Origin of the sequence: Pseudomonas sp. NFACC39-1 (assembly GCF_900110355.1) — a bacterium.
Classification (GTDB): Bacteria; Pseudomonadota; Gammaproteobacteria; order Pseudomonadales; family Pseudomonadaceae; genus Aquipseudomonas; species Aquipseudomonas tehranensis.
In genome coordinates this window covers 1-57,671 of sequence record NZ_FODL01000010.1, presented here as the reverse complement: position 1 = coordinate 57,671, position 57,671 = coordinate 1, and the positions used below count along the sequence as shown (strand labels likewise).

The following is a 57,671-nucleotide window of genomic DNA, read 5'->3' as shown; positions in this document are numbered from 1 at the left end:
TCGTCTGTAGGAGCTGCCGAAGGCTGCGATCCTTTCAAAGATCCATCCCCAACTCATGCTTGACCAGACCCAGCAATTTTTCCGTATCAATAGGCTTGAGCAAAAAATCCACTACGCTCAGGTGCATCGCTTCGATGGCGTCCTTCACGTCGGCATCGCCGGAGACGAGGATGATCGGCAGCGCTGCCCGCTCCGACTCACGGACCAGGCGGACCAGTTCAAGGCCATCGACATTGCCCATACGCAAGTCAGTGATCAACAGGCCAATCGACGGCTTGGTTTCCAGCAACTTGAGCGCCGTTTCACCGCTGGCGGCGGTCATGCAGTGAATACCGTCCAGGGCCAGAATTTCCGAGAGCAGCTCACGGGCGTCCTTGTCGTCATCGACAATCAAGACTCGTTGCGGCGGCAGGTCGGGTTCCAGCATGACGGCACTCAGCGCCTCGCGCTCGGCGTCACTCAAAATATCGTGGTCGGACATGGTGCTCTCTACGTTCTTTAATCGATCCCCTGGCACAGTGGTCAGACATCGTTCTGCGTCGCTTCAATGTGCACTTCGTCGGATTTTTTTCCAAGTACATTTATTGCAGGCTTCGGATAGACCACACCCAGGATTTTTCTATCGTTCCCAGCCTTTTGCGTTGACCTAGACTTACGTCCAATGGGCACCCTACCCTCAGGGGTTGACCATGGGGACAGATCCGACCACAACAATTCAAAAAAGACTGCGCCATGGTGATGAAAAAAACGGACGCCTTTACCCAGGCTGGGAAAACCGCGGTGTTGCAGAACATCCAGGGAACGCTGCAATTCCTTCAGCGTTTTCCCCCGTTCAACCAAATGGAAAACGCTCACCTGGCTTATCTGGTGGAGCAATGCCTGCTGCGTTTTTACGCGCCGGGGGAAACCATCATCAAACCGGCCGACGGCACGGTGGAACACTTTTATATCGTCAAGCAGGGCCGGGTCGTGGGCGAGCGTCCGCATTCGGCAAAAGGTGGCACCGAAACCACCTTCGAAATCACCACCGGCGAATGCTTCCCCCTTGCTGCGCTGCTGGGTGAGCGGGCTACGCGCACCGAACACCGTGCCGGCGAGGACACCTTCTGCCTGCAGTTGAACAAGCAGGCATTCATCAAGCTGTTCGCCCTGTCGAGCCCGTTTCGTGATTTCGCGCTGCGTGGAGTCAGCAGTCTGCTCGACCAGTTCAATCAGCAAGTCCAGCAGAAATCCGCGCAAACCCTCGGCACCCAATATTCCCTCAACACCCGGCTGGGCGAGCTGGCGATGCGTCATCCAGTGAGTTGCAATCCCGACATGCCCCTGCGCGAAGCCGTGAAACTGATGCACGAACAGCAGGTCGGAAGCATTGTGGTGGTGAACGAGCAAAAAGCGCCGGTAGGGATTTTTACCCTGCGCGACCTGAGGCATGTGGTCGCCGACGGCTCCGGGGACTTTTCCGAAGCCATCGCCGCGCACATGACCCCGACACCCTTTTACCTCTCGCCGGACCACAGCGCCTTCGACGCGGCCATCGCCATGACTGAGCGCCATATCGCCCATGTTTGTCTGGTCAAGGACCATCGCTTGTGCGGCGTGGTGTCCGAGCGCGATCTGTTTTCCCTGCAGCGGGTCGACCTGGTGCACCTGGCACGGACCATCAGCAGCGCCCCGAAAGTCGAGAGCCTGGTGGCCCTGCGCGGCGAGATCGGTCAATTGGTCGAGCGCATGCTGGCCCATGGTGCGTCATCGACGCAGATCACCCAGATCATCACCCTGCTCAACGACCACACCGTGTGCCGGGTCATCGAACTGACCCTGGCCGACAAGGGTGACCCGGGCGTGCCGTTCAGTTGGTTGTGTTTCGGCAGTGAAGGCCGGCGCGAGCAGACCCTGCACACCGACCAGGACAACGGCATCCTGTTCGAAGCCCGGGACGCCGCCCATGCGGCGCAGATCCGCGGGCTGCTGCTGCCCATCGCCCAACAGATCAACCAGAGCCTGGCCCTCTGTGGTTTCACCTTGTGCAAGGGCAACATCATGGCCGGCAACCCGGAGCTGTGCCTGTCCCGCGCCGAATGGGCCCGACGCTTTGCCGCCTTCATTCGTGAAGCGACGCCGGAAAACCTATTGAGTTCGAGTATTTATTTCGACCTGCGGGTGGTCTGGGGCGATGAGCAAGGCTGTGAGCAGTTGCGCCAGCAAGTGCTCGAACAGGTGGCCGATAACCGTTTGTTCCAGCGCATGATGGCCGAGAACGCGCTGCGTCATCGTCCACCGGTGGGACGCTTCAGGGATTTCGTGCTCAGCCGCAAGAACGGCGAAAAAGCCACCCTGGACCTGAAAGTGCAAGGCCTGACGCCTTTTGTCGACGGCGCCCGCCTGCTGGCCCTGGCCAATGGCATCGAAGCCAACAATACCCTGGAGCGCTTGCGGCAACTGGTCATCAAGGACGTGATCCAACCGCTCGATGGCGCGGCCTATGAAGAGGCCTATCACTTCATCCAGCAAACCCGCATGCAACAACATCAGCTGCAAACCCGCGAAAACCTGCCCTACTCCAACCGGGTCGATCCCGACAGCCTTAATCATCTGGACCGGCGCATTCTGCGCGAATCCCTGCGCCAGGCCCAACGGCTGCAAAGCAGCCTGACGCTGAGGTACCAGTTGTGAGCATTTTTTCCTGGCTACGCCCGGTCCAACCGATGTTGCCTGAAGACGTGCAACAGCGCCTGGAACGCCTGCCAGCCCCCGCGCCCCTGGGTGAATGCAGCCTGAGGGAGCAACGCTGGGTAGTGCTGGATCTGGAAACCACGGGGTTGAACCTGAACAAGGATCAGGTGCTGTCCATCGGTGCCGTGGTCATAGAAGACGGCGCCATCGATTTCAGCCAACAGTTCGAACGCACCTTACAGTGCGACAAGCAGAAGCTGGGACCGAGCGTATTGATCCATGGCCTGGCGCCGAGTGAAATTGCCGCCGGCAGCGACCCCGCCGAGGCGCTGCTGGCGTTCATGGAATTCGTCGACGACAGCCCTCTGCTGGCATTTCATGCGCCGTTCGACTCCCACATGCTCGGGCGGGCACTGAAGGATTACCTCGGTTACCGCTTGCAGCATTCGTTTCTGGATGTCGCTGACCTGGCACCGATGCTCTGCCCTCAAGCGCACCTGCGCAAGGCCGGCCTGGACGACTGGATCGACTGGTGCAAACTGCAAGTCTTCGACCGTCATAACGCCAGCGCCGACGCCCTGGCCACCGCCGAACTGGCGCTCATTCTGTTCAGCCGTGCCCGTCAGCAGCAGATCCATAGCCCACTGGATCTGCAACAGCGCGTAAGCCAATGGAAGCGACGGCAACGGGCGCCTTCGCTCTAAATCCTCTGCTCCGAGGGTGGTTTACCTGTGGGAGCAAGGCTTGCCCGCGATGGCATCGCCTGGTTTGACAGCCAAACCGAGTCGCCTGCATCGCGGGCAAGCCTTGCTCCCACAGACCTGTTTAGGCCCACAGACTTATTTGGGCCCACAGACCGGGTCCCGACCAGCGCCAATTGCTTTCCCTCCCCCGCCTCTGCGACAATCGCGAACAATTCTCGTTACTTAAAACGTCGGTGATGCTTCGTGTCGTCAGTCCCAAGCCCCCACAGTGATCTGGTTGGTGCGTTGTACCGTGACCATCGCGGGTGGCTATTGGCATGGCTGCGCCGCAACGTGGCCTGCCCACAGCGGGCAGAAGATCTGAGCCAGGACACCTTCGTGCGCCTGCTGGGCCGGGAGGAACTGACAGCGCCCCGGGAGCCCAGGGCGTTTCTGGTGGCGATCGCCAAGGGACTGCTGTTCGATTATTTCCGTCGGGCAGCGCTGGAGCAGGCCTACCTCACCGAGCTGATGCTGATCCCGGAAAACGAACAGCCGTCGTTGGAAGAACAGCAACTGATCCTCGAAGACCTCAAGGCGATTGATCGGCTGCTTGGCAAATTGTCGAGCAAGGCCCGCGCTGCTTTTCTTTATAACCGCCTCGATGGCCTCAGCCATGCAGAAATCGCCGAGCGCCTGGGGGTTTCCGTGCCCCGGGTGCGGCAGTACCTGGCCCAGGGCATGCGCCAGTGCTACATCGCCCTTTATGGTGAGCCGACATGAGCACGCCTTCTTCCAAACCCGTCTCGACCGGGGTTCTGGATGCGGCCATTGCCTGGCAACTGTCCCTGGACTCAGGCGGCGGTAGCGCCCAGGAGCGTGAAGCGTTCGCCCAATGGCATGCCGCCGACGAAGAACATGCCCGGGCCTGGCGGCAACTGGGCATGCTCGACCAACGCTTCAGTGTCGCCAATGGCCCTGGGCGAGCCGCGTTGTTGCAATCCAGAGCAAACATTCGTCGCCGGGTGCGCAAGCTCGGCAGCAGCCTGGCCAGCATTGTTGCAGTGATCGGCCTGGCGTTGTTTGCCGGGGATGGTTACTTGCCGCTGGATTACTGGCTGGCCGACCAGCGCACCGCCACCGGCGAGCAACGCGCCCTGCGCCTGGCGGACGGCACGTTGATCAACCTCAACACCCACAGTGCGCTGGACGTGCGTTTCGATGACAAGCAGCGACGCATTGTCCTGCAAGAAGGCGAGATCCTGGTGGAAACCGGCCACAACGATCCGCGTCCGTTTATCGTTGAAACCCGCGAAGGCAACATGCGCGCCCTGGGCACCCGATTTTTGGTCAAGCGAGAAGCAGAAGGCACACGCTTGAGCGTGTTGAAGTCGGCGGTGGCGGCGCATCCACAGGCCACCGACGAAGAGCAGATCCTGCGTGAAGGCCAGCAGGTGTTGATGCGCCGCGACGGTCTCGGGCCGACGATGGCCCTCAGTCCAGGCGCCGATGCCTGGACCCGCGGCATGCTGGTGGTGGACAACGCCCGCCTCGAAGACCTGGTCCATGAGCTGGGGCGCTATCGTCGCGGCTACCTGGGCGTCGAGCCACAAGTGGCAGACCTGCGCATCACTGGCAGCTTCCCGCTGCACAACACCGATCTGGCACTCAGCGCCCTGCTCCCGACCTTGCCGGTGCAGGTCGAGCATCACACGCGCTGGTGGGTGGTGGTGGGGCCGAGGGTCGAGACTAAGCCTTGAGGGCGCCATCGCGAGCAGGCTCGCTCCCACAGGGGTTCACTGAAGATCAAATGTGGGAGCGAGCCTGCTCGCGATGAAGCCGTCCCGATCCGAAGACCCGTTGGACACCTCACCCACAATCTGAATCTAAATTATTTTCATCCAGCCCTATCACTTTTGAATTTTCATCCGGCACCAAGGCAATTGAGAAATATTTCCATTCAGGAGCCGCCGTATGTCCCGCCCGCTAGACACCCTGTTGCGCCCCAGTCTGTTGGCCGTTGCCATCGCTTTTGCCGCCCCGTTGGTCAGCGGCCCGTTGCTGGCCGCCGAACAAGCCACGAGCGTGCGCACCTACAACCTGCCCGCCGCGCCATTGGCCAGCACCCTGAACCAGATCGCCAGTCAGGCCGGGCTCGCCCTGAGTCTGACCCCGTCCCTGGCCTCGGGCAAAACCTCGGCACCGGTCCAGGGCCAGTTCGATGCCATTGGCGCATTACGTGAGGCCTTGCGCGGCACCGGCCTTCAACTGCAACAAAGCAGCGCCGGCACCTACAGCCTGGTGGCCGTGCCCGAGGGCGTAATGGCTTTGCCGGAAACCAGCGTGATCGGCGCCGGCCTCAGCGAAACCGCGTGGGGTCCGACCGACGGCTATGTCGCCACCCGCACGGCGGCCGGCACCAAGACGGATACGCCGATTGTCGAACTGCCGCGCTCGGTTTCCGTGGTCACACGCCAGCAGATGGAAGATCGCTCGGTCCTCAACCTCAATGACGCCCTGCGCTACACCGCTGGCGTGCAGAGCAGCGGCTACGGCTCGGACTCACGCAACGACTGGTTGCTGGTACGCGGCTTTGTACCGACGCAGTTCCTCGATGGCCTGCCGCTGCCCAAAGGCAACTACGTCACGCCGAAAATCGAGCCCTGGAACCTCGAACGCATCGCCGTGCTGCGTGGCCCAGCGTCTTCGGTCTACGGTCAGACGCCACCCGGCGGCATGCTGGACATGGTCAGCCGTCGCCCGCAAGCTGAAAGCAGTCACGAGGTCGAACTGCAAGCCGGCAGCTACGAACACAAGCAGATCAACTTCGACAGCACCGGCAAGGTCGATGACGAAGGCCAGTTCCTGTATCGGGTCAGCGGCACGGTGCGCGACAGCAACGCCCAGGTCGATCACATCCCGGACAAACGCTACAACATCGCCCCAAGCCTGACCTGGAACATCAACGACGACACCCGCCTGACATTCCTGTCTCAATACACCCGCGACGACACCGGCATCACCGGGCAATTCCTGCCGCTGCAAGGCACCAGGCTGTCGTCGCCGGCCGGCAAGATTTCCCACCACAAAAACCTGGGTGACCCGGACTGGGAATTCTACGACCGCACCTACTACGCCCTCGGTTATGCGTTTGAACATCGTTTGAACGACACCTGGCAGTTCCGCCAGAACCTGCGCTATACCAAGAGTGACCTGGAGTTTCAGGGTGTCACAGCGGGCGGGCAGATCTGGCCGGCCGGCCCCGACGAAGCGGTCAGCGCCGACGGAACCGTGCAGCGAACAGCGGGTATCGTCGATGAAGACGTCAGTCAGTTCGCCGTGGACAACAACTTCCAGGCCGACTTCCAAACCGCAGCCCTGAGCCACACCTTGTTGCTGGGCCTGGATCACCAGCGCTCCAACAGCAACTCGCGCTGGCTGTGGGGCTCGACCGGCGTACCGGCCAGCAATATCCACAACCCGATCTACGGACAGGATTTTTCCAACGTTCAGTATTTCACCATGTACGACTACAACCAGAAGACCCAGCAAACCGGTCTCTACGTCCAAGACCAGATCGCCCTGGACAACTGGCGCCTGACCCTTGGTGGTCGTGAAGACTGGATCCACACCGGCACCGAGTTCCACAACCAGGCCGGTGCAACCAACACCCAGCGCGACAAGAAATTCAGCGGCAACGCGGCGCTGAGCTACGTCTTCGATAATGGCGTGACGCCGTACATTTCTTTCGCCCAGTCCTTCCAGGCAGCAGCCGGCACCAACGTCAACAGCACCGATGCATTCAAGCCGACCGAAGGCGAGCAGTACGAAGCGGGCATCAAGTACCAGCCGCCCGGTACCAAAACCCTGCTGACGGCGGCGGTGTTCGACCTGACTCAGAAAAACAACTCCGTCACCGAAAACAGTGTGACCCGCCAGGTGGGCGAAGTGCGCGTTCGCGGCCTGGAACTGGAAGCCTCGGGCGATGTGACCGAAAACCTGAAACTGGTCGGCTCCTACACCTACAACGACAGCGAAATCACCAAAGGCACCGCGGCTGAAGAAGGCAAACGCATGGCCCAGGTGCCGCGTCACCAAGCTACCGCGTGGGCCGATTACACCTGGCACAACGGCCCGCTGGACGGCTTTGGTGTCGGTGCGGGTGTGCGTTACGTCGGCGATACCTATGGCAACACCACCAACACCGACTGGGGACATGTCGGTTCCTATACCGTGTATGACGCCTCGGCCCATTACGACTTGGGTCGCCTGAACAACTCGCTCAAAGGTGTCTCAGTGGCGGTGGATGCAAAAAACGTCTTCAACAAGGACTACCTGTCCACGTGTGACGGTTTCTACTGCTACTACGGCGACCAACGCAGCGTCGTCGCCAGCGTGAATTACAAATGGTAAACGGTTAGCATTTGCGCAAACCTTTTGAAGGGCCACCTGTGGCCCTTTTTGCATTCGGATCAATCATGAAAAGCAAAACCATCCGCCGCTGGTCCTTCGTCCACACCTGGACCAGCCTGATCTGCACGGTATTTCTGCTGATGCTGGCGATCACCGGGCTGCCGTTGATTTTTCATCACGAAATCGAGCATTTGCTGGGCGACGCCCCCGAGCTTCGGGAGATGCCGGCCGACACCCCGCAATTGGACCTTGCGCAACTGGTGGAAAAAGCCAAGGCCCATCGCCCCGGTGAGGTGGTCCAGTATTTTGGCTGGGACGAGGATGATCCCAACGGTGTCATCACCATCATGGCGCCGACGCCGGGCACCGAACCCAATTCCTCCCACACGTTCATGCTCGATGCCCGCACCGGCGAGGCCCTGGAAATGCCCTCGGCCAACGGCGGTTTCATGATGGTGATGCTGCGCCTGCATGTGGACATGTTCGCCGGCTTGCCAGGCAAGTTGCTGTTGGCGTTCATGGGCCTGTTGTTCGTGATCGCCATCGTTTCCGGTGTGGTGTTGTACCTGCCGTTCATGCGCCGCCTCAAATTCGCCACGGTGCGCCAGGACAAATCCACGCGCCTACGCTGGCTCGATTTGCACAATCTGATCGGCGTGGTCACGCTGGTCTGGGCGCTCACGGTGGGCGTAACCGGCGTCATCGCTGCCTGCGCCGACCTGATCATCGCCGCCTGGCGCAATGACAGCCTCAGCGCCATGGTCGAGCCCTACCGCGACGCCCCACCGCTGACGCAATTGGCCCCGGCGACCCGCTTGCTGGACATCGCCAAAGAGGTCGCGCCGGGCATGGAACCCAGCTTCATCGCCTTCCCCGGTACGCTGTTTTCCAGCGAACACCACTACAGCGTGTTCATGAAGGGTGACACCCACCTGACCTCCCATCTGCTGACACCCGTATTGATCGATGCCAGCACTCTGGACGTCACCGCCGTGGCTGAACGGCCGTGGTACATGGATATGATGAGCCTGTCCTTGCCGCTGCACTTCGGCGACTACGGCGGTCGGCCGATGCAGATTTTCTGGGCGACCCTGGACGTGCTGACCATCATCGTCCTCGGCAGCGGCGTCTACCTGTGGGTCGTGCGACGCAAAGCGGCCAAGCGCGCAGCGGTCGCAGCGCAGGTGGTCTCGTGAGGCCCCGGCAGTCGAGTTTCTGGAAAGTGTTTGGTATACCCGTGGCGATCGGCGTGCTGAGCGCGGCGGGCTTGTTTTCAGCATTGCTGGGCGACGGGGCCTGGGATGCCGTGAGCTGGGTGGGGCTGGGGATACCGACGGTGCTGGGGGCCTGGGGGCTGATCAAACGCAGATAAATTCAGCCCGACGCGGCCCCAATGTGGGAGCGAGCCTGCTCGCGATGGCGGTGAACCAGTCACATTGATATCGACTGACACTGCGCTATCGCGAGCAGGCTCGCTCCCACACTGGCATCCAATCGGCCTCGCCGGCCGCCTTGGAACTGTCTAGGCTAAGCTCTTGCCCGCCAATCGAGGATACCTGCATGTCGGCTCCCAGCATGACGTTGTTCCACAACCCCGCTTCACCTTTCGTGCGCAAGGTCCTGGTGCTGTTGCACGAAACCGGCCAGCAGGACCGCGTGGCCTTGCAGCTCAGCCAGCTTACGCCGGTCAAACCGGATCCGGCGCTCATGGATGACAACCCCCTGAGCAAGATCCCGGCCCTGCGCCTGGCCAACGGAACGGTGATCCATGACAGCCGCGTCATCCTCGACTACCTCGACCACCAGCACGTCGGCAATCCGCTGATCCCCCGGGACGGCGCAGCCCGGTGGCGACGCCTGACCCTGGCATCCCTGGCTGACGGAATCATGGATGCCGCGGTGATGATTCGCTACGAAACCGCCCTGCGACCTTCAGAAAAACACTGGGCCCAGTGGCTCGATGCGCAACGGGACAAGATCCGCCGCGCCCTGGGCATGCTCGAAGCCGAGGCAATAGCCGAACTGGCCTGCCATTTCGACATTGCGTCCATCAGTGTGGCCTGCGCCCTGGGTTACCTGGACCTGCGCCATCCCGATCTGGAATGGCGCAAGGCCAATCCCCAATTGGCAGCGTGGTTTGCCGAAGTAAGCTTGCGGCCTTCGATGGTCGAGACAGTGCCCAGGGTCTAACTTTGTGGTGACTGTACTGACCTCTTCGCGGGCAAGCCCGCTCCCACAGGTTCAACGCAGACCTTGTGGGAGCGGGCTTGCTCGCGAACGGGCCGACACATATCTAAAGGAAATAACCCGGCAATCAGCGCCACTAACATCGCTCCCTGCCGACGATCTTCGCGCAACCCCAGCGACCGACTCATTTCACCTCTCCCAGATCGAACGTCATCGCCGCCGGCTTCGCTCCGACCCGGTACCAGTCCAGCTTACGGGTCAAGACCATGAACACACCGAGCAGACCGAACAGCAACAGCGAACCCATTAGCAAGGCGTAGTCCTCGGCACTCAACAATCCATAGAGCAAACCGTACAAGCCCGCCAACCCCGCCGAAAACCCCAAACCATGGCTCACGCTGCGCAACACATGGCAGACATAGAACCCGATCAGCAGCACACAGGCGCTGGCTGATACCAGATACGCCAGGGCAAAACCGATGTGTTCCGACAGGGACAGCAGCAACAGGTAAAAGAACGCCAGCGCCACACCCACCAAGGCGTACTGGACCGGATGCACCGCCAGGCTCTTGAGCACTTCGAAGAGAAAGAACCCGGCAAACGTCAGCGCTATGAACAGCAATGCATATTTGATCGCCCGGTCGCTCTTGAGGTATTGGTCCACCGGGTCGATGAAACTCACACCAAAGGCACGGCTGCGAAACGCTTCACAGCCATCGCTTGGCTCGCAGGCTTGCAGGGTTTCCAGCAGGTTGGTAGAGAAAAACGACGTCTGCCAGTCGGCACTGAAGCCCTGCTCATTGATGTCGCGCTGGGTAGGCAGGTAGTTGCCGATGAAGCTGGGGTGCGGCCAGTCGGCCGACAGGTGCACTTGGGTGGATTTACCTACCGGCAGAATCTGTAACTGACCGGTGCCTTGCAGTCGCAGGTCGAAACCGAAGGTCAACTCAGTGCTGCCCTGGGCCGTGACCATTGGCAGCGGCACATGCACGCCCTGCCCCAGCCAGCCGATCCGCGAGCCGGGCAGGAAATCGACGGTCTGCTGGTTGAGTGTCAGGGTCAGTGCATTCTCGATGCCGCGGATGTCGCTGATGCCCACACTCAGGTACGGCTCGTCAAAGCGGTAGTCGGCAAAATCCTTGGTGGCCACGCCGAAACGCTCAGGCACCTTGAAGTGGCCGTCGATCCGGTTGTCGGCATGAAACAACCGCGCCTCGTAGATCCCGCGTGCACGGGTTTCTGTGCGTATCTGGCCGTCGATGTCCAATTGCTCCGGCAGAAAATACAACTCACCGCTTTGCTCGACGGTTTCCAGGAAACGCACGCCGGTCTTTTCGTTGGTGTTCCAGACCCGCACATCCTTGCGAAACGGCACCACGATCATCGGCCCGATCAGTTGCTGGCTGTGACTGGAACTGCGGGCGATATCCTGCAGCACATCGTCGCGCAGCTCCTGACGCTCGTCGATGAGGCCGTTGATCATCAACAACGGGATCATCAGCAGGAGGATCAATAGGGCGATCATGCCCAGTTTTATGGCGAGGCTGCGGTTCATGTGGGGCTCTCCCTGTTCGAATGAGAGAGAGTCTGGGGTGGCTGTGTGCTGGGGTTATGCAGAGATTGTGGAGATTGTGTGGGGACTGAAGGGGCCCCTTCGCGAGCAAGCCCGCTCCCACAGGTTCAGCGCAGTCCTTGTGGGAGCGGGCTTGCTCGCGAAGGCCGCGCCTCGGTTTCAGGGCAACCGCAAAACCACCTCAACCCCACCCTCAACATTGCCAATACTGAATTGCCCGGCATGCAACTGCACCACTTCCTCCACAAAGTTGAGGCCCAGACCCGTGCTCTTGCGGCCACTGTCGGGGCGCGGCAGGGAGTAGAAGCGTTCACTCAGGCGCGGCAGGGCGTAGTCGGGAATCGGTTCGGCCTGATTGAACAGCCGCAGCTCGACACGGTTGCCGACACGCTCGGCACTCATGCGCAACAACCCGTTGACGGGCGTGAAGTCCAGGGCGTTTTCCAGCAAATTACCCAGGGCCTGACGCAACAGAAACGGCTCCCCGGTCAATGTCAGGTCCACAGCAATGTGCCGCTCGATCCGCAACTGCCGGCTTTCGATCCAGCCGCTGCGGGCTTCCAGCAGTTCGTCCATCAATGCCGCCAGCGGTACGGCAATCTTTTCTTCCAGTCCCTGTCGCTGCTCGACCTGGGCCAGGTTGAGCAAACGCTCGATCAAGTGCTGCATGCGCACGCTTTCGTTGTCGATGTTGCTGACGAAACGCTGGCGCTGGGCCGTCGGCATGTCGCTCTGGAGCAGTTCGGCGGCACCACGGATCGCCGCCAGCGGGCTTTTGAGCTCGTGAGTCAGGGTGTGCACGTAGCGCTCGACGTAAGCCTTGCCTTCCAGCTGGGTACGCATGTGTTCAACCGCTCCGGCCAGTTGTTCGAACTCGCCGCCGCGATAATGCGGCACCTCCACCCGTTGCCCCTGGCTGACGGCCTCGGCATAAGCGGTCAAACGCCGCAACGCCGCGCTCAGCCACCACGACAGCACGGCGCCCAACAGCAGCCCCAGGCCGATCAACCCGGCGCCGTACGCCAACAGGCGCCGCTCGGTGCGGTCGACATAGGGTTGCAGCGAACTGTTGGGCTTGGCCACGGTGACCACGCCGATAATCCGGCCGTTGTCGCGAATCGGCGCGCCCACGTGCATCACCGAAGACGTCGGATCATCGGCAACGCTGCGGGTCGAGCGCGCGCCGTACTGTCCGCGCAGGGTCAGGTAGACGTCGTTCCAGCGCGAATAGTCCTGGCCCACCGCCACACCGCTGGAGTCGAGCACCACGATGCCCTTGCCGTCCGTGACGTAGATGCGATGGTTGACCTGATTCTTTGGCAAACCCCAGATCGATGCCGCCGGCTGGCGCTCACCGTAAGCCTTGAGCAGTTGCGGCCAGCGGTTCTGGTTGAGGGTGCCGGCCTTGAAATCGTCCCGCAGGATCTCGGCCATCAGGTTGGCGGTGTCCACCAGGGTTTCTTCGGTGGACTGGCGCACGCCGGGGCGTATTTCTTCCATCACCGTGCTGAGGACGAAATACCCGGTCAAACCGATGAACAGCACATACACCAGGAAAATCCGGATGCCCAGCGACATCAGCTATGCCCCGGGCTGTAGCTGTAACCGAGGCCACGGTGAGTCTGGATCGGCTCAGCCTCGGCCCTGACCAGACGCAACTTGGCACGCACGCTCTTGATGTGGCTGTCGATGCTGCGCTCGTAACCGGCATCACTGGCCACACCCAGGGCGTCGAGCAGTTGTTCGCGGCTGAACACACGCTCGGGTTGCTCCAGCAGACAGTTCAACAGGCGAAATTCGTGGCGGGTGAGGTTCAGGGGTTTGCCGCGATAGTTGATCTGCACCCGCTCGGTGTCGACATGAAATAGCCCGGCGCCCAAATCGGTGGACGGTCGCGGCGCGACCCGCTTGAGGATCGCGCGGACCCTTGCCGCCACTTCCCGAGGGCTGAACGGTTTGACCACATAATCGTCGGCCCCGATCTCCAGCCCCACCACCCGGTCGATCTCAGCATCCCGGGCTGTAAGAAAGATGACCGGAACGTCGCTGAAACGTCTGAGATTTTTGCACGTCTCGAACCCACTGATATCCGGCAGGCCCACGTCGAGGATGATCAGGTCTGCCGGGGTGTTTTTCTGATGCTCAAGCGCCGCGGCGCCGAGGCTCAGCCAGGTGGTGCCGAAACCCTCTCCTTGCAGGGCAAACACCAGCGTATCGGCAATGGCCGCTTCGTCTTCGACAATCAGAATGTGAGGCATGGCGTCCGCGCCCGACAGTAAAGTTGCCGGAACGGTGCCCCAACACCGGGGGCACGTCAATCAGGGAAATCAGCAGTCGGGCTTGTCCGCGGTATAGCGTCGGGCCGGGTTCACCGCCGCGTCGAACTCACGCAGGGCCTTGGCGCCGATCAGCAGCGGGTAGTTGAAGCTGCTGCGGTCCGTCAGGTTGACCTCAACGGTACGTTTGACGTCACCCAGGCACATTTCAAGCTCCACCACCGGACGTTTGCTGGGCGCAGCCGATTCATCGTCGTCTTCGTCCTCCTCGGAACGGGTCTTGATCTTGCTGATGCGGGCGACTTTATGCTCAAAGAGCTTGTTGCTCGCGCCTTTGGTCGCCAGGCGGAATCGCACCCAGTCCTCGCCGTCGCGGGTAAAGGTTTCGATGTCCTTGGCCGACAGCGAGGCCGTCAGGGCGCCGGTGTCCATCTTGGCCTTGAGCACTTCACCGCCGATTTCCGGCAGCGCGATGTATTCGTAGCGCCCGTACAGGGTCGGCTCGGCGGCCAGCACTGGCAGGGCCACCAGGGAAAGCAGGGCAAGAAGGGATTTCACGTAATGGACTTCCTTTGTAAGGGTGGGCAGCGGAATTTTAGACCGTGGCTCGTCAATTCGTTCGGTTGAACGCTAACCGTGGCGAGGGAGCTTGCTCCCGCTCGACTGCGCAGCAGTCGCAATGGGGCCGCTTCGCAGCCCAGCGGGAGCAAGCTCCCTCGCCACAGAAGCCGATGCAGCCTCTGCCAGACGAAGTGAAACATTCGTCCATGTCGATTTGGCCTGCCGCCCGAAGCTGCTTATCATGGCCCGCCCACCTGTTTGCAAGAGTCATCTATGCGCCGCCTGCTCACCGGCTGTTTTGTCACCCTGCTGCTGTTGCTCAACACCCTGGCGCTGTTCGGGCCGTTGATGGTGTTCGCGTTGCTCAAACTGGTCCTGCCCGGGCGTCTTCGCGACTACGCCTCGTGGGCAGTGATGTGGATCGCCGAAACCTGGGCCGAAATCGACAAATTGATCTTTGCCCTGTGCATCCCCACCCGCTGGGAAATACGTGGCGGTGGCGACTTGCGCCGCGACACTTCCTATCTGGTCATCAGCAATCACCAGTCCTGGGTCGACATCCCCGCGCTGATCCAGGCTCTCAACCGGCGTACGCCGTTCTTCAAGTTTTTCCTCAAGAAAGAGCTGATCTGGGTACCGTTCCTGGGCCTGGCCTGGTGGGCGCTGGATTACCCGTTCATGAAGCGCTACACCAAGGCCTTCCTGGCAAAAAACCCGGAACTGGCCGGCAAGGACCTGGAAATCACCCGTCAGGCCTGCGAGCTGTTCAAGCGCCAACCGGTCACCGTGGTGAACTACCTCGAAGGCACACGCTTCACCACCGCCAAAAGCCAACAGCAACAGTCACCCTTCACCCACCTGCTCAAACCCAAGGCCGGTGGCGTGGCATTCGTGCTGGCGGCGCTGGGCGAGCAACTGGACGCGGTGCTGGACGTGACAGTGGTGTACCCCCAGGAACGGACGCCGGGATTCTGGGATTTGATCAGCGGTGCGGTGCCGAAGGTCATTATCGACATCCAGACCCGCGAGCTGGACCCGGCGCTGTGGCAAGGTGATTACGAAAACGATCCGGTGTTTCGCCAGCACGTCCAGAACTGGGTGAACCAGCTCTGGATCGAAAAAGATCAGCGCATCGCCGCCTTGCGCAGCGAGCGCGGCTGATCAGATGCCTGCGCCGGCGCCCCAGATGCCGCCCAGATTCTGCAGCAGCGAACTGGCCACGCCCTGCTGGCCGAGGTATTGGAGGATCACCGGGGCAAACTGGCCGATCATGCCGCTGTCCATGCCCAGCGCGCTGAAGGCGTTGTTCAGGTCGTGGGTGTCCTTGACGTTACCCAGCAGGCCGTCGAGCAAGGCGTTTTTGTCCGCCCCACCACCGAGCAAACCGCCCAGGCCACCCAAGCCATTCAGCCCACCAATGGCGTTGTTGCCCGCGATCTGATCCAGGCCCGGCACACTTCTGCTCAGTTCGGAAAATTGCGGTTCGCTGAGCCGGTTTTTCGCCAGCCCCAACATCGCACCGGCGCCGCCGATGGCCTGTTCCGGGGTGATCTTGAGCTCCGAGCCCAGGGTATTGAGTAACCCGGCGGCTTGCGGCGCAGCTGCCACCGCGCCCTTCCCCTGCTGATCGCCCTGCATCGCCGCCACCGCATTGGCCGCATCACTGAGGCTGAACTGCGCGAAGGCCGGGCTGGTTGCCAGCGTCAGCAGGCAAGACAGGGCAAAACCACGTGAAACCTTCATTCCGAACATCCTCTGAACCCTGAAAAAACCGCCCCTGAGGGGCGGTGCAAAACCGAGCGTTGGACTGGGTTGGGCGAGGATTGTTCCTCCTCTGGGATTTGCATGTGAATCCGCTTCCTATGCTTGAAAACTTGGCATGACCGCCTCATGACCGTCATCTGAATATCATCTGCAATCGGTTATTTCCTCTCGGTATTGCCCACTGTCAACTCTGACAGTAGGCAACGATTTTCGCCGCCCCTAAGCTCCCGTTGTGTCAACGAAAACAAGGTCATGTGCAACCAGGCCTTTATTCATTCGGGCAAACAGGACAATAAAATGAACGACCGAATCAAAGGAACCGTTAAATGGTTTAACGATGCGAAGGGCTATGGCTTCATTACTTACGGCAAAGGCGGCGAGGAATTGCTTGTTCACTACTCGGCGATATCCGGGGAGGGTTATAAAACCTTGAAAGGGAGACAAACCGTCTCCTTTGAAATCGAGCAGGGAGCCAAAGGCATGCAGGCTACGAGAGTGATGCCGGAATAATGACCGGACCCTCCAGTCGATGATCGCGTCATGAATGACAGTCCAGTTATTTCCTATCTGTCTGATCTGCTGTCAATTGAGAGTAGTCCAGCCCTATTGATCAAATGATTATCTGAACTTCAATCTAGCGAGGAACGAGAATCATGAACAAATTTTTTTTCGCTGGCATGCTGTCCGTCGCTGGGCTACCAGGCACCGTTCATACGGTGTACGCAGCAAGTTGCCCCTCTGTACAAGAGATAGTAGCTACTCCATTGCCAAATACCTCGCCGAATGATCCGGTAGGGTCTTACGAATATAAAGTGAGCAGTTCAGGCTGGTCGGGGCGGGCCCATGGGGACAATATCCTGTTGCTGAAAGGCTTAGCACTGGAAAGCTCAGCCTCAAACACCTGCGTATATGCTGTGGAGAAAACAATAGACCAATATGGGAACACCGAGAAACGAACACTGACACTAACCAAAGGGAGTTGATCACTCATTCTGTACCTCCCATTTTTTGCACAAAGCCAGCCAAGACAAATAAAAAAGGGCGACATCACTGTCGCCCTTTTTCCGTCTTGCCTACCGCTTTAGGCCGCACTGAACATCTTGTGCGGATCGATTACAAATTTCTTCGGTACGCCTGCATCGAACTCGCCGTAACCTTTAGGCGCGTCGTCCAGGCTGATGACCTGTACGCCGACGATTTCTGCGATGTTGATGCGGTCCCACATGATGGCTTGCATCAGCTGGCGGTTGTACTTCATCACCGGGGTCTGGCCGGTATGGAAGCTGTGGGATTTGGCCCAGCCGAGGCCGAAGCGGATGCTCAGGCTGCCCATTTTTGCCGCGGCATCGACCGCGCCCGGGTCTTCGGTGACGTAGAGGCCGGGGATACCGATCTTGCCAGCCACGCGAACCACACCCATCAACGAGTTGAGCACGGTGGCCGGAGCTTCGTGCTTGACGCCTTCATGGCCGTGACCACGGGCTTCGAAGCCCACAGCGTCAACGGCGCAGTCGACTTCCGGTTCGCCCAGCAGCGCGGCGATCTGTTCGTGCAGCGGAGTGTCTTTGGACAGGTCGGCGATTTCAAAACCCTGGGCCTTGGCGTGGGCCAGGCGGATCGGGTTGACGTCACCGATAATGACCACAGCGGCACCCAGCAGGCGGGCGGAAGCGGCAGCCGCCAGGCCAACCGGACCGGCACCCGCGATGTAGACGGAGCTGCCAGGACCAACGCCGGCGGTAACGGCGCCGTGGTAGCCGGTCGGCAGGATGTCGGACAGGCAAGTCAGGTCGCGGATTTTCTCCATGGCCTTGTCGCGGTCCGGCAGCTTCAGCAGGTTGAAGTCGGCGTACGGCACCAGCACGTATTCGGCCTGACCACCGGTCCAGTCGCCCATGTCAACGTAACCATAGGCACCGCCGGCACGGGCCGGGTTGACGGTCAGGCAGACGCCCGTGTGTTGCTCTTTGCAGGAACGGCAGCGCCCGCAAGCCACGTTGAACGGAACAGATACCAGATCACCGATTTTCAGGTTCTCGACATCGCTGCCCTTTTCGATCACTTCACCGGTGATTTCATGGCCCAGGACCAGCCCGGTCTGAGCGGTGGTGCGGCCGCGCACCATGTGCTGATCGGAGCCGCAGATGTTGGTGGAGACCACGCGCAGGATGACACCGTGTTCAATCTTCCTGCCACGCGGGTCCTGCATTTTTGGATAGTCGATTTTCTGTACTTCGACCTTGCCGTTGCCGAGATACACGACACCACGATTGCCAGACATGCTTTCACCTCGCTGTTGTTTTTGTGGAACTGCGTTGCCCAGGCAGGCAGCGCGTTGATTGCTCGGGTAGTGCTTGTGTCTTGTTTCTTTGTTGTCTGTAAGGGCCTCTTCGCGAGCAAGCCCGCTCCCACATGGGTTTTCTGGTGTAACCAAGACCTGTATACCGGCACACATCCTGTGGGAGCGGGCTTGCTCGCGAATGGGCTGCGAAGCGGCCCCGAAAATCTAAAGAACGACAGTGCGATTGGCGTTGAGAAACACTCTTCGCTCGATGTGATACCCCACCGCCCGGGCCAGGGTCAGCCCTTCGATATCCCGGCCCTTGGCGATCAGGTCTTCGGGGTAGTGGCTGTGGTCCACCACTTCCACGCCCTGGGCGATGATCGGGCCTTCGTCCAGGTCGTTGTTGATGTAGTGCGCCGTGGCGCCGACCAGTTTCACGCCTTTGTTGTAGGCCTGGTGATACGGCTTGGCGCCCTTGAAACCCGGCAGCAGGGAGTGATGGATGTTGATCGCCTTGCCGTCGAGTTTGCGGCACAGCTCCGGCGAGAGTACTTGCATGTAGCGGGCGAGAATCACCAGCTCGGCGCCGGTGTCTTCGATCACCTGCCACACCTGCCGCTCCTGGGAGGGCTTGTCGTTCGGGTCCAGGGGAAAATGGTAGTAGGGAATCTGGTGCCAGTCGGCCAGCGGCTTGAGGTCCGGGTGGTTGGACACCACGGCCACGACGTCCATGGACAACTGGCCGATGCGCTGGCGGTAGAGCAAGTCGTTGAGGCAGTGATCGGCCTTGGAGACCATGATCACCACTTTGGGCCGGTAGTTGGGTGGCGTCAGTTCGAAGACCATGCCAAAGGCTTCGGCACGCTCGGCCAAGCCGCTGCGGAAGTTTTGCTCGTCGAAGCCATCCGGCTGGCGAAATTCCACGCGAATGAAAAAACGTCCCGAGAGCCGGTCATCGAAGGAGTGGTGCTCAGTGACGTAGCAGCCCTGCTCGAACAGAAAGCGGGTCACCGCGTCCACCGTGCCGAGCACGCTGGGGCAGTCGGCAGTCAAGATCCATGTGTCTGGGGCGCGGCTCATTGCGGTGACTCCTGTTTGTTATGGATAAGCCCCGCCGAACACAGAACTCTGTGGCGAGGGGATTTATCCCCGCTGGGCTGCGAAGCAGCCCCAAAAAGCTTGATGCGATCGGCCTGATACACCAAGGTGGCTGGTTGAGGGCTGCTGCGCAGCCCAGCGGGGATAAATCCCCTCGCCACAAAAGTGTCCGGCTTTAGGCCGTGTTGTTAGGCCTGCACGCTCAATCCATACTCAGCCGCCGCATCCTGCAACCACAGCCACCAGTAATCGGAGAAGCTGCGGCGGATCACCAGTTCCCAGGTGTCTTCGCCCGTGTGGCGGATCACCAGTTGCGACTTGGCGAACACCGTACCCACGGCCTTACCCACCGGAAAATTGCTTGGGTGTACGTCGTAGCTGGTGGATTTCATCAGCACGTCACGCACGTTCGGGCCGGACAGTTCGAGGATCTGCTGGCCGCCGCTGACGTTGACGATCTGGATGTGCAGGTCGCCCAGGGCTTCGCGCAGGTTTTTCTCGGCGGCAAATTCTTCGCCACTGGGCACCACCAGCAGCCACTCGTCCGGGCCGAGCCATTGCAGGCTGGTTTCGCCCTTGATGATGACGGTCAGCGCGCCCGGCAGCTCCAGGCCCAGAGCTTTGTGCACGCCTGCGGCGAAGGCCGGGTCGTGACCGTCGCCACGGAGGGTCAGGTGGCCCAAGAGTTTCTTCTCGCGCACGGTCACGCCGGCGTTCTTGCGACCCTTGCCCACCAGACTGGCGAGGTCGGCATGGTGCAGCGACGACTCGGCCTTGGCCCCGGTGGTTGGGCGTTGTTGGTACACGTTGACTGCGGTCATGTGGAGCACCTGTCTTGAATTTTGTTGTTCCGGCATTTGTGGTGACTGTCCTGCCGCCTTCGCGAGCAAGCCCGCTCCCACATTGGATTGATGCCTGGCTCAAATTCCTTTGGCGACTTCGATCCTGTGGGAGCGGGCTTGCTCGCGAATCAGGCGACGCGGTGTAACTGCCCACCCACAGGACCAAAGTCCCTTTAGATATTCTGCCGATCCCCCTTCGGATCGAAGAACACCGAAGAAACAATCTCTGCCTCGATCACGCTGCCGTCGGCCAGAGGCGCGAAGACGCGCTCGCCCATCCGCTTGAGGCCGCCCTTGACCACGCCCATGGCAAATGAATAACCCAGGGAGTTGTGAGCGTAGCTGGACGTCACATGACCGACCATGGTCATCGGGATTGCCTGCTTGGTGTTGAACACCAGTTGTGCGCCTTCCGGCAGCCAGACATTCGGGTCGATCGGCTTGAGGCCCACTAATTGTTTGCGGTCCTCACGCACACAGTCTTCGCGATTCATGCCACGCCAGCCGATCCACGAGAACGGTTTGGTCCGGCCTACGCACCAGCCCATGTTCAGGTCGTCCGGGGTCATCGAGCTGTCGGTGTCCTGACCGACGATGATGAAGCCCTTCTCGGCCCGCAGTACGTGCATGGTTTCGGTGCCATACGGAGTCAGGTTGTATTTCTTGCCGGCCTCGACGATCTGCTCGAGCACGCCCATGGCATAGTCGGCCTGCACGTTGACTTCGTAAGACAGCTCACCGGTGAACGAGATACGGAACACCCGCGCCGGTACACCACCCACCAGGCCTTCTTTCCAGGTCATGAACGGGAAAGCGTCCTTGTCCAGGTCGATGTCGGTGACCTCGCTCAGCAGCTTGCGGCTGTTGGGGCCCGACAGGGTCATGGTCGCCCAGTGGTCGGTGACCGAAGTGAAGTACACCTTCAGGTCCGGCCATTCGGTCTGGTGATAGATCTCCAGCCATTGCAGCACGCGCGCCGCGCCACCAGTGGTGGTGGTCATCACGAAATGGTTATCCGCCAGACAGGCCGTCACGCCATCGTCGAAGACCATGCCGTCTTCCTTGCACATCAAACCGTAGCGGGCCTTGCCCACGTCGAGCTTGGTCCAGGCGTTGGTGTAGACGCGGTTAAGGAGCTCGCGGGCGTCCGGGCCCTGGATATCGATCTTGCCCAGGGTCGAGGCATCCAGCAGGCCGACGCTGTCGCGCACGGCTTTGCATTCGCGCTTGACCGCAGCGTGCATGTCTTCACCGTTCTTCGGGAAGTACCAAGGGCGCTTCCACTGGCCGACGTCTTCGAATTCAGCGCCATTTTTCACATGCCAGGCGTGCAGCGCGGTGAAGCGTACCGGTTCGAAGATGTGCCCGCAGTGCCGCCCGGCTATCGCGCCGAAGGTCACCGGCGTGTAGTTCGGCCGGAACATGGTGGTGCCCATCTGCGGGATGCTCACGTTCAGCGAGCGGGCCGCAATGGCCAGGCCGTTGACGTTGCCCAGCTTGCCCTGGTCAGTACCAAAGCCCAGTGCGGTGTAGCGTTTGACGTGTTCGACCGACTCGAAGCCTTCGCGGGTGGCGAGTTCGATGGCGGCGGCGGTGACGTCGTTCTGCAGGTCGACGAATTGCTTCGGCGCTCGTGCAGTGGATTTTTCATGCGGCACCTGGAACAGCGCCAGGGTCGGCTCTTCCTGACGGCTCAGGGCTTTGGGCAACACGCCCTCGACCGCCTTGAAACCGGCTTCAGTGGCCGCGCGCACGCCGCCCTCGAAACCATCGGCCAAGGTATCGCCGAGGCTGTAGACGCCATTCACGCCGCCGACGCACACACGCTTCTGCGGGGCTTCGCCCGGTACGAAACCGAGGATGTCTTCGCGCCAGATCGGCTTGCCGCCCAGGTGCGACGCCAGGTGAACCACCGGGCTGTAACCGCCGGAGCTGGCCACCAGATCGCAGTCCAGCCATTCGCCGGGACTGGTGACCTTGTGCGCCTTGACGTCAATGGCGGCGATGCGGGCCCCGGTGACGCGCTTGCTGCCACGGGCCTCAATCACGGCGCTGCCGGTGAGGATGCGGATGCCTTTGGCGCGCGCCTCTTCCACCAGCGCACCACGCGGGTTGCTGCGAGCGTCGGCGATGGCCACCACTTGCAGGCTAGCGTCGAGCCAGTCCAGCGCCACGCGATAGGCGTGATCGTTGTTGGTGCTCAGCACCAGTTTCTTGCCCGGCGCCACGCCGTAGCGGCGCACGTAGGTGGAGACCGCGCCGGCCAGCATGTTGCCGGGAACGTCGTTGTTGCCGTAGACCAGTGGCCGTTCGCAGGCACCGGTTGCCAGGACTACGCGCTTGGCGCGGACCCGGTTGATGCGCTGGCGCACCTGGCCGATTGGCGCACGGTCACCGAGGTGGTCGGTAAGGCGCTCGTGGATGGTCAGGAAGTTATGGTCGTGGTAACCGTTCACCGTGGCGCGCGGCAACAGCACCACGTCTGGCATCGACTTGAGTTCAGCGACAACAGCGGCCACCCATTCGGTCGCTGGCTTGCCATCCAGGCTCTCGCGGGAATCGAGCAGGCTGCCGCCGAACTCTTCCTGCTCGTCGGCCAGGATCACCCGCGCACCGCTGCGGGCCGCGGCCAATGCCGCAGCCAGCCCAGCAGGACCCGCGCCGACAACCAGCACGTCGCAGTGACGGTTCATGTAGTCGTAGGTGTCCGGGTCGTTCTCGGTCGGCGAGCGACCCAGGCCTGCGGCCTTGCGGATGTACTTCTCGTAAGTCATCCAGAACGATTGCGGGTACATGAAGGTTTTGTAGTAGAAGCCCGGCGGCATCAGCTTGCCGCCGACCTTGCCGAGAATGCCCATCATGTCGTTGTTCACGTTCGGCCAGCCGTTGGTGCTGGTGGCGACCAAACCTTGGTACAGCGCCTGTTGCGTGGCGCGCACGTTAGGAATCTGCGTGGCTTCGGTGGCACCGATCTGCAGCACCGCGTTCGGCTCTTCGGCGCCGGCGGCATAGATGCCGCGCGGGCGGGAGTACTTGAAGCTGCGGCCGATGATGTCGACACCGTTGGCCAACAGTGCGGCAGCCAGGGAGTCGCCTTCGAAGCCTTTGTAGGTCTGGCCGTTGAAGGTGAAACTCAGCACTTTGTTGCGGTCGATCCGTCCACCGTTGGACAGGCGATTGATCTGGCTCATACCTTCTCTCCCAGAGCCTGCGCGGCCGCTTTCGGACTCTCAGCCTTGTCGGTGAATTGCGGCTTTTGGCCGATCTTGTAGGTTTCCAGAATCTCGTAGGTCACGGTGTCACGGGTCACGTTGAAATACTGGCGGCAACCGGCGACGTGGTCCCACAGCTCATGGTGCAACCCGCGCGGGTTGTCACGGAAGAACATGTAGTCGCCCCACTCCTCGTCGGTGCAGGCATTCGGATCCAGCGGACGCGGGATGTGCGCCTGGCCGGATGCATGGAATTCCTCTTCGGAGCGCAGTTCGCCGCAGTGAGGACAGAAGATATGCAACATGTGGGATTTCTCCTGTTAGTGGGCGACGGCAGCAGCGCCGTGTTCGTCGATCAGTGCACCGTTGTGGAAACGGTCGATGGAAAACGGCGCGGCCAGCGGGTGCATTTCACCTTTGGCCAGGCTTGCAGCGAAGACATTGCCTGAGCCCGGGGTGGCCTTGAAGCCGCCGGTGCCCCAACCGCAGTTGAAGAACATGTTCGGCACTGGCGTCTTGGAGATGATCGGGCAGGCGTCCGGCGTGGTGTCGACGATGCCGCCCCATTGGCGGTTCATGCGTACGCGGGACAACACCGGGAACATCTCGACGATGGCCTGAACCGTGTGTTCGATCACCGGGTACGAGCCACGCTGGCCATAACCGTTGTAACCGTCGATACCGGCACCGATCACCAGGTCGCCCTTGTCGGACTGGCTGATGTAGCCGTGCACTGCGTTGGACATGATCACGCTGTCGATAATCGGCTTGATCGGCTCCGACACCAACGCTTGCAGCGGGTGGGATTCGATCGGCAGGCGGAAGCCCGCGAGTTTGGCCATGTGCCCGGAGTTACCGGCGGTCACCACGCCGACGCGCTTGGCGCCGATGAAACCTTTGTTGGTTTCCACGCCGATGCACACGCCGTTTTCCTTACGGAAACCGATCACTTCGGTCTGCTGGATCAGGTCCACGCCCAACGCATCCGCCGCCCGGGCAAAGCCCCAGGCCACGGCATCGTGACGGGCCACGCCGCCGCGACGCTGGACGGTGGCGCCCATCACCGGGTAGCGAGTGTTTTTCGAGCAATCGAGGTACGGAATCTCGTCGGCCACTTGTTTGGCGTTAAGCAACTCGCCGTCCACGCCGTTGAGGCGGTTGGCGCTGACGCGACGCTCGGAATCACGAATGTCCTGCAAGGTATGGCACAGGTTGTAGACGCCACGCTGGGAGAACATCACGTTGTAGTTCAGGTCCTGAGACAGGCCTTCCCAGAGTTTCATCGCGTGTTCGTACAGGTGGGCCGATTCGTCCCACAGGTAGTTGGAGCGCACGATGGTGGTGTTGCGCGCGGTGTTACCGCCGCCCAGCCAGCCCTTCTCGACCACGGCCACGTTGGTGATGCCGTGTTCTTTAGCCAGGTAATAGGCGGTCGCCAGACCATGCCCGCCACCGCCGACAATGACCACGTCGTAGACCTTTTTCGGGGTCGGCGTGCGCCACATCCGCTGCCAGTTTTCATGATGGCTGAGAGAGTGTTTGAAGAGGCCGAAGCCCGAATAGCGTTGCATAGTCATTACTCCAAAACCGACTCAGCGATAAACCGGGAAGTCCGCGCACAAGGCCGCCACTTGCTGGGCAACATTGGCCTCGACATCGGCGTCGCCGAGGTTGTCGAGGATGTCGCAGATCCAGCCGGCCAGCGTCACGCACTGGCTGACCTTGAAGCCACGCGTGGTCACCGCCGGGGTGCCGATACGCAGGCCCGAGGTCACGAACGGCGATTGCGGGTCGTTCGGCACGGCATTCTTGTTGACGGTGATGTGCGCGCGGCCCAGGGCGGCGTCGGCGTCCTTGCCGGTCAAGCCCTGACGGATCAGGCTGACCAGGAACAGGTGGTTATCGGTGCCGCCGGACACTACATCGTAGCCGCGCTTGATGAACACGCCAGCCATGGCCTGGGCGTTATCGATCACTTGCTGCTGATAAGCCTTGAAGCCAGGCTCCGCCGCTTCCTTGAAGCACACCGCCTTGCCGGCGATGACGTGCATCAGCGGGCCGCCCTGGGCACCGGGGAATACCGCAGCGTTGAGCTTTTTCTCGATCTCTTCGTTGGCCTTGGCCAGGATCAGGCCGCCGCGCGGACCGCGCAGGGTCTTGTGAGTGGTGGTGGTGACCACGTCGGCGTAAGGCAGCGGGTTGGGATAAAGACCGGCAGCGACCAGACCGGCAACGTGGGCCATGTCGACGAACAGCAGGGCTCCGACCTTGTCGGCGATCTGGCGGAAACGTGGGAAATCCAGGGTCTTGGAGTAGGCCGAGAAACCGGCGACGATCATCTTCGGCTTGTGCTCGACCGCCAGGCGCTCGACTTCGTCGTAGTCGATCAGGCCGGTGGTGGTGTCGATGCCGTACTGCACCGCGTTGTAGAGTTTGCCCGAGGACGACACCTTGGCACCGTGGGTCAGGTGACCGCCGTGGGCCAGGCTCATGCCCAGGATGGTATCGCCGGCCTGCAACAAGGCCAGGTACACGGCGCTGTTGGCCGAAGATCCGGAGTGCGGCTGGACGTTGGCGTAGTCGGCGCCGAACAGTTGCTTGGCGCGTTCGATGGCCAGGGCTTCTACTTTGTCGACGTGCTCGCAGCCACCGTAGTAGCGCTTACCCGGATAGCCTTCGGCGTATTTGTTGGTCAGGCCGCTGCCCTGGGTCTGCATCACACGCTTGCTGGTGTAGTTCTCTGACGCGATCAGCTCGATGTGATCTTCCTGGCGTTGCTCCTCGGCATTCATCGCCGCCAGCAGTGCATCGTCGTAACCCTGGATCTGGTCTTGCTTGCTGAACATCGCGTCTCTCCCAGCGGCGGCGGTGCGCCTTTCGTCTCGGTGAGGCACTGACCACCGTTCGGTCGTGCCCTTTGGAAGCGATGGTATGGCCGGCGCAGGCAGGTCAAATGCCTATGGACGCCACGCAAAGGTGCGTTTACGACATGCGCTGCAAAGGAGGCCCGGCGCCAACCTCCGTGGCGAGGGAGCTTGCTCCCGCTCGGCTGCGCAGCAGTCGTAAAACCGGCAAACGCGGTGCACCTGACAAATCGCATTCTCAGGCCTTGGGGCTACTTCGTAGCCCAGCGGGAGCAAGCTCCCTCGCCACAGGGTTACGCGGCGATCTGGCGAACCACGAGCAAGACCAGGAAATGCGCCGGATAAAGGCCATACGCCCAACGCCGCATCGGCGGAGGATGAAAACGACCAGCGTGTCGCAAAAGCATCAGCCCCAGCCATGGCGCAAACAGACACGCCAGCAACCCGCCGATCGCCACCCAATCCCCCAGCCAGGCCGCGCCATACAGTATTCGCCATTGATTGGCCGCCAGGCACACCAGCCCCGGCAGCAACGCGAAATACCAAGGTCGGCGAAACACCAGCAACATCGCCAGCGGCAGCAGGACGCCGAAAAAACCGAACATCAAGCGCGACGAAAACAGCGCCGCCAGCAGCAACGCCCCCGCCGCCAGCAAACGCGCCTCCAGCGTATGGGTTTGCCAGCTACGCGCCACCAGCAAGCCCAGGGTCAGGGTCGGCAGCACGTTCAAGGTGGCGGGCACAGGAATGAACAGCCGGTAAGGAATTTCGCTCACTGAGCTGAACAGCAACAGCCAACCCAGATACCGCCACGGACTCGCGCTGGCCCCGTTGCGCGCCAGGTTCGCCGCCATCGCCAGGCAAAACCAGGGAAACGCCAGACGCCCCGGCACATACAACCAATCGGCGGAGTAACCGACATATCGCAGATGATCGAGCACCATCGCCAACAGAGCCAACCACTTGAGCAGGTCCAGGGCCCCGTCACGTCGGTTCATGGGTACAGCCGCCCTAGGGTTTTGTGAGTTTCTGACTGAAACATCCAGTGTGTTCCCCCGCGATTCTTGGGTAAAGTGCGCACCACTATCGACCACCGCGTGCCGGACTCAAAGCACGCCGGACCACGGAATTCTCCATCCAGGAATTCTGTCAGGGATCTCTTACCCAGGACTCTCTATTTCAGGAGCAAGGCCATGACCGACAAGAGTCAACAATTCGCCAGCGATAACTATTCCGGCATTTGCCCCGAAGCCTGGGCCGCCATGGAAGAAGCCAACCAGGGTCACCAGCGCGCCTACGGTGACGACGAATGGACCCACCGCGCGGCGGATGATTTCCGGGCCTTGTTCGAAACCGACTGCGAAGTGTTCTTCGCGTTCAATGGCACGGCGGCCAACTCCCTGGCGTTGTCCTCACTGTGCCAGAGTTACCACAGCGTGATCTGCTCGGAAACCGCCCACGTCGAAACCGACGAATGTGGCGCCCCGGAGTTCTTTTCCAACGGTTCCAAGCTGCTGGTGGCGCGCACTGAAAACGGCAAGCTGACCCCGGAGTCGATCCGCGAGATCGCCCTCAAGCGCCAGGACATCCATTATCCCAAGCCACGGGTCGTGACCCTGACCCAGGCCACGGAAGTCGGCAGTGTCTATACCCCAGAAGAAATCCGTGCCATCAGCGTCACCTGCAAGGAGCTGGGGCTTAACCTGCACATGGACGGCGCTCGCTTCTCCAATGCCTGCGCCTTCCTCGGCTGCTCACCAGCGGACCTGACCTGGAAAGCCGGCGTGGACGTGCTGTGCTTTGGCGGAACAAAAAACGGCATGGCGGTGGGAGAAGCGATCCTGTTCTTCAACCACGACCTGGCAGAAGACTTCGATTATCGCTGCAAACAGGCTGGGCAACTGGCCTCGAAGATGCGCTTTCTCTCGGCGCCCTGGGTCGGCCTGCTGCAAAACGACGCCTGGCTCAAACACGCCCGCCACGCCAACCACTGCGCGCAATTGCTGGCGCAGCTGGTGAGCGACATTCCTGGCGTGGAACTGATGTTCCCGGTCCAGGCCAACGGCGTATTCCTGCAACTCTCGGAACCGGCCATCGCCGCGCTGACGGCCAAGGGCTGGCGCTTCTACACCTTCATCGGCAAGGGCGGCGCACGCTTCATGTGCTCGTGGGATACCGAAGAAGCACGAGTGCGGGAATTGGCGGCGGATATTCGGGAAGTGATGAGCCTTTAAGGCGGCGACCCAAAGCCTGGATGGCTTTGGGAGGCTTTTGTGGCGAGGGGATTTATCCCCGCTGGGCTGCGAAGCAGCCCCAAAACCAGGCACCCCGGTGTGCCAGGTCAATAGCGTTAGTTGCTTTGGGGGCTGCTACGCAGCCCAGCGGGGATAAATCCCCTCGCCACAAGAGCTCATCGCCTGCCAGAGAACGGATCAAAACTCGATCCGCACATCCCCCTTCGGCACGCTGCAGCACGACAGAATGTAACCTTCGGCCTCGTCGTCCTCGGTGATCCCGCCGTTGTGATCCATCTCCACTTCCCCGCCCAGCTTCAAGACCTTGCAAGTACCGCAGATGCCCATGCCGCAGGCCTTGGGGATCATCATGCCGAGCTTGGCAGCGGCGGCGTGGACGGTTTCTCCCGGTCCCACGCGAATACTCTTGCCGGAGGCGGTGAACTCCACCAGGTGCAGATCCGCCACATCGACTTCCGGGGCGTCGGCAGCCTGTTCGGCTTGCTCCACGGCATCGGCACGGGCTTCCGGTGGTGTGGCGCCGAAGGACTCCTCGTGGTAACGCGTCATGTCGAAGCCAGCGGCCTCCAGCAGGCGCTTGACCGCGTTCATGTATGGCGTTGGGCCACAGCAGAACACTTCGCGCTCAAGGAAGTCCGGCGCCATCAGTTCGAGCATCTTGTGGTTCAGGTAGCCTCGGTAACCGGCCCAAGGCTCGCCCAGGCCGTGCTTTTCGCAGATCAGGTGCAGATTGAAGTTGTCAATCCGCGAGGCCATGTGCTCCAGCTCGCGGTGATAGATGATGTCCTTGGGCGAGCGGGCGCTGTGGATAAACACCATGTCGACGTTGGCGTTGGTGTCGTAATACCAGCGCGCCATGGACATCACTGGCGTGATGCCGACGCCGCCGCTGAGGTAAAGCACCTTCGGGTTCGAGAAATCGATGGCATTGAACAGGCCGACCGGCCCGTGCACCGCCAGTTCCTGGCCTTCGTGCAGGGTGTCGTGCAACCAGTTGGAAACCTTGCCCCCCGGTACGCGCTTGATGGTCACCGAAAAGCTGTAGGGCACCGACGGCGAGCTGGAAATGGTGTAGGAGCGCATGATCGGCTGACCTTCGATTTCAAGCTCCAGGGTGACGAATTGCCCCGGCTTGAAAAAGAACAGAATCGGCTGATCAGCCATGAAGCAAAAGGTGCGCACATCCCAGGTTTCCTGGATGACTTTGACGCAACGGACAATGTGACGACCATTGGCCCAGGTCTGGGTGGTTACCGGGTTCAGGAAGCTGTTGGACATGCTGATCTCCACGGCCGACTGTCGGCCTCTTATGAGGCGATTCTGCGTATAGCGCGAATCGCCCATTTACCTATCTGCGACATTCACATGCTTACCGCGACCAGCCCCTAACGACAGGACCTTGCGCGTCGGGAACAGATTGGGCCATGTCGCCCATGGATAAGGTTCGCCCCCTGCGCGGCCCCACACTCGCCCCCAACAGACAAATAATATTTTCTGCCTTGCGTAGCACATTTGATTAGCCACTTTTCGCCGGCCACGTAGAGGGCCCATGAGGATAAAACGATGGACGTCACCGCAACCCTGAGCCTGGGCGATCCGCTGGAACCCGCACGCAAGGCCACCGCGCAAATGCTGCAGGAACGCGAGCGCACTTTCTCGCTGCCGCAGCCGTTCTACTCCGATGAGCGCCTGTTTGATATCGACATGCAGGAAATCTTTCAGAAGGAGTGGTTGATCGCCGGCATGACCTGCGAAATCCCGACCAAAGGCAACTACCTGACCCTGCAGGTCGGCAAGAACCCGATCATCGTGATCCGCGGCGCCGACGGCGTGGTGCATGCGTTCCACAACGTCTGCCGTCACCGTGGCTCGCGGCTGTGCACCAGCGAAAAGGGCAAGGTCGCCAAACTGGTTTGCCATTACCACCAGTGGACCTACGAGCTGGACGGTCGCCTATTGTTCGCCGGCACCGAAATGGGCGCCGACTTCGACATGAAGCAGTACGGCTTGAAGCCAGTCAACGTGAAGACCGCCGGTGGCTACATCTTCATCAGCCTGGCGGAGAACCCGCCGGCCATTGACGACTTCCTGGCGACCTTGACCCATTACATGGAACCCTACGACATGGAAAACACCAAGGTGGCGGTGCAAACCACCTTGATGGAAAAGGCCAACTGGAAACTCGTGCTGGAAAACAACCGCGAGTGCTACCACTGCGGCGGTGCGCACCCGGAACTGCTCAAGACCCTGCTGGAATGGGACGACGTCACCGATCCGCGGGCCGACCAGGCGTTCAAGGACCATGTGGCCGCTTCCGCCGCAGCCTGGGACGCCGAGAAGATCCCTTATGCCCACGCCAGTTTCGGCCTGCGCAACCGTATCGTGCGCATGCCGCTGCTCAAGGGCACCGTGTCGATGACCATGGACGGCAAGCAGGGCTGCGCCAAACTGATGGGTCGCATCAAGAACCCGGACCTGGGCTCGATGCGCATCCTGCACTTGCCGCACTCGTGGAACCACTGCATGGGCGACCACATCATCGTGTTCACCGTGTGGCCGATCAGCGCCCAGGAAACCATGGTCACCACCAAGTGGATCGTGCACAAGGACGCGGTCGAAGGCGTGGATTACGACGTGGCGCGCATGCGCCAGGTCTGGGACGCCACCAACGACCAGGACCGTCGCCTGGCCGAAGAAAACCAGCGCGGCATCAACTCCACCGCCTACCAGCCAGGCCCGTACTCCAAAACCTATGAGTTCGGCGTGGTGAACTTCGTGGACTGGTACAGCGAGCGCATGCTCAACAACCTGGGGGCGGAACCTGCGCCTTACCTCAAGGGCGTGCCGGTCCAGGGCTGACAGCAAAAGCTTCGCGAGCAAGCCCGCTCCCACAGTTGACCGAGTTTCTTCAGAAGGAACGCGGTCGAATGTGGGAGCGGGCTTGCTCGCGAAAGCGGTCTGGCATTCACCCAATTATTTGGAAGACCACCGCACCGACCCATCCTCCCCATAAAACGTCTCTTCGATGTTCTCCCCCACCAACCGCACCTTCACATACCCGTTCAACACTCGTTCCGGGTATGCCTCATCCCCCGCCAACTGAGTTTCCGACCACAACACCCCAGCATGTCCGTTCAACTCGCTGGTAGTGCCGTAGGGAATCGCCCCGTGTCCGGCGCAGCGTGCGTGCAACCCGCCCTGGGTGGCGTAGCAGATGCCGTTGTGCAAATGCCCCCAATACCAATAGTCCGGCTCACGCCCGAGGGCATCGCAGACGGGTTGGTAAAGCGCGGTCTTGTGGTGTCCGGAAATATCGAAACCCTGATGATGACTGAGCACCATGAGCTTTTTGCGCTTGGGCAGGCTTTTCATCCAGTCAATCTGTTGCGCGTTGAGGGTGCCGTCCATGTACAGATTCATGGCGTCCGAGGCGTAGGCACTGTCCAGGCCGACGACCAGCCAATCGTCGTTGTACAGAGCAAAGTAACTGGTGCCCTGTTGCACCGGGAAACGCTTGGCCAGCTCCTTGAAATAGCCGTGGGCGCCGCTGTACATCTCGTGGTTGGAATTGAGCGTGAACGAGCCGTGTTTGCCTTGGGGCCAGCCGACCATGTCGACGTCTTCCTGGGAATGGGTGCCGGCGTAGTACACATCGCCCAGATGAATGGTGAAGTCGGCCTCGGCCAGTTGCATCTGATTGGCGACAGCCACGGCCGGAGCATGACTGTCGAACGGTCCGGTGCCCCAGTCGCCAGCGATCGCCAGCACCACATCGCTGTCCATTTTCACCAGCGCCGGGTTAGTGGCGAACGGCGCGTGATGGCGCAGGTTCTCGATCCACTTGAGCAACGCCTCACTCCACAACAGGTCGAGCAACTCCCATTTGCGGCAACCGAGCAAGGTGCCGTCCTTGAGCACGCGGGTCGGCAGTTCGTCCTCGGTTTGTGGCAAGGCGCTGGCATTGCCGATCTTCAGGATCGAAAGACCGTGGGCCAGCTCCCACGGCACGGCCGGTTCGTCATCCGGCAGGTCGCCGTGATCGATGACGTGCCGGGCCTGATCGTGGCCGCGCTGGAGCAACTTGACGATGGCCTCGAACTCTTCAGGCTCGAGGTCGTTGACGAGTTTCTTCCAGGACATCTCCAGCCGCGTGACCAACCCGTGCAGGCGGACTTTGACCTTGTCGAACTCATGTTCCCAATGGTGCAGTAATGACATGTGAACGCTCCTTCGCAGTGCCCTGGGCTACAGGGTTTTCATGAATTCGATCAGGGCCCGTTTGTCGGCATCCGACAACTGCGTGCCATACAGGTGGCCGCCGTTGTGGTTGCCTTCCAGGCGGGTGTCGTATTTGAAATCCGCCGACGCCTTCATTTGCGCGCCGCTGGTGATGAAGCCGACCTTCTCCTGGTCGTAGATGTCGGAACCGGTGTAGAACACTTGCGGGCGCAACTCGGGCGGTTGCAACAAGTCCCACAGGGTCGGCACCGAACCGTTATGCAGATACGGCGCCCTTAGCCAGACGCCGTCGGTGGGGGTGTTGCTGTAGCTCTGGGTCTTGCGGTACGCGCCGAAGTCGAACGGCGGTTTCTTGAAGCCGTGGAACGCCGTCACCAGCCCGACGGTGAAGGAGTTCAGGCGATGGGGATCGGTGCCCAACTGGTCGATGTTGGTGGTGACCTGTCCTGTGTCGGCACGGCCGAAGTCGTGGCAAGCGGCACAGTTCTGCTCCCAGATCGGTTTGCCCTGGGCGACTTTCGCCTGGTCCAGGGCGAACGGCCACGCCGGCGCCTTGTGGCCCAGCAACCAATTGGTCACCCGGTTGAAACTCGGCGGCAGCACCGATTGCGGCGTCGCCCCCACGGCCATGGCCGCCGCGTAATTGCGTTCGTGAATCTTGTTGTTATTGCCGTCCCAATGCAGATACATCGACTCACGGGGTTTCTGGTTCCAGACCTGCGGCAAGTCCACGGTGCCGATGGTGGAGTCATCCGGGAAGCCGAACACCACCATTTTGGTCGGGTTGAAGGTATCGGTCCGCCCTGGACCTTGGGCCGGACGCAGCTTCTGCCAGGCGTAGGCCTGCTTCTGCTTGAGCAGTGCGCTCTTGGCCATGGGGATGATCAGGTAGCGGTTGTACAGTTTTTCGAAAAAGCCCAGTTGGAACTTGTTGTTGATCGCCGCCATGACCGCATCAGGAGTGAATTTCGGGTCGCTGGCACAATCGTAGGCAAACCACTGGAAGGCCTGCAATTGCAGGGTGTTGGCCGGTGCGGTGGCGACCGGAACCGCTACGTCACTGGCATTGGCCCGGTACGATCCGGTGTGGCATAGCGCGCAGTTCGGCTCCACGGTGGGATAACCCAGTTGCCGCTTGGCCATGCCGATGGGCAAGTCGTTACCGTTCTCATAGAGAAACCCGAACACCTCGTAACCGCCGGGCTTGGGCAGTTTTTCCGGGCACATCTGCGGCAGCACGGCGAACAGGTAATAAGGGATCCGCGCTTCGATGCCCAGGCCGATGGCGGCGTATTTGTAATGGTCTTCGTCGGAAGCGAAGTCTGGCTGGGGCACCTCTCGTATCATCTGGTACCAGGTCTGGTAGCCGATGAAACCCAGCAGCAATACCACCACCAGCGTGCCGACCTTGAAACCATGACGGTGCCAGCGCCGCGCCCAACCGACGCGCCACTCCCGCCAACCGGCGCAGAGCAGGGCCAGAGGACGCTGGGCGACCGGGCTGCCCAGGTACAGCAGCACGCCCAGAATCAGGAACATGCTCAAGTCGCCCATCAACATCGGCACGAACAACTGGCCCTGGTTATTGGTGTTGATCAGGTAGATCCAGAACACCACCGCCACCAGCCGCGACAGCACGCACAACCACGAATGCACCACGAAACGCGGCGCATTGAACCCCGAGGGCATATAGAACAGGCTGATCCCCACCAGCAACATGCCGGTGTTTTCCAGCCAGGGATCGGACAACACGGGCGGCAGACCGAGCATGGACGTCAGCAACGCCGGCGCGAACAGCGCCGGAATCGCGAAGACCATGTTCATCACAATCCCCACCCAGATGATGCGTTGGAACCAACGGATGTAAGTGTTCATGGCATCCTTTTCCTTATTCTTGACCCAGCACACAGCCTTTGTGGCCAGAAATTGCTCCCGCGGGGCGCTGTAGGAGCTGTCGAGCGAAGCGAGGCTGCGATCTTTGCGCAGCCCATTGAATCGAGAGGGAAAGATCAAGATCAAAAGATCGCAGCCTTCGGCAGCTCCTACAGAGGCCAGCGGGAGCAATCTCTGGCCACGGGATCAGTCTCCTAACCGAGGGCGGTCTTCTCCAGGTGTTCGAGGATGATCGGATACACATCCACCACCGCATCCTTGCCGAACATGCAATCGATGTGACCGTAGCCCGGCACTACATGGCGGCTGAACAGCTGCGGGCCGTGCATATCGCACAGTCGCTCGTAGGTCTTGAGGGTGCTTTGAGGGAGGTAGCACTGGTTCTCGGCACCGCTGATGAAGCAGATCGGCAATTTCAACCGATCGAAATGCGGCATGTAGACGTCGTTGCCCTTGAAGTCCACCAGATGCCCCTTGCGCACGATCAGCGCCAGGTGCTCGAAGGTCTGGATGTTCGACTCACCGAACAATTCATGCAGGTTGTCGTGCAGGGTTTCGTTGAGGGTGTCGTGGCGGTACAGCGACGCATACATGAACGTGATGCGGTGGCAGACCGGGTTGGTGCAATAGCCCTGGGCCTCGATCCGGGCATAACCGTTGAGGGCCTTGTCGTAGAGTTTGTTGAACCAGCTTTCCTTGGTGTCGGCGTAGGCCGTGAGGGACTTGATGCCGATAGCATCGAGCATCCCCGGCAAATGCAAACCGGCCTTCAGTCCGGTGGCGGTGGCAACCACCGTGTCGGCGGCGATCTGCGAGCAGACCACCGAGCGCACCCCTTGCAGCCCCGCCAGCATCGACATGAAGAACGTCGTCGCCCCGTAGCAATGCACCACACATTGCACGTCGCGGGCCAGCGTGGCCTGCTGGATCTGCTCGATAGCCGCCTTGAAGTCGTACTGGGCCACCTGGTCACCGTTCCATTCATGCTTGCTGGCCGGCAGCAGGATGCTCACCCGCAAGTCCAGCAGCCAGACGTCGTACTCGTGCTTGCACAGGTACTCCAGCAGGTTGGTCTGGATGGTGTCGGTGGAGAAAATATTCGACCCCACCCCCAGGCCATGCACCAGCATCACCGGGCCTTTACTGCCCGCTTGATAGCGAGTCAGACGTAGCTCGACGTTGTCCTCGGTCTGGAAAAAATGCACGGTCGGCGCCGGGGCGTCCAGCGGCCGCTTGCTGCGCGGCGGCGCGTCCGGGTTGAAGTACACATCGCCTGCAAATACCCCACCGTAGCTCTCCCACAAAATGCCGGCGAAGAACTTGCCGAAGCGGGCCAACGCTTCCACTCGCTCACGCTCGTTGCGGGCGTTGAGCACTTTCATGGTGGTCATCTGCTTGGCGAAGTCGGCCGGCAGAATGTGCATCACCCCCGAGCCGATGACCTCGCCGCTCTTGTCCGGCCCGCGATACAGCGTGACATAGAGCGTGCTGGTGTCGTGCCAGATGTTCAGCACCCCGTTGTCCTCGGGCACGGTCTTGAAGGCACTGAAGTAATAATCGCTGCCATCCTCGGCGGTCAGTTTCATGTCGTAGTTCATGTGCCGCACATCCACCTGTTCCTGATATTGCTCGAACAGGTTGAACACCCCGTTGCTGGCGACCAGCGGCTTGGGCGAGAGCAGCGGCGCATCCAGCGTACCCACCAGGGTTGCAGCGTGTTCCGGTTCCTTGATCAGGCGATTGAGGTCGGCGGCGGTGATGGTCAGGGTGAACTCGATGGACGAGTTATCGGCTTTGCCGCGCTTGGCCGCCGCTTCGTAAAGCGAAAGATCAGTGCCCTGGGGCTGGGTAAATGCCGTGGAGAAGTACCCCTTCATGGTTTCAGTGAACTGCACGCCCAGGGTCGGCGCCGCCACCGGTTTGCGCGGGGCCGAGGGTAGCGTGTAATCGATGATCCAACCGCGATCGGCCGCCAGCAGGCCCATGTTGCGTTCGCTCACCGCCGAAATGGTCAACAACGGGTTAACCGCCAGGGAAGTCGGGATCACCGCACCGTCGGTCACGTACAGGCCAGGGTAGACATCCGTACCGCTGGCGCCACTGAACACCTGGCCCTTGTGGTTGACCACGCCTTGCGTCGCGTCCTCCCCCATCACGCAGCCGCCCAACGGGTGGACCGAAACGATGCTGTGCTTGAGCAGCTTGGTCCAGATCGGATTTTCGACCCAGATCCCGCCCAACGCCTTGGTGCTCTGGTGCAAACGCTCATTGCCCAGCGTCACGTTTTCCTGCTCGCCGACGCCGGGCCAGTCGATGCGCAACTGATCCTTGTTGTCGAGCACCATGCGCCCCTTGCCGTTGTCGTGACTCATGATCAGGTACGTCTGCATGTTGTGCAGCGCGCCATGATACGGGCCGCGCAGAAAGCTCTCGGCTTCCCGGGCCTTGTACTTGAGGCTGGCACCCAGGCCCGTGTCGGTGGGCACACCAATCATCCCGGCGAACGCCGCCATGCTCGGCACCATGGGCCGGCCGAGTGCGCCGGGGATCGAGCCCTCCTCGATGACCATCCGGCTGCGCCAGTCACCCTCGGTACGCATGTCGATGATCGAGGTAATGCAAGGTCCCACCGGCTCCAATTCCTTGGCCGAATGGGCGCCGAAGCCGATGCCATTGATGGTCTGGTCGCAGTTGTGACCAAAGCCGAGGATGTCGCCGTTGCCGCTCATGTTCTCGCCCAGTTGACTGGACATCGACAGGCCCTTGTCCCGTGAGCGCAGCATGATCTCGGTAGAGCCCAGGGTGCCCGCGGACACCACCACGATGTCGGCGCGCACGAACAAGGTCGGCGCCGAGAACATTTCACGGCCGCTGTCCAGGTACTGGAAGTGCACGATCCAGCCATCGCCGTCGCGCTCCAGGTGCCTGACCTCGGCCTGGCAGAAAATCTCCGCGCCGTGGTTCCAGGCATCCGGCAGGTAATTCATCAGCGTAGTGTTCTTGGCCTTGTTGTTACAGCCCGAGACGCAATCTCCACAGCCGTTGCACGGCAACTGCTCGACGCCGACGTGGTTCAGGTTGTTAGGCAGCTTGTCGAATGTCACGTTGATAGGGGGCTTGTAAAAGTGCGCGTCCTGCTTGAGATAACTCGCAGATTTGCGGTTGGCGTCGAGCTTGGGCAGCTTCGGCGACGAGTCGGGATACGGGTTGGGCTTGAGCATTTCCCGGGCCCGTTCGTAGCCGTCCTTGAGCAGCGTGTCGCGATGTTCGCGCACCGCCAGTGGCCAACGCGGGTCCTCGAATACGCCGGGCTCCGGCTCCAGCGCAACGTTGGCGTTGATCAGCGACGTACCGCCCAGACCGCAACCGACCACCACGTTCTGCTGGGCGTTGACGTGCAGATCAAACAGCCCGGTGCGCGATCCGATGTGACCGTCCGGGTCATGCACCTGCAACTCCTCGGTGGCCGCGAGCATGGTGTTGGGGTATTCGCCGGGCTGGATCTCCCGACCCCGCTCCAGCAGACAAACCTTGCGCCCGGCCCGGGACAAACGTGAAGCAGCAATGCCTCCGCCGTAGCCGGAGCCGATGACAATAACGTCGTAATGCTCCTTGATGTCGCTGATGGGGGTCGAGATCCGTGTCATGTTCAAGTCCTCAAGGCAGATGGGGCAACTCTGCGGTTGCCTGCAAATCGACAGGCGCACGAACGCCTGGCCACTATCCCGTACGGGTTGGAGCGGCAGTCAACGGTGCTACAGGGGAAACTCAGGGCTCAACGAGGCGCTATAGACGCGCACGCTGATTGGTGGCGCGACGACGTCTGCGTTTGGGTAACCGGGTGGGAGGGGTCGGAGTACAGGTCGCAGCCGAGATCGGGTACCAGCAGGGGGGCTTGCTATCCATCATGCGTTCTCCCTGAACCAGATATGGATAAAGTGGCGGTGTCCTTGTGCCATGAGTGAAGACAGCCGCCAGGGCCACGTCAAGGTGGATCCTTAGAACTGTATGAAATTTGATCTATCGCGTCTGGGCCTATGCCCGCCGTGGCCCATACGCTTTCGCAAACAAGTTATCCACATGTCCACCCACAGCTAATGGGGACAAGTGCATCATTGCGACCTGTTTTTTTAAGTAAAAGCTAAAGAAAAACCGTGACTTATGAACAAAGAGCGTTTCTTTTCCATATCGATCAAAAACTGATCAGCGGCGTGAAAACCTTGTCTGTCCTGGCTTCTGGAGGAGAGCGAACACCTTATCCACAGAAGCGCCAACAGTGTTTGGGGGTAATTCTGACGGCTCTGTGGAAAACCGCGTCTGCGGCCGGTAAATAGCGGCTTTAGCGGAATTTTCCGGATAAAAATGACGAATTGATCATTTTATAACCAACCCCATGAAAGCCCCGTTCCGTATGGCTTGTAGACGGGAGCGAACATCTTATCCACAGAAGCGCCAACAGAGATTGGGGGCAAGTAGCGCTCTGCACGCAAGCTTATTCACAAACAAAACCGAGGAAAAACCGCGAGTTAGGCTGGTTGTTTTTTAAGCGCACGCTTAGGGAGCTTGATCCGCGTGGGGTGTGGCGAGGGGCGAACAGGTTATCCACAGAGGCGCGCACAGGGATTGTGGGTAAACACCCATCCTTACTGTGGGAGCGGGCTTGCTCGCGAAAGCGGTATGTCAGCCAATGAAGATGTTGCCTGACACACCGCTTTCGCGAGCAAGCCCGCTCCCACAGGTTATATGGCAAGCCTTGGAACAGCATTCAGCCCTTAGCGCCAGAGCTGTCCGCCGTAACGGTTAAGGCCGGTGCATCAAATACGCCTGCCCCGTCACGCGAATCATCGGATGGGGGACGACCTGGCAGGTTTTGACGATGCCAAAGCCATGGCGCTCATAAAAGCGCCGGGCGCCGGTGTTCGCTGCGTAGTCGATCAAGCTCAGGCCCTTGAGCTGCAACTGATCGGCACGCTGCTGAGCCCGCTCGAGAAAGCGCACGCCGAGCCCCTTGTTACGCCAACCTTCATGCAGGGCCAGACTCGAGATATAGAGGGTGTCGGGGACTTCCATGTCGGCGTAGGGCGCCAGGACCGGATCTGTCACTGGGGCGGCCTGTGGATCATGACGCGTCACATAAGCGTGCATCATGCCGATGACCTGGCCGTTGGCCTGGGCGACAAGGCAGTTCTGGTAGGAAAAATCGACACCTTCCCGGGCATAACGCGCGGCGCCCACCTCAAGAAGGTCCTGGCCTGGCTCCGCCAGCTGGCTCCAGATGTAATCCGATGCACCCTCCGAGGAGATCCGGAACAGACGAGCGATCTCGCGGGTATCCGTGGGCAAAGCGGGACGAAGTTCAACTTCCATTGATGTGGCTCCATTGGCTGTCAAACAGCTTTTTTAGGCGCAGGTTTGAGTCACGACAACATGCCGGGGCAGCGGTTTTATGGCTGGATGTTGCAGCGGGTCAGGTTGGTCGTTTTTTGAGCGAAGGCTTGAAAAGCCTGGTTGGCGCGGTTTGCGGATAGGCCCAAACAGGTTATCCACAGAGGCGCGCACAGGGATTGTGGGTAAACCTCAGCCCTTGTGGGAGCGAGCCTGCTCGCGATGGGGCCATGCCAGTCAACATGGAGGTGAATGGAAGACCGCTATCGCGAGCAGGCTCGCTCCCACAGGGACAGGGTGAGCTTGGATTTAGCGAACAACCCCTTCCTCAACCAACAACTTGAGAATCGCCTCGGCGCCCGCCTCCGGGCTCACGCCTTTGAGCACCTGCCCGCCTCCGCCGCTGGCCTTGGCCGTGGCGGCTTTCATGCGGTCGGCGCCGCTCTTGGCCTTGATCACTTTCAAGCGTTTGGGCCGTGGTTTGGCCGGTTGCAGGGTCGCCACCGCCAACAGAGCGTCGTCGATTACCTCGACTTCTTCAGCGTGCAACGCCCCGCGTCGGGCCGGGCCGTAGGCGCTTTGCCGGGGTTTGGGGGCGGCGTTATCCACCGTGGCGAGAAACGGCAGGCGCACTTTGAGACGTCGCCGCTGGCCGCGGGGCAAGGCTTGCAGCACCAAGGCTACGCCACTGTCGATGGATTCGACCTGGGCCAACCCCACCACCAGCGGCCAGCCGAGACTTTCCGCCAGCAGGAACGGCAACATGCCGGAACCCTCGCCGGTTTCCGCCTGACTGCCGGTGAGCACCACATGGGCGCCCGCGTCGCGCAGATAGTCGGTCAGGGCCGGCAGTGCGTCGGCGCCGGCAGGATTATCCAGTACGTAGAGTTCGTCCAGGCCCATGCCCAGATAGGCGCGCAGGGCCGGTTCAGCCACGTCGCCGGCGTGCAGCACTTGCAGGTCTTTACCGGCCAGTTGCAGGCCCAGTTCCACGGCCCGTGCATCCTGCTCGGCGCGCCGGGGCCGACCGGAGGTGGGGTGGGCGCCGATGGACACCAGGCTGATCACTTGAGTACTCATGGTTGAATCCTTAGCTTAAGCCGCATCGCGCTTGGCTTCGTTGCGGTACGCCTCTACCGCCGCGATCAAGGCCTGGAGAATCGCCGCGCTGTCGCCAATCACCGACAGGTCTGCCCGTTTGATCATGTCGCAACCGGGGTCGAGGTTGATCGCCACCACCTTGTCACAGGCACCGATGCCCTGCAGATGCTGGATCGCCCCGGAAATCCCCACCGCGACGTAGACCCGCGCTGTAACCCAGGTGCCGGACGCGCCAACCTGGCGATCCCGCGCCATGAAGCCATCGTCCACCGCTACCCGCGAGGCACCTTCGGTGGCGCCCAGGGCCGCAGCAGTCTGATGGAAAAGCGTCCAGTCCTTGACCCCGTTGCCACCGGAGAAAATGAATTCGGCCTCGGCCATCGGGATCGCGCCCGGGTCCACCGCCACCGCGCCCAGATCTTCGATGCGCGACAAGCTGCGCGCCACGCCTGTGGGTAACTCCACCGGCAGGGCTTCGTGACGGGTTTCACTGACCGGCTCGGCGCATTCAGCCGCCGCCAGGATCAACCGTGCCAACGGCCGCGCCAGGTCTTGCAGGCCGGCACCGGCGCGGCCGATGCACTCCTCACCCTTGACCTGCCAGACCCGCGTGGCCGGGCGCTCGCCCAAAGCTGCGGCAAACCGCCGGCCCATTTCGCCGCCACCGGTGCGGCTGTCAGGCAGCAACCAATGGCGTGGATTGAATTGGTTATCCACAGCTCGAAGGCCCTGGACTCGCTGTTCCGGTGCATAACCGCTGAATTCTTCACCTTCGAGCACCAGCAAGCGATCGACGCCCGCCGTCGCAAAGGCGTTCTCCTTGTGCTCACCGAATACCACCGCCAGCACCGCACCGTCCGTACCCGCAAGCTGATGGGCCAGGCCCAGCAAGTCGCGATCGTGACTGCTGAGGCGACCGCCGACCATGTCCGGCACCACGCTGATGTAGAACGCCGGTTGCGGCACCTGATGCAGCGGCAGTTGCACTTCAACAGCTGCGCTGCGCTTGCTCGCGCCGCCCTGCTGGGCGCCGCTGCGGTCGATACGTTTGATACCGTTAGGGCCGATGAAACCCACGCCGTGGACATTCTTGCGGATGATGCCGTTGGGGCCCATCCAGCTGTGCTGGACCGGTTGCATGGCCGCGTGCAGCGGGTGCAGGCGGTTACGGGCGATCCACTCGGCGCGAGGGTCGCGGCGGATGATGTCGCTCATTAGTGCACCTCCGCAGGTTCACGTTTGGCCGGAGCCGCTGGTTTATTCGCAACCGCGTCTTCGAGCAGAGCGTCGGCCACCAGTTCAGCGATGTCCTTGATCATCGGGCGCGGCTCGACCACGCCCTCAAGCATCGCGGTGCACTGTGGACAACCCACTGCCACCAGTTCGGCACCGGTTTCGCGGATATCTTCCATGCGCATGTCGGGGATACGCTGCTTGCCCGGAATGTCAGTGATCGGCGCGCCGCCGCCACCGCCGCAGCAACGGGAACGGAAACCGGAACGCTGCATTTCCTTGATCTTGATGCCCAGCGCACGCAACACCTGGCGTGGCGCCTCGTATTCGCCGTTGTAACGGCCCAGGTAGCACGGGTCGTGATACGTCACGCTGTCGCCCTTGTGCTGGCCGAGGTTCAGGGCACCGGCCTCGATGACTTCTGCCAGGTAGGTGCTGTGGTGCTGCACCAGATAGTTACCATCGAATGCGCCGTATTCGTTTTTCAGCACGTGGAAGCTGTGAGGGTCGCAGGTGACGATCCGGTTGAAGCTGTATTTGCCCAGGGTCTGAATGTTGCGCTTGGCCAATAGCTGGAAAGTCGCTTCATCGCCCAGGCGCCGGGCCACATCGCCGCTGTCGCGCTCTTCGAGGCCGAGCACGGCAAAGTCGATGTTCGCCGCCTTGAGGACTTTGACGAAGGCGCGCAAGGTGCGCTGGTTACGCATGTCGAAGGCACCGTCACCGACCCAGAACAGCACGTCGGTGGATTTCACCTCGCTGAGCAGGTTCAGGTTCAGGTCCGCCGCCCAGTTCATCCGCCCGCCCGGGGCGAAGCCGCCAGGGTTGTCGGTGGCAATGAGATTTTCCAATACTTCAGCGCCCTTGTTCGGCGTGGCGCCTTTTTCCAGGGTCAGGTGACGACGCATGTCGACGATGGCATCGACGTGCTCGATCATCATCGGGCATTCCTCGACGCACGCCCGGCAAGTGGTGCAGGACCACAGCGTCTCGGCGTCTACCAGGCCGTTGACGATCGGCTGGTGTGGATTGCCGCTGTGTTCGCCCACCGGTTTACCCCTGCCGTCAAGGGATGGGTAGGGGCTGCCGGCGAATTTCGCATCGGTGCCGCCGGCCAGGCCGACGACCATGTCCTGGATGAGTTTTTTCGGGTTCAGCGGCTGGCCGGCGGCAAAGGCCGGGCACGCGGCTTCGCACTTGCCGCACTGCACGCAGGCGTCGAAACCGAGCAGCTGGTTCCAGGTGAAATCCTTGGGTTTCTCAACGCCCAGCGGTGCCGCGGGGTCGTTCAGGTCCAAAGGTTTGAGACCGGTGGAGCGGCCGCCCCCGAAGCGTTCGGCGCGGCGGTGCCAGGCCAGGTGCAGGGCCCCGGCAAAGGCATGTTTCATCGGCCCGCCCCAGGTCATGCCGAAGAACATTTCCGACACACCCCAAAGCACGCCCAGGCCCAACAGCGCCACCAACACCCAGCCTCCGAAGTCCGCCGGCAAGATTCCAGCGACGGGCAAGGTCACCAGGAAAAAACTGATGGAAAACGCAAACAGGCTCTTGGGCAAGCGCATCCACGGGCCCTTGGACAGCCGTGACGGCGGATTGCGACGACGCAAGGCAATGAAGATCGCGCCGCTGAACATCAGCAGCGTGGCGAACAGCAAGGCATAGCCCAGGATGCGGTTCTGCAGGCCGAAACCATGCACCAGGATCGCCAGCAGTGCCGCCAGCACAAAACCGCCCGCCGTGGCGACGTGGGTGTTGGCGATGTATTTGTCCCGCGCCACCACATGGTGCAAATCCACCATGTAGCGCTTGGGCATGGCGAAAAGACCACCGATCAGGTCGACCTTGGACGGTCGCCCCCGGCGCCACATGTTCACCCGCCGCAAAGCGCCAAGGACCGCAAGGCCCAAAGCGGCGAACAGCAGGATGGGAAGAAGGGTGTTCAGCATGGTGAAGCTCCCAAAGACCTCAGGTCTTGCAGGTCGAGATGCCTTACTCGGTTCCTGTGGGAGCGGGCTTGCTCGCGATTCAGGCGCCGCGGTGCCTCAGGCAGACCGCGTTATCGTTCATCGCGAGCAGGCTCGCTCCCACAGGGTTATGTGCAAGCCGTTAGAAATCCTTGCACAACCGCAGGGCGTCGTAGATGGCGGCGTGGGTATTACGCTGGGCCACGCAGTCGCCGATGCGGAACAGCAGGTAACCATCGCCGCTCTGTTCCAGGCACGGTTGGGGCTTGATCGCGAACAAGGCTTCGACGTCGATCTGGCCCTTGTTGCGCGAACCTTCCTTGAGCGCGTAATAGATTTCTTCGTCCGGTCGCACGCCGTTTTCCACCACCACCTGATCCACCACGCGCTCTTCCTTGGCCCCGGTGTATTCGTTCTCCAGCACCGCCACCAGCTTGTCGCCTTCGCGGTAGACCTTCTCCAGCATCATGTCCCCGGTCATGATCACTTCCTTGGGGTACATGCTGCGGTAGTAGGTCGGGAACGAAGTCCCGCCAATGGCCACGCCCGGCTTGATGTCGTCAGTGACGATTTCGACCTGGCTGCCCTTGTCGGCGAGGAAGTCGGCCACCGACATGCCGGTGAATTCACAAATGGTGTCGTAGACCAGCACGTTCTTGCCCGGTGCAACCTTGCCATCGAGCACGTCCCAGCTGCTGACCACCAACCCTTCGGCGGCCCCCCAGTGCTCGTTCTGCTCGATGAACGGATGCCCACCGACGGCCAGCACCACCACATCCGGACGCAGGTCCATGATGGTCGCCGCGTCCGCCGCCACGCCCAGGCGCAGGTCGACTTTCAACCGCGCCAGTTCCAGCTGGAACCAGCGGGTGATACCGGCGATCTGGTCGCGCTGCGGGGCTTTGGAGGCCGTGGTGATCTGCCCGCCGATGAATTCTTTCTTCTCGAACAGGGTCACGTCGTGGCCACGTTCGGCCGCCACACGGGCCGCTTCCATACCCGCCGGGCCGGCACCGACCACCACCACTTTGCGTTTTGGCCCGGTGGACTTCTCGATGATGTGCGGCACGCCCATGTATTCACGGGAAGTCGCGGCGTTCTGGATGCACAGCACGTCCAGACCCTGGTACTGCCGGTCGATACAATAGTTGGCGCCCACGCACTGCTTGATCTGGTCGATCTGGCCCATCTTTATCTTGGCGATCAGGTGCGGGTCGGCGATGTGCGCGCGGGTCATGCCGACCATGTCGACGTAGCCGCCCTCCAGAATCCGCGTGGCCTGGTTCGGGTCCTTGATGTTCTGCGCGTGCAGCACCGGGACCTTGACCACTTCCTTGATACCGGCGGCCAGGTGCAGGAACGGCTCCGGTGGATAACTCATGTTCGGGATAACGTTGGCCAGGGTGTTGTGGGTGTCGCAACCCGAGCCCACCACGCCGATGAAATCCAGCATGCCGGTGTCGTCGTAGTACTTGGCGATCTGCTTCATGTCCTCGTGGGACAAGCCGTCCGGGTGGAACTCGTCACCACACAGGCGCATGCCCACGCAGAAGTCGTCGCCCACTTCGGCGCGCACGGCTTTGAGCACTTCCAGGCCGAACTTCATCCGCCCCTCGAAGGTGCCGCCCCATTCGTCGGTGCGCTTGTTGACCCGTGGGCTCCAGAACTGGTCGATCATGTGCTGGTGCACGGCGGACAGCTCAACGCCGTCCAGGCCACCGGCCTTGGCACGCCGTGCCGCCTGGGCGTAGTTGCCGATCACCCGCCAGATTTCTTCCGGCTCGATGGTTTTGCAGGTGGCACGGTGCACCGGCTCGCGCACGCCGGACGGCGACATCAGGGTCGGCCAGTTGAAACCGTCCCAGCGCGAGCGACGACCCATGTGGGTAATCTGGATCATGATCTTGGCGCCATGCTTGTGCATGGCGTCGGCCAGGTTCTGGAAGTGCGGGATGATGCGATCGGTGGACAGGTTCACCGAACTCCACCATTCCTGCGGGCTGTCGATGGCAACCACCGAGGAGCCACCGCAAATCGCCAGGCCGATACCGCCCTTGGCCTTCTCTTCGTAATACTTCACGTAGCGGTCGGTGGTCATGCCGCCGTCGGTGGCGTAGACCTCGGCGTGCGCGGTGCTGAGTACACGGTTGCGGATGGTCAGTTTGCCGATCTGGATCGGCTGGAACATTGCTTCAAAAGCCATGGCGCAATCCTCGACTTACAACGGCTTGACGATGAACAGGCCGTCGTCGTGGCCTTCTTCGGAACCGCCGTAGACCTGCTCGGCCACAGTGCGGATCGAACTGCCACGGGCGGCGAGAATCTGGTCCATGGCGCCGGCGAACCAGCCGGTGAACATGTAGTCGACCTTGCGCCCGACCTTGCCGTACACATAGACGAACGCGGAGTGTTCCAGCTTGACGCTGGCGGTGCCTTTTTCCAGGTCGATGTCCTGGATCTTGAACAGGCCCCAACCGCGCTGGGACAGACGCTTCATGTAGTGCTCGAACACCGCGACGCCTTCCAGGCCATGGCATTCGGCTTCTTTTTCACACCAGTGCCAGGCGGATTTGTAGCCGGCCTTGTAGAGAATCTCGGCGTAGGCATCGGCGCCCAGCACTTCTTCGATGCCCATGTGGTTATTGACGAAAAAGTGACGCGGCACGTAGAGCATCGGCAGGGCATCAGAGGTCCAGACACCGGTTTCACTGTCGACTTCGATAGGCAATTGAGGGGCGATTTTGGCCATGGAAACTTAACTCCGAAAATGCGTGGTATGCCTGCGACGCAAAAGGCCGCAGGTAAAGGATTCAGTGATGCGGCGGCGTTATTCGCCCCAGACGTCTTTCAGGACGTTGACCCAGTTCTCGCCCATGATCTTGCGCACCACCCGCTCCGGATGGCCGCGCTTGAGCAGCGTCTCGGTGAGGTTCGGGAACTCGCCCACGGTGCGGATGCCCAGGGGATTGATGATCTTGCCGAAGCTGGTCAAACGACGGGCATAACCCTTGTCGTGGGTCAGCATTTCGAAGAAGTCCTGGCCATGGCCCTGGGTGAAGTCGGTGCCGATGCCGATGGCGTCTTCGCCGACGATGTTCATGGTGTATTCGATGGCCTCGGCGTAGTCATCGATGGTCGAATCGATGCCCTTGGCCAGGAACGGCGCGAACATGGTCACGCCGACGAAACCGCCGTGGTCGGCGATGAACTTCAGTTCTTCATCGGACTTGTTGCGCGGGTGTTCCTTGAGGCCCGAGGGCAGGCAGTGGGAGTAGCAGACCGGTTTCTTCGATTCGAGGATGACCTCTTCGGAGGTCTTGGAGCCGACGTGGGACAGGTCGCACATGATCCCGACCCGGTTCATCTCCGCGACGATTTCACGACCGAAGCCCGACAGGCCGCCGTCACGCTCGTAGCAGCCAGTGCCCACCAGGTTCTGGGTGTTGTAGCACATCTGCACCACGCCAACGCCGAGCTGCTTGAAGATCTCGACGTAGCCCAGTTGGTCTTCGAAAGCGTGGGCGTTCTGGAAGCCAAAGATGATGCCGGTCTTGCCCTGAGCCTTGGCGCGCTGGATATCAGCGGTGGTTTTCACCGGGATCACCAGGTCGCTGTTTTCGCGGATCAGTTTCTGGCTGGCGACAATATTGTTGATGGTGGCCTGAAAACCTTCCCACACCGACACCGTGCAGTTGGCGGCAGTCAGGCCGCCCTTGCGCATGTCTTCGAACAGGTCACGGTTCCACTTGGCAATGATCAGCCCGTCGATAACGATGCTGTCGGCGTGCAATTCGGCTGGGCTCATCAGGCAGTCCCCTTTTGTCAGCGATTCATGCGCCGAATCGTGTGCCGGCGCTTTGGGGCCAGCATATGCCTCGGTGCATTGGCGACCGGGTGCAAAAACGACAGGGGAATTGCCGAAAGCGTCAATCCACGACAAAGGGCTATGAGCGGGCCACCCTGCCCGTCTGTTCTTTACCCGACGCTTGCGCCAGAATCCGCCGCATCACTGGTTTTCACTGGACTCGAGCGGCAACGCAATGAAATCAATCATCCTGGCTTTGGCCCTGAGCAGCACCGTCGCCCACGCGACCGAAGACACCGAACACAACCCCTGCGATGCCGTGGAAAACGACGTCCAGACCCTGGCCTGCTCGGCCTACGGCAAAACCGCCGCCGAACAACTGCTTGCCGACAACCTGCAGAGCCTCAACGAACGCCTGCAAACCCTCTACGCCGACAACAAGGCCCAGCTCGACGACATCACCCGCAAAATCAGGACAGCCCAGCAACTCTGGCAAAAACAACGCGATGCCGACTGTGCCATCGCCGCCTTCCCGGCCAAACCCGGCAGCGAAGCCTACAAAATCGCCGAAAACGACTGCATGGCCCAGGTGAGTGATGACCGGTCGGAGTTTTTGGAGTCGATTGGGCAGGAGTAACGTGGAGCTGTAAGCTGCACGTCACCACCGAGCAAAGAGATTCACATGAAAATCTGCGGCATCGAAATCAAAGGCAGCGAAGCGATCATCGCCGTTGCCTCGTTGGATCAGCAGGCGTTGACTCACATCACGCTGAACACCAAGAAAATCGCCCTGGACGACGATGACGAAGCCGCCAACGTCAAGGCCTTCGCCGCTCAGGTGCGGGCGTTCGTGGTGGATAACGGTATCGAGCACATCGCCATCAAGAAGCGCAGCAAGAAAGGCGAGTTCGCCGGCGGACCGACCACGTTCAAGATCGAGGGGGTTTTCCAGTTGCTCGAGGGCTGCGAGGTGACGCTGCTGTCACCGCAGACCATCAATGCGCAGAGCAAGAAACACGACTTCGCCTTACCCGCCACGCTGAACAAATATCAGCATGAAGCGTACAAAGCGGCATGTTCGGCGTTGGTGAAAAAATAAATGCGTCCCCCCCTGTGGAATGCGTCCCCCCGTGGCGAGGGAGCTTGCTCCCGCTGGGCCGCGAAGCGGCCCTGAACCTCGCACCCTGCTGTGTCATGTTGATTGAATGGATGACATTGGGCTGCTTCGCAGTCAGCGGGAGCAAGCTCCCTCGCCACGGGATGTATTTCCGGGTTCAATGCTGCTTTCGATACCCCTTCAACCAATCCGCAAACGCTTTATCCTCCAGCGCATAACCACCACGATTGGACTTCCACACCAGTTCCTTGTCACGCAGGGCATCGATGCAGGATTGGATGGTTTGAGTGCCGGGCACGATTTCGCTTCCCATACTGCTAAGCACCTTGCCCACAGCTTCCAACGTTGAATCGGTGAAGGGCGCAAAGGGCTCGTTGTTTTGCAAGCGCTCGGCCATGACCTGCAACACTGCCCGTTGTGGCACCGTCAGGGCATTCCAGGCGCTTTCAAATTCGGTCCAGACGCCGGCGCGCAGCATTTCGGCGCTGCTGCGCAGCAATTCGCCCAAATGACTCGCCTCCCCCAGTTCCAGGGCAATTTCGCCGATGACGCTGCGCAACATTTCAGGGCGGCGCCCCACCAGCTCAAATGCCTGGTCGAGGTCATCAGCATTGAACTGGTTGGTTTGGGCCAGATGAGCGTTCAAATGGGCGGCATAGGCTTTGGTGAACTCTTTGCCCAGCAGTGGGAATGGCGTGATGCTGGAACCATAGAAGGGTTGATTGCGGCTGAGTACCAGGTGAGCGAGTTTGTCGCGATTGGAGCCGATGAACACCAGGCGCAGGCCGCTGGTGGCGTCTTCACGCCCCTGGTTGAGCTGATCGCGGGCGGCCTTGAGGCCGAACATCGCATTGACCCCGGCCTCGGTGGTCAACGCATGCTGGGCTTCGTCGATCACCAGCATCACGGTTTTATCGGCAGCGCTGTGCAATAACTCCAGCGCCTGGGTCAGCGTCGCACCTTCAGGCAGTTGCGGCAGGCTGAAATCCCAGGACAACGTGCGCAAGAAGCTGAGTTTGTCGATGCCCATGGACTTGGCCAGCTTGCGAATGCCCTTTTCATAAGGCACCAGCGCTGCGGCAATAGCCGAGGCAATCAGGTCGGCAGGGTCTTTCTCCTTGTTGGCCCACAGGTCGACGTAAACAGCGAGCCAGCCACGCGCCTCGCATTCGGGAATCAAGTCTTCGCGCAGGAAGGTACTTTTTCCAGTACGTCTCGGAGCGGCCAGGAACAGGCCTGAGGTGTAATCCTGGATCCCGGCGCCGACCAGCCCATCGACAATATTGCGGGCCAGATCTGGGCGCCGAAAGACAAAACCGGGGTGCTTGGACATGGTTTTATACTCAATTATGGCGACAGGTATAATTTATAGTCGCGAGTATAATTGAGTATAAAAGCCTGTCAAACCACCTCCCGCCCATCCCCTTGGCGCCGCCGGTCTTCCCGCGGGCACCGTTCAAACCTCGCTCGATAACTGCGAGTGAAATACGACGGTGACTCGAAACCGCAGGCGATACTCACTTCCAGCACACTCATGTCGGTCTGGCGTAACAGTTGCCGGGCCTTTTCCAGGCGCAGGCGTAGATAGAAGTTGCTGGGAGTGTCGTTCAGGTGCAGGCGGAACAGGCGTTCGAGCTGGCGGCGGGTGACGTTGATGGATTCGGCCAGGGCCAGGGTGCTCAGAGGCGGTTCACTGTGGGTTTCCATCTCACCGATGACGTGCACCAGTTTCTTGTTGCGCACGCCATAGCGGCTGGCAATTTCCATGCGCTGGTGGTCTTTGCGCGGACGGATGCGGCCGAGTACGAATTGTTCGCTGACCTCAATCGCCAGTTGCGGGCCATGGGCCTGGCCGATCAGGTCCAGCATCAGGTCGATGGACGCGGTACCGCCAGCGCAGGTGATGCGCCGGCGGTCAATTTCGAACAGTTCCTGGGTCACACTCAGCTGTGGATAAGATTCCTTGAACGCCTCGATCGCTTCCCAGTGCAGGGTTACGCGATGCCCCTCCAGCAGCCCCGCCTCGGCCAGGACCACGCTGCCGGTGTCGATACCACCCAGGGTTACGCCCTCGCTGTCCAGCCGATGCAGCCAGCGCTCTAACGCTGGGGTCACGAACTTGAGCGGTTCGAACCCCGCCACCACCCAGAGGGTCGCGCCTTTCTTCAATGGCTCCAACGCGGCATCGGCGTTGACCGACATGCCATTGCTTGCCAGCACCGCCCCGCCATCGGCGCTCAACACATGCCAGCGGTACAACTCACCGCGAAAACGGTTGGCGACCCGCAATGGTTCGATGGCCGAAATGAAACCGATGGCCGAAAAACCCGGCATCAACAAGAAGTAGAAATCCTGGGACATGTAGCGCACTCGGTTGGCGGGTAGCGTGCGGTCCTTGATACGCCACAGGTCGCCGCAGTGCAAGAGCGAGTCGCCGCTGTGCGTTTTGCCGGCGGGCTGGCTGCGTAACTTGGCATCACCGGCGCGCAGATGCCGGAACCCATAACAAAGACTGCCGAGGAACCCGACATGAAACGACTGATCAGCTCCTGCGTTCTTGCACTCAGCACTACCACCTTCCTGAGTTCCGCTGCGATGGCGGCCGATCCCGCCGCGTGCCAGAACGTGCGCCTGGGTGTGGTCAACTGGACCGATGTCATCGCCACCAGCGCCATGACCCAAGTGTTGCTCGACGGCCTCGGCTACAAGACCAAACAGACCAGCGCCTCCCAGCAAATCATTTTCGCTGGCATCCGCGACCAGCGCCTGGACATGTTCCTGGGCTATTGGAACCCACTGATGACCCAGACCATCACCCCGTTCGTCGAGGCCAAACAGGTCAAGGTCCTGGAGCAACCCAGCCTCAAGGACGCCCGCGCCACCCTGGCCGTGCCGACTTATCTGGCCGACAAGGGCCTGAAGACTTTCGCTGACATCGCCAAATTCGAGAAAGAACTGGGCGGCAAAATCTACGGTATCGAGCCTGGCTCCGGCGCCAATACCCAGATCAAGGCGATGATCAGCAAGAACCAGTTCGGCCTGGGCAAGTTCCAGTTGGTGGAGTCCAGCGAGGCCGGCATGCTCGCGGCGGTGGACCGCGCCGTGCGGCGCAAGGAAGCCGTGGTGTTCTTCGGCTGGGCGCCGCACCCGATGAACGTCAACGTGCAAATGACCTACCTCACCGGCAGCGAAGACGCCCTCGGCCCGAACGAAGGCATGGCCACCGTCTGGACCGTCACCGCGCCGGACTACGCGCAAAAATGCCCGAACGTCAGCCGCCTGCTGAGCAACCTGACGTTCACCGCCGAAGACGAGAGCCGGATGATGCAGCCACTGCTGGATCACAAGGACCCGCTCGAATCGGCCAAGCAATGGCTCAAGGATAATCCGCAAGACAAGCAACGCTGGCTCGAAGGCGTCACCACCTTCGATGGCAAGCCTGCCGCCGACAACCTGAAACTGACCAGCAACTGAACCAACGCCATCCATCTGCGCAGCGCCAATCGGCTGCGCAGTGACTCATCACGCCTGTAAGGAACCTGCACCATGAACCACGACGTCATCATCACCTGCGCACTCACCGGTGCTGGCGACACGACCGCCAAAAGCCCACACGTGCCGGTCACCCCGAAACAGATCGCCGCAGCCGCCGTCGAGGCCGCCAAAGCCGGCGCCACGGTGGTTCACTGCCACGTTCGCGATCCGCAGACCGGCAAGTTCAGCCGTGACGTGGCGCTGTACCGCGAAGTGATGGAGCGCATCCGAGAGGCGGACGTGGATATCATCGTCAACCTCACCGCCGGCATGGGCGGCGATCTGGAGATCGGCAGTGGCGAAAATCCCATGGAGTTCGGCCCCAATACCGACCTGGTGGGCCCGCTGACCCGCCTGGCCCACGTCGAGGAGTTGCTGCCGGAAATCTGCACTCTGGATTGCGGCACCCTGAACTTCGGAGATGGCGACACCATTTACGTTTCCACCCCGGCGCAACTGCGGGCCGGGGCCAAGCGCATCACCGAACTGGGGGTCAAGGCCGAGCTGGAGATCTTCGACACCGGCCACCTGTGGTTCGCCAAGCAGATGATCAAGGAAGGCCTGTTGGACAACCCGCTGTTCCAGCTTTGCCTAGGCATCCCGTGGGGGGCGCCGGCCGACACCACCACCATGAAAGCCATGGTCGACAACTTGCCGGCGGACGCCGTGTGGGCCGGCTTCGGCATCGGCCGCATGCAAATGCCGATGGCGGCCCAGGCCGTGCTGCTGGGGGGCAACGTGCGGGTGGGCCTGGAAGACAACCTGTGGCTGGACAAAGGCGTGCTTGCCACCAACGGCCAACTGGTGGAGCGCGCCAGCGAAATCCTCAGCCGCCTCGGCGCCCGCGTGCTCACCCCGGCTGAGGGGCGCAAGAAGATGGGTCTGACTCAGCGCGGCTAAACCGAACCTGCACTTGGATCTGTTGTGAATGCAGATTCATGTACGCCACAGAACCATTGTGGGAGCGGGCTTGCTCGCGAAGACGGCATTCCTTTCGAAGGAAATCCATCGGATGTACCGGCCTCTTCGCGAGCAAGCCCGCTCCCACAGGGATTACCTAACTGTTGAGAAAAATCACCATGAGTTTCATCACCGACATCAAGACCTTCGCCGCCCTGGGCAGTGGTGTAATCGGCAGCGGCTGGGTCAGTCGCGCCCTGGCCCATGGCCTGGACGTTGTGGCCTGGGACCCGGCGCCAGGTGCCGAGGCAGCGCTGCGCAAACGCGTGGCCAACGCTTGGGGCGCACTGGAGAAACAAGGCCTGGCACCCGGCGCCTCCCAGGATCGGCTGCGCTTTGTGGCAACCATCGAAGAGTGCGTGCGCGACGCCGATTTCATCCAGGAAAGTGCCCCCGAGCGCCTGGAGTTGAAGCTCGAGCTGCACGGCCAGATCAGCGCCGCCGCCAAGCCTAATGCGCTGATTGGTTCCAGCACATCGGGACTGCTGCCGAGCGAGTTCTATGCAGGCTCCACCCACCCGGAACGCTGCGTGGTCGGACACCCGTTCAACCCGGTCTACCTGTTGCCGCTGGTGGAAGTCGTCGGCGGCAAAGACACCGCACCCGAAGCGGTACAGGCCGCAATGCAAGTGTACGAATCCCTCGGTATGCGCCCCTTGCACGTGCGCAAGGAAGTCCCCGGATTCATCGCCGACCGGCTGCTCGAAGCGCTCTGGCGCGAGGCGCTGCACCTGGTCAACGACGGCGTGGCCACCACGGGAGAGATCGACGATGCCATCCGGTTTGGCGCCGGCTTGCGCTGGTCGTTCATGGGCACGTTCCTGACGTACACACTGGCCGGTGGCGATGCCGGAATGCGCCACTTCATGGCTCAATTCGGTCCCGCTTTGCAGTTGCCGTGGACCTACCTACCGGCACCGGAGCTGACCGACAAGCTGATCGACGATGTGGTGGACGGAACGAGCGCGCAACTGGGCAGCCACAGCATTTCTGCCCTGGAGCGCTATCGTGATGATTGCCTGCTGGCGGTGCTGGAGGCGGTGAAGACCACCAAGGCCAGGCATGGCATGACCTTCACCGAATAACCCCTACCCTTGTGGCGAGGGAGCTTGCTCCCGCTGGACTGCGCGTAGGAGCTGCCGAAGGCTGCGATCTTTTGATCTTTCGCTCAGGGCTCAATTGTCTGGGAGAAGATCGCAGCCTCGTTGCACTCGACAGCTCCTACACCGCAACCCAGCGGGAGCAAGTTCCCTCGCCACAACGGTGTACACCCGCGACTATTTGTGGAGTTCCACCATGCCCACCCTCACCACCTACCAAACCCGCATCCTCCCCGAATGGGTCGATTACAACGGCCATCTGCGCGATGCCTTTTACCTGTTGATCTTCAGCTACGCGACCGACGCATTGATGGATCATCTGGGGATGGACAGCCAGAACCGCGAAGCCAGCGGCCACTCGCTGTTCACCCTCGAACTGCACTTGAACTACCTGCACGAAGTGAAGCTCGACGCCCAGGTCGAGGTGCGCACACAGATCATCGGCCACGACGCCAAACGCCTGCATCTCTACCACAGCCTGCACCTGGTCGGCGGCGATAAGGAACTGGCCGGCAACGAGCAGATGCTGCTGCACGTCGACTTGGCCGGCCCGCGCTCGGCGCCCTTCACCGAACAGACCCTGGGCAAGCTCAAAGCCCTGCTCACGGAACAATCCGACCTGTCGCCGCCGGCCTACATCGGTCGGGTCATCGCATTGCCACCGGCCCGATAAAACCCCGAACAGGAGATCGCCATGAACACCGCCGCCGCTTTTGCCGACTTCCGTCGTTACCCCCTGATCTGTGCATTGACCGCAGTGACACCCTTGACCGACCGGGTACAGGTTACCTGGGCCGACGGTCGGATCAGTCCCTTCCATCATCAGTGGCTGCGGGACAACTGCCCCTGCCCGCAATGCGTCTACACCGTGACCCGCGAGCAGGTGTTGGAAATCGTCGATGTACCTGAAGATCTGGCGCCCGGCGCGACCCGTTTGGACAGTGATGGCTGCCTGTGCGTGGATTGGCAGGACGGCCACCAGAGCCGCTTCGACCCGGGCTGGCTGCGCGCCCATGCCTACGATGACCAGTCCAGGGCTGAACGCCTGGCGAGCAAACCCAAGCGCCAGCTCTGGCAGCACGACCTGCAACTGCCGGTGTTTGATTACGAGGCGCTGATGGACGACGCCGACACGTTGCTGCAATGGCTGCTGGCGGTGCGCGACATCGGCCTGACCCAGGTGCGCGGCGTACCCACCGAACCCGGCTCGCTGAAACTGATCGCCCAGCAGATTTCGTTCATCCGCCAGAGCAACTTCGGCGTGCTGTTCAACGTGCAATCCAAGGCCGATGCCGACAGTAACGCCTACACCGCTTTCAACCTGCCGCTGCACAGCGACCTGCCCACCCGGGAGCTGCAACCAGGATTGCAGTTTCTGCATTGCCTGGTGAATGACGCCGACGGCGGCGAGAGCATCTTTGTCGACGGTTTTGCCATCGCCGAGGCGCTGCGCCAGGAAGACCCCGAGGCCTTTGCCGCGCTGTGTGAAATCCCGGTGGAGTTTCGCAACAAGGACCGCCACAGCGATTACCGCTGCCTGGCGCCCATCATCGCGCTGGATGCCCTGGGACAGGTCTCGGAAATCCGCATGGCGAACTTCCTGCGCGGGCCGTTCGACACCTCGGTCGAACAGATGCCCAGGTTGTATCGCGCCTACCGCCGCTTCATCGCCCTGACCCGCGAGCCGCAATTTCGCTTGATGCAAAGGCTTGAACCCGGTCAGTTGTGGTGTTTCGACAACCGCCGCACCCTGCACGCCCGCAATGCCTTCGACCCGACCACTGGAGCCCGGCATTTCCAGGGATGCTATGTGGATCGCGATGAGTTGTTGTCGCGGATTCTGGTGTTGCAACGGTAGACCGCGTCATCGTTCATCGCGAGCAGGCTCGCTCCCACAGGGGTTCTGTGTCGTGCACAAGACCTGTGGGAGCGAGCCTGCTCGCGATAGCGGCCTGCCAAACACCCCATCACCCTCTGATTCACCCAGGCAAAAAAATCCCCGATCAAGCCGTGACTGGATCGGGGCAGTTGCGTTACTGGAGGAGCTGTTGCGCGAGGGTGACCAAACCGTCGTGATTCAGCTTGGGGCCAGTGTGCCCAGTCCAAGCCTGGGCAAGTTAGCCGAAAACGACGCCCCCATAGTCATTCATGACATCGCGACCATTTGCCCTTGCCGCCGCTTCGACCGGCTACCAGAATCGAGTCACGACCCCAATCCCTGAACAAGGAAAAGCGTCATGATGCACGCCGATTTGATCGACCAGGAAGACCTGCTGGGCCTGCTCAAGACCCTGGGCCTCCAGATACCCAGCGGTTCCACCGCCGAACAGGCTTGCGAGTGTGCGGTGCGCGGGCTGGACACGGCCCGCGCCAATGAGTTGCGCATGATGGTCAGGAATATGTACACCAGCAGCGCCACCATCCTGCCCGCCGTGCGCCGGGCGATTGATCTGCAGCTGCTGCCGGCTTTGGCCGAGTATCAGAAAAACCAGAACGTCTGATCCTGTGGCGAGGGAGCTTGCTCCCGCTGGACTGCGCGTAGGAGCTGCCGAAGGCTGCGATCTTTTGATCTTTCGCTCAGGACTCAATTGTCTGGGAAAAGATCGCAGCCTCGTTGCACTCGACAGCTCCTACACCGCAACCCAGCGGGAGCAA

General features: G+C 61.1%; 48 protein-coding genes. 21 read left to right on the top strand and 27 right to left on the bottom strand.

Translation table 11 applies throughout. From position 1 onward, the window contains the following. Positions 1-34: 34 nt before the first annotated feature. Positions 35-481, bottom strand: coding sequence for a response regulator (locus BMY45_RS20620; protein ID WP_047228125.1), 447 nt, complete (start codon positions 479-481; stop codon positions 35-37). 251 nt (positions 482-732) lie between these two features. Between BMY45_RS20620 and BMY45_RS20615 the strand changes: the two genes are divergently transcribed. From BMY45_RS20615 to BMY45_RS20580, 8 genes are all read left to right on the top strand, one after another. Next, entirely contained in the window at positions 733-2,673 is a 1,941-nt protein-coding gene (locus tag BMY45_RS20615) for a putative nucleotidyltransferase substrate binding domain-containing protein (protein WP_092400811.1), read from the top strand. Further along, positions 2,670-3,377 (top strand): 3'-5' exonuclease, encoded by a 708-nt coding sequence (locus BMY45_RS20610; protein WP_092400809.1) that lies wholly within the window; start codon positions 2,670-2,672, stop codon positions 3,375-3,377. The genes BMY45_RS20615 and BMY45_RS20610 overlap by 4 nt, the downstream gene beginning before the upstream one ends. A 243-nt stretch (positions 3,378-3,620) precedes the next feature. After that, positions 3,621-4,139 carry an RNA polymerase sigma factor gene (locus BMY45_RS20605; protein ID WP_092400806.1) on the top strand — a complete coding sequence of 173 codons (519 nt, stop codon included), beginning with the start codon at positions 3,621-3,623 and terminating at the stop codon, positions 4,137-4,139. After that, positions 4,136-5,116 (top strand): FecR domain-containing protein, encoded by a 981-nt coding sequence (locus BMY45_RS20600; protein ID WP_092400804.1) that lies wholly within the window; start codon positions 4,136-4,138, stop codon positions 5,114-5,116. Before BMY45_RS20605 ends, BMY45_RS20600 begins: the two co-directional genes overlap by 4 nt. Before the next feature lie 214 nt (positions 5,117-5,330). Continuing rightward, complete coding sequence (locus BMY45_RS20595; protein WP_092400801.1) at positions 5,331-7,769, top strand: TonB-dependent siderophore receptor; 2,439 nt, start codon at positions 5,331-5,333, stop codon at positions 7,767-7,769. A gap of 65 nt (positions 7,770-7,834) precedes the next feature. Continuing rightward, a complete protein-coding gene (locus BMY45_RS20590) occupies positions 7,835-8,965 on the top strand; it encodes a PepSY-associated TM helix domain-containing protein (RefSeq protein WP_092400798.1) in 1,131 nt (376 codons plus the stop codon). After that, a complete protein-coding gene (locus BMY45_RS20585) occupies positions 8,962-9,141 on the top strand; it encodes a hypothetical protein (protein WP_092400795.1) in 180 nt (59 codons plus the stop codon). The genes BMY45_RS20590 and BMY45_RS20585 overlap by 4 nt, the downstream gene beginning before the upstream one ends. Positions 9,142-9,329: 188 nt before the next feature. Then, positions 9,330-9,959 carry a glutathione S-transferase gene (locus BMY45_RS20580; RefSeq protein WP_092400792.1) on the top strand — a complete coding sequence of 210 codons (630 nt, stop codon included), beginning with the start codon at positions 9,330-9,332 and terminating at the stop codon, positions 9,957-9,959. Positions 9,960-10,140: 181 nt separating this feature from the next. Here BMY45_RS20580 and creD read toward each other — a convergent pair whose 3' ends face one another. The 4 genes from creD to BMY45_RS20555 all read right to left on the bottom strand — a co-directional run bounded on the left by creD (position 10,141) and on the right by BMY45_RS20555 (position 14,363). Further along, positions 10,141-11,511 (bottom strand): cell envelope integrity protein CreD, encoded by a 1,371-nt coding sequence (gene creD / locus BMY45_RS20570; protein ID WP_092400787.1) that lies wholly within the window; start codon positions 11,509-11,511, stop codon positions 10,141-10,143. Positions 11,512-11,688: 177 nt separating this feature from the next. Further along, the gene (creC, locus tag BMY45_RS20565; protein ID WP_092400785.1) at positions 11,689-13,107 is read right to left on the bottom strand and encodes a two-component system sensor histidine kinase CreC; all 1,419 of its coding nucleotides are present in this window, start codon (positions 13,105-13,107) and stop codon (positions 11,689-11,691) included. Further along, positions 13,107-13,787, bottom strand: coding sequence for a two-component system response regulator CreB (gene creB, locus BMY45_RS20560; RefSeq protein WP_092400782.1), 681 nt, complete (start codon positions 13,785-13,787; stop codon positions 13,107-13,109). The genes creC and creB overlap by 1 nt, the downstream gene beginning before the upstream one ends. Positions 13,788-13,856: 69 nt before the next feature. Then, entirely contained in the window at positions 13,857-14,363 is a 507-nt protein-coding gene (locus BMY45_RS20555; protein WP_092400779.1) for a retropepsin-like aspartic peptidase RloA2, read from the bottom strand. Between the two features lie 276 nt (positions 14,364-14,639). Between BMY45_RS20555 and BMY45_RS20550 the strand changes: the two genes are divergently transcribed. Beyond that, entirely contained in the window at positions 14,640-15,527 is an 888-nt protein-coding gene (locus BMY45_RS20550) for an acyltransferase (protein WP_092400776.1), read from the top strand. Here the strand turns inward: BMY45_RS20550 and BMY45_RS20545 are convergent, their stop codons facing one another. Beyond that, positions 15,528-16,109 (bottom strand): DUF2780 domain-containing protein, encoded by a 582-nt coding sequence (locus BMY45_RS20545; protein WP_092400773.1) that lies wholly within the window; start codon positions 16,107-16,109, stop codon positions 15,528-15,530. It lies immediately after the preceding gene. A 318-nt stretch (positions 16,110-16,427) separates the two neighbouring features. Here BMY45_RS20545 and BMY45_RS20540 point away from each other — a divergent pair, with 318 nt between their 5' ends. Then, positions 16,428-16,640, top strand: a complete 213-nt coding sequence (locus tag BMY45_RS20540) for a cold-shock protein (RefSeq protein ID WP_092401001.1) — start codon at positions 16,428-16,430, stop codon at positions 16,638-16,640. 143 nt (positions 16,641-16,783) lie between these two features. Beyond that, positions 16,784-17,113 carry a hypothetical protein gene (locus BMY45_RS28255; RefSeq protein WP_143071678.1) on the top strand — a complete coding sequence of 110 codons (330 nt, stop codon included), beginning with the start codon at positions 16,784-16,786 and terminating at the stop codon, positions 17,111-17,113. Between the two features lie 98 nt (positions 17,114-17,211). Here the strand turns inward: BMY45_RS28255 and fdhA are convergent, their stop codons facing one another. The 8 genes from fdhA to BMY45_RS20500 all read right to left on the bottom strand — a co-directional run bounded on the left by fdhA (position 17,212) and on the right by BMY45_RS20500 (position 27,428). Further along, positions 17,212-18,411, bottom strand: a complete 1,200-nt coding sequence (gene fdhA / locus BMY45_RS20535) for a formaldehyde dehydrogenase, glutathione-independent (RefSeq protein WP_092400770.1) — start codon at positions 18,409-18,411, stop codon at positions 17,212-17,214. A gap of 225 nt (positions 18,412-18,636) precedes the next feature. Then, positions 18,637-19,494 carry a formyltetrahydrofolate deformylase gene (gene purU / locus BMY45_RS20530; protein WP_014340578.1) on the bottom strand — a complete coding sequence of 286 codons (858 nt, stop codon included), beginning with the start codon at positions 19,492-19,494 and terminating at the stop codon, positions 18,637-18,639. Positions 19,495-19,700: 206 nt separating this feature from the next. After that, positions 19,701-20,333 carry a sarcosine oxidase subunit gamma gene (locus tag BMY45_RS20525; protein ID WP_092400767.1) on the bottom strand — a complete coding sequence of 211 codons (633 nt, stop codon included), beginning with the start codon at positions 20,331-20,333 and terminating at the stop codon, positions 19,701-19,703. Positions 20,334-20,527: 194 nt separating this feature from the next. Further along, complete coding sequence (locus BMY45_RS20520) at positions 20,528-23,545, bottom strand: sarcosine oxidase subunit alpha (RefSeq protein ID WP_092400764.1); 3,018 nt, start codon at positions 23,543-23,545, stop codon at positions 20,528-20,530. Continuing rightward, on the bottom strand, positions 23,542-23,871 hold the full coding sequence (locus BMY45_RS20515) for a sarcosine oxidase subunit delta (protein WP_092400761.1): 330 nt from the start codon (positions 23,869-23,871) through the stop codon (positions 23,542-23,544). The genes BMY45_RS20520 and BMY45_RS20515 overlap by 4 nt, the downstream gene beginning before the upstream one ends. Before the next feature lie 15 nt (positions 23,872-23,886). Then, on the bottom strand, positions 23,887-25,137 hold the full coding sequence (locus BMY45_RS20510) for a sarcosine oxidase subunit beta (RefSeq protein ID WP_003177603.1): 1,251 nt from the start codon (positions 25,135-25,137) through the stop codon (positions 23,887-23,889). Between the two features lie 21 nt (positions 25,138-25,158). Then, the gene (gene glyA, locus BMY45_RS20505; protein WP_092400758.1) at positions 25,159-26,412 is read right to left on the bottom strand and encodes a serine hydroxymethyltransferase; all 1,254 of its coding nucleotides are present in this window, start codon (positions 26,410-26,412) and stop codon (positions 25,159-25,161) included. A 311-nt stretch (positions 26,413-26,723) separates the two neighbouring features. Beyond that, the gene (locus BMY45_RS20500) at positions 26,724-27,428 is read right to left on the bottom strand and encodes a TraX family protein (RefSeq protein WP_092400754.1); all 705 of its coding nucleotides are present in this window, start codon (positions 27,426-27,428) and stop codon (positions 26,724-26,726) included. 195 nt (positions 27,429-27,623) lie between these two features. Between BMY45_RS20500 and BMY45_RS20495 the strand changes: the two genes are divergently transcribed. Further along, positions 27,624-28,664, top strand: a complete 1,041-nt coding sequence (locus BMY45_RS20495; RefSeq protein WP_092400751.1) for a threonine aldolase family protein — start codon at positions 27,624-27,626, stop codon at positions 28,662-28,664. A gap of 198 nt (positions 28,665-28,862) precedes the next feature. Here BMY45_RS20495 and gbcB read toward each other — a convergent pair whose 3' ends face one another. Next, positions 28,863-29,963: a glycine-betaine demethylase subunit GbcB gene (gene gbcB / locus BMY45_RS20490; RefSeq protein ID WP_047228148.1), complete on the bottom strand. Its 1,101-nt coding sequence runs from the start codon at positions 29,961-29,963 to the stop codon at positions 28,863-28,865. 285 nt (positions 29,964-30,248) lie between these two features. Between gbcB and gbcA the strand changes: the two genes are divergently transcribed. Beyond that, on the top strand, positions 30,249-31,544 hold the full coding sequence (gene gbcA / locus BMY45_RS20485) for a glycine-betaine demethylase subunit GbcA (protein ID WP_092400748.1): 1,296 nt from the start codon (positions 30,249-30,251) through the stop codon (positions 31,542-31,544). Positions 31,545-31,658: 114 nt separating this feature from the next. Here the strand turns inward: gbcA and BMY45_RS20480 are convergent, their stop codons facing one another. From BMY45_RS20480 to BMY45_RS20435, 10 genes are all read right to left on the bottom strand, one after another. Continuing rightward, the gene (locus BMY45_RS20480) at positions 31,659-32,903 is read right to left on the bottom strand and encodes a metallophosphoesterase family protein (protein ID WP_092400745.1); all 1,245 of its coding nucleotides are present in this window, start codon (positions 32,901-32,903) and stop codon (positions 31,659-31,661) included. A 27-nt stretch (positions 32,904-32,930) separates the two neighbouring features. Then, entirely contained in the window at positions 32,931-34,799 is a 1,869-nt protein-coding gene (locus tag BMY45_RS20475; protein WP_092400998.1) for a c-type cytochrome, read from the bottom strand. 212 nt (positions 34,800-35,011) lie between these two features. Further along, positions 35,012-38,464, bottom strand: coding sequence for a GMC oxidoreductase (locus BMY45_RS20470; protein ID WP_092400742.1), 3,453 nt, complete (start codon positions 38,462-38,464; stop codon positions 35,012-35,014). Positions 38,465-39,617: 1,153 nt separating this feature from the next. Further along, complete coding sequence (locus tag BMY45_RS20465; RefSeq protein ID WP_092400739.1) at positions 39,618-40,184, bottom strand: GNAT family N-acetyltransferase; 567 nt, start codon at positions 40,182-40,184, stop codon at positions 39,618-39,620. Positions 40,185-40,511: 327 nt separating this feature from the next. Continuing rightward, positions 40,512-41,282 carry an electron transfer flavoprotein subunit beta gene (locus tag BMY45_RS20460; RefSeq protein ID WP_092400736.1) on the bottom strand — a complete coding sequence of 257 codons (771 nt, stop codon included), beginning with the start codon at positions 41,280-41,282 and terminating at the stop codon, positions 40,512-40,514. Positions 41,283-41,297: 15 nt separating this feature from the next. After that, positions 41,298-42,518, bottom strand: coding sequence for an electron transfer flavoprotein subunit alpha (locus BMY45_RS20455; RefSeq protein WP_092400733.1), 1,221 nt, complete (start codon positions 42,516-42,518; stop codon positions 41,298-41,300). Continuing rightward, a complete protein-coding gene (dgcB, locus tag BMY45_RS20450) occupies positions 42,518-44,482 on the bottom strand; it encodes a dimethylglycine demethylation protein DgcB (RefSeq protein WP_092400730.1) in 1,965 nt (654 codons plus the stop codon). The genes BMY45_RS20455 and dgcB overlap by 1 nt, the downstream gene beginning before the upstream one ends. Before the next feature lie 160 nt (positions 44,483-44,642). Beyond that, complete coding sequence (gene dgcA, locus BMY45_RS20445; protein WP_092400727.1) at positions 44,643-46,703, bottom strand: dimethylglycine demethylation protein DgcA; 2,061 nt, start codon at positions 46,701-46,703, stop codon at positions 44,643-44,645. A 15-nt stretch (positions 46,704-46,718) separates the two neighbouring features. Then, positions 46,719-47,249, bottom strand: coding sequence for a DUF5943 domain-containing protein (locus BMY45_RS20440; protein WP_065760209.1), 531 nt, complete (start codon positions 47,247-47,249; stop codon positions 46,719-46,721). Positions 47,250-47,327: 78 nt separating this feature from the next. Beyond that, on the bottom strand, positions 47,328-48,305 hold the full coding sequence (locus BMY45_RS20435; RefSeq protein WP_047230381.1) for a dipeptidase: 978 nt from the start codon (positions 48,303-48,305) through the stop codon (positions 47,328-47,330). Between the two features lie 235 nt (positions 48,306-48,540). On the opposite strand from BMY45_RS20435, the gene BMY45_RS20430 reads away from it, so the two are divergent. Then, a complete protein-coding gene (locus BMY45_RS20430; RefSeq protein ID WP_092400724.1) occupies positions 48,541-48,942 on the top strand; it encodes a lysozyme inhibitor LprI family protein in 402 nt (133 codons plus the stop codon). 45 nt (positions 48,943-48,987) lie between these two features. Then, the gene (locus tag BMY45_RS20425; RefSeq protein ID WP_092400722.1) at positions 48,988-49,404 is read left to right on the top strand and encodes a DUF3010 family protein; all 417 of its coding nucleotides are present in this window, start codon (positions 48,988-48,990) and stop codon (positions 49,402-49,404) included. Between the two features lie 175 nt (positions 49,405-49,579). Here BMY45_RS20425 and BMY45_RS20420 read toward each other — a convergent pair whose 3' ends face one another. Then, positions 49,580-50,755, bottom strand: a complete 1,176-nt coding sequence (locus BMY45_RS20420) for an AAA family ATPase (protein WP_092400719.1) — start codon at positions 50,753-50,755, stop codon at positions 49,580-49,582. Positions 50,756-50,823: 68 nt separating this feature from the next. Then, positions 50,824-51,783 (bottom strand): GlxA family transcriptional regulator, encoded by a 960-nt coding sequence (locus BMY45_RS20415; protein WP_092400716.1) that lies wholly within the window; start codon positions 51,781-51,783, stop codon positions 50,824-50,826. Positions 51,784-51,951: 168 nt separating this feature from the next. Here BMY45_RS20415 and choX point away from each other — a divergent pair, with 168 nt between their 5' ends. The 6 genes from choX (at position 51,952) to BMY45_RS20385 (ending at position 57,517) form a co-directional block, all read left to right on the top strand. Next, complete coding sequence (gene choX, locus BMY45_RS20410; protein ID WP_092400713.1) at positions 51,952-52,896, top strand: choline ABC transporter substrate-binding protein; 945 nt, start codon at positions 51,952-51,954, stop codon at positions 52,894-52,896. 72 nt (positions 52,897-52,968) lie between these two features. Beyond that, positions 52,969-53,856, top strand: coding sequence for a 3-dehydrocarnitine:acetyl-CoA trimethylamine transferase CdhC (locus BMY45_RS20405; protein ID WP_092400710.1), 888 nt, complete (start codon positions 52,969-52,971; stop codon positions 53,854-53,856). Positions 53,857-54,035: 179 nt separating this feature from the next. Next, complete coding sequence (locus BMY45_RS20400) at positions 54,036-55,001, top strand: L-carnitine dehydrogenase (RefSeq protein ID WP_092400707.1); 966 nt, start codon at positions 54,036-54,038, stop codon at positions 54,999-55,001. 211 nt (positions 55,002-55,212) lie between these two features. Beyond that, positions 55,213-55,689, top strand: coding sequence for a thioesterase family protein (locus BMY45_RS20395; protein ID WP_076383395.1), 477 nt, complete (start codon positions 55,213-55,215; stop codon positions 55,687-55,689). A gap of 21 nt (positions 55,690-55,710) precedes the next feature. Next, positions 55,711-56,874, top strand: a complete 1,164-nt coding sequence (locus tag BMY45_RS20390; protein WP_092400704.1) for a gamma-butyrobetaine dioxygenase — start codon at positions 55,711-55,713, stop codon at positions 56,872-56,874. 379 nt (positions 56,875-57,253) lie between these two features. Then, positions 57,254-57,517 (top strand): hypothetical protein, encoded by a 264-nt coding sequence (locus tag BMY45_RS20385; protein ID WP_092400701.1) that lies wholly within the window; start codon positions 57,254-57,256, stop codon positions 57,515-57,517. The last annotated feature ends 154 nt before the right edge of the window (positions 57,518-57,671 follow it).

Excerpts from the sequence above, each read along its gene's own strand:
- BMY45_RS20620 (WP_047228125.1), bottom strand. The coding sequence starts at position 481 with ATGTCCGACCACGATATTTTGAGTGACGCCGAGCGCGAGGCGCTGAGT.
- BMY45_RS20615 (WP_092400811.1), top strand. The coding sequence starts at position 733 with ATGGTGATGAAAAAAACGGACGCCTTTACCCAGGCTGGGAAAACCGCG.
- BMY45_RS20600 (WP_092400804.1), top strand. The coding sequence starts at position 4,136 with ATGAGCACGCCTTCTTCCAAACCCGTCTCGACCGGGGTTCTGGATGCG.
- BMY45_RS20595 (WP_092400801.1), top strand. The coding sequence starts at position 5,331 with ATGTCCCGCCCGCTAGACACCCTGTTGCGCCCCAGTCTGTTGGCCGTT.
- BMY45_RS20590 (WP_092400798.1), top strand. The coding sequence starts at position 7,835 with ATGAAAAGCAAAACCATCCGCCGCTGGTCCTTCGTCCACACCTGGACC.
- BMY45_RS20580 (WP_092400792.1), top strand. The coding sequence starts at position 9,330 with ATGTCGGCTCCCAGCATGACGTTGTTCCACAACCCCGCTTCACCTTTC.
- creD (WP_092400787.1), bottom strand. The coding sequence starts at position 11,511 with ATGAACCGCAGCCTCGCCATAAAACTGGGCATGATCGCCCTATTGATC.
- creC (WP_092400785.1), bottom strand. The coding sequence starts at position 13,107 with ATGTCGCTGGGCATCCGGATTTTCCTGGTGTATGTGCTGTTCATCGGT.
- creB (WP_092400782.1), bottom strand. The coding sequence starts at position 13,787 with ATGCCTCACATTCTGATTGTCGAAGACGAAGCGGCCATTGCCGATACG.
- BMY45_RS20550 (WP_092400776.1), top strand. The coding sequence starts at position 14,640 with ATGCGCCGCCTGCTCACCGGCTGTTTTGTCACCCTGCTGCTGTTGCTC.
- BMY45_RS20545 (WP_092400773.1), bottom strand. The coding sequence starts at position 16,109 with ATGAAGGTTTCACGTGGTTTTGCCCTGTCTTGCCTGCTGACGCTGGCA.
- BMY45_RS20540 (WP_092401001.1), top strand. The coding sequence starts at position 16,428 with ATGAACGACCGAATCAAAGGAACCGTTAAATGGTTTAACGATGCGAAG.
- BMY45_RS28255 (WP_143071678.1), top strand. The coding sequence starts at position 16,784 with ATGAACAAATTTTTTTTCGCTGGCATGCTGTCCGTCGCTGGGCTACCA.
- fdhA (WP_092400770.1), bottom strand. The coding sequence starts at position 18,411 with ATGTCTGGCAATCGTGGTGTCGTGTATCTCGGCAACGGCAAGGTCGAA.
- purU (WP_014340578.1), bottom strand. The coding sequence starts at position 19,494 with ATGAGCCGCGCCCCAGACACATGGATCTTGACTGCCGACTGCCCCAGC.
- BMY45_RS20525 (WP_092400767.1), bottom strand. The coding sequence starts at position 20,333 with ATGACCGCAGTCAACGTGTACCAACAACGCCCAACCACCGGGGCCAAG.
- BMY45_RS20520 (WP_092400764.1), bottom strand. The coding sequence starts at position 23,545 with ATGAGCCAGATCAATCGCCTGTCCAACGGTGGACGGATCGACCGCAAC.
- BMY45_RS20515 (WP_092400761.1), bottom strand. The coding sequence starts at position 23,871 with ATGTTGCATATCTTCTGTCCTCACTGCGGCGAACTGCGCTCCGAAGAG.
- BMY45_RS20510 (WP_003177603.1), bottom strand. The coding sequence starts at position 25,137 with ATGCAACGCTATTCGGGCTTCGGCCTCTTCAAACACTCTCTCAGCCAT.
- glyA (WP_092400758.1), bottom strand. The coding sequence starts at position 26,412 with ATGTTCAGCAAGCAAGACCAGATCCAGGGTTACGACGATGCACTGCTG.
- BMY45_RS20500 (WP_092400754.1), bottom strand. The coding sequence starts at position 27,428 with ATGAACCGACGTGACGGGGCCCTGGACCTGCTCAAGTGGTTGGCTCTG.
- BMY45_RS20495 (WP_092400751.1), top strand. The coding sequence starts at position 27,624 with ATGACCGACAAGAGTCAACAATTCGCCAGCGATAACTATTCCGGCATT.
- gbcB (WP_047228148.1), bottom strand. The coding sequence starts at position 29,963 with ATGTCCAACAGCTTCCTGAACCCGGTAACCACCCAGACCTGGGCCAAT.
- gbcA (WP_092400748.1), top strand. The coding sequence starts at position 30,249 with ATGGACGTCACCGCAACCCTGAGCCTGGGCGATCCGCTGGAACCCGCA.
- BMY45_RS20480 (WP_092400745.1), bottom strand. The coding sequence starts at position 32,903 with ATGTCATTACTGCACCATTGGGAACATGAGTTCGACAAGGTCAAAGTC.
- BMY45_RS20475 (WP_092400998.1), bottom strand. The coding sequence starts at position 34,799 with ATGAACACTTACATCCGTTGGTTCCAACGCATCATCTGGGTGGGGATT.
- BMY45_RS20470 (WP_092400742.1), bottom strand. The coding sequence starts at position 38,464 with ATGACACGGATCTCGACCCCCATCAGCGACATCAAGGAGCATTACGAC.
- BMY45_RS20465 (WP_092400739.1), bottom strand. The coding sequence starts at position 40,184 with ATGGAAGTTGAACTTCGTCCCGCTTTGCCCACGGATACCCGCGAGATC.
- BMY45_RS20460 (WP_092400736.1), bottom strand. The coding sequence starts at position 41,282 with ATGAGTACTCAAGTGATCAGCCTGGTGTCCATCGGCGCCCACCCCACC.
- BMY45_RS20455 (WP_092400733.1), bottom strand. The coding sequence starts at position 42,518 with ATGAGCGACATCATCCGCCGCGACCCTCGCGCCGAGTGGATCGCCCGT.
- dgcB (WP_092400730.1), bottom strand. The coding sequence starts at position 44,482 with ATGCTGAACACCCTTCTTCCCATCCTGCTGTTCGCCGCTTTGGGCCTT.
- dgcA (WP_092400727.1), bottom strand. The coding sequence starts at position 46,703 with ATGGCTTTTGAAGCAATGTTCCAGCCGATCCAGATCGGCAAACTGACC.
- BMY45_RS20440 (WP_065760209.1), bottom strand. The coding sequence starts at position 47,249 with ATGGCCAAAATCGCCCCTCAATTGCCTATCGAAGTCGACAGTGAAACC.
- BMY45_RS20435 (WP_047230381.1), bottom strand. The coding sequence starts at position 48,305 with ATGAGCCCAGCCGAATTGCACGCCGACAGCATCGTTATCGACGGGCTG.
- BMY45_RS20430 (WP_092400724.1), top strand. The coding sequence starts at position 48,541 with ATGAAATCAATCATCCTGGCTTTGGCCCTGAGCAGCACCGTCGCCCAC.
- BMY45_RS20425 (WP_092400722.1), top strand. The coding sequence starts at position 48,988 with ATGAAAATCTGCGGCATCGAAATCAAAGGCAGCGAAGCGATCATCGCC.
- BMY45_RS20420 (WP_092400719.1), bottom strand. The coding sequence starts at position 50,755 with ATGTCCAAGCACCCCGGTTTTGTCTTTCGGCGCCCAGATCTGGCCCGC.
- BMY45_RS20415 (WP_092400716.1), bottom strand. The coding sequence starts at position 51,783 with ATGTCCCAGGATTTCTACTTCTTGTTGATGCCGGGTTTTTCGGCCATC.
- choX (WP_092400713.1), top strand. The coding sequence starts at position 51,952 with ATGAAACGACTGATCAGCTCCTGCGTTCTTGCACTCAGCACTACCACC.
- BMY45_RS20405 (WP_092400710.1), top strand. The coding sequence starts at position 52,969 with ATGAACCACGACGTCATCATCACCTGCGCACTCACCGGTGCTGGCGAC.
- BMY45_RS20400 (WP_092400707.1), top strand. The coding sequence starts at position 54,036 with ATGAGTTTCATCACCGACATCAAGACCTTCGCCGCCCTGGGCAGTGGT.
- BMY45_RS20395 (WP_076383395.1), top strand. The coding sequence starts at position 55,213 with ATGCCCACCCTCACCACCTACCAAACCCGCATCCTCCCCGAATGGGTC.
- BMY45_RS20390 (WP_092400704.1), top strand. The coding sequence starts at position 55,711 with ATGAACACCGCCGCCGCTTTTGCCGACTTCCGTCGTTACCCCCTGATC.
- BMY45_RS20385 (WP_092400701.1), top strand. The coding sequence starts at position 57,254 with ATGATGCACGCCGATTTGATCGACCAGGAAGACCTGCTGGGCCTGCTC.